A 57671-nucleotide genomic window follows, 5' to 3' on the forward strand; every position below is an offset into this window, starting at 1 on the left:
TCCACAGCAAAGCCCCCTCGACCAGGCCGTACAGCCGCTGGCCGGCGGAGTAGTCCTTCGCGGTCGGGGTGCGGGCAACGATATCGGTCGCCATCTCGATCTTGGTCTGGTTGACCCGGCCGTACCAGACCTCCGCCACCCCGGTGGGGTGGACGAGGACGACCTCGAGCTTGCCCTCGGGCTGTGGCCGCCAGAAGCCGGTCTCCATGGCGAGAGGACGGACGGCCGTCCCCTCCTCGTCGATCAGCCAGCTACGGCTCGTGTAGTAGAGGAACGGGTTGCCGTTGTGGCTGAAGATCACTTCCTGGCCGAACTCATACGGCTCGATGGTGGGGTACTCCCCGCGCCCACGACCCTCCCAGCGCCCGAGGAGGAACGCCAAGGGCACGCAGTCGGGGTGCAGATCGGACGGGATCTGGAACGGCATGACGACTCAGGCCCCTTCCTTGGCCGTCGGTCGACCCACCAGCAGCCGACGAACGGCGAGTGCCCCCGCGACGCCCACAGCGACGACGAGGAGAAGCAGGACCGTCGCGAAGACCATCTCGACCATTTCCACGAGTCTAGGTCCGACCGAAACTGGGCCCCACGAGTGTAGGGCTCGCCTGCACCTGCCTCGGCCGTGGCCAGCGCCGCTGGGGCTCCTCGTCAGGCGGGCCCGCTTCGTTCGGGATCCCGCTGGCTGCTCACCACTGTTGCCTCGGAGCCGACTCTCCGCCAGAATGAACGCTTGTTCATGAACGTACGTTCATAGCGAGGACGCCATGGGCCCGGACACCGACCAAGCCCAGGCGTGGAACGGGGCCGAGGGCCTTGCCTGGGCCCGTGGCCGCCCGAGCGACGAGGACGCTTACGACCTCGAACTGGGCCGACACCTCCTCGTCGCCGCCAGGGTCGGCGAACGGGATCGTGTGCTCGACATCGGGGTGCGGGACGGGAGGCACCACGCGGCTCGCCGCCTGCCGGGCCCGGAACGGCCACGTCACCGGCATCGACCTCTCCGCGCCGATGCTCGACGAGGCGCGTCGAGCCACGAGGGCGGCCGGGCTGGACAACATCGCCTTCGAGCACGCCGACGCGCAGACGCGAGCGTTCCCCCCGGGCGGCTTCGACGCGGCGATCAGCAGGAACGGCGTCATGTTCTTCAGCGATCCGGTCGCCGCCTTCGCCAACGTCAGGCGCGCCCTCCGGCCACGAGGACGCCTGGCCTTCAGCTGCCCCCAGCGCCCCGAGGACTGCGAGTGGTACGTGGTGCCGGTCGCGGCCCTGCTCGGTATCCCGCCGGTCGGTCGCAGCGTGGTCGACGCCTATCCCGGCCCGGCGCCCGCGATGTTCTCGCTCGCCGACCCAGCGCACGTCACGGCTCTTCTCACGCGCGCCGGCTTCACCGACGTCTCCATCGACTCCGTCGAGATAGCGCAACACTTCGGCCACACCGTCGACGAGGCGGCCGAGGCGTTCCTGGGCAGCGGACCCACCCGCTACATCGTCGAGCAGGACGCCGAGCTGACCTACCGTGAGGCCCATGCCAGACTCACCGCCGCGCTCGGACCGTACGCGACCCCCGGCGGGGTCCTGCTCCCCGCCCGCTACTGGCTGGTCAGCACGGAGAACCCGGAGGTGAGCCGCGATGGCGTCTAGGAGAGCCGCCGCCCTCCGTGACGCTGACGGCGTCGACCTCCGTGATCACCTCATCGCTGTCACGGCCCGCCTCCTCGCCCAGCGTGGCGCCGCCGGACTCACCGTACGGCGGATCGCCCGGGAAGCCCGGGTCGCCGACGGCGTGCTGTACAACCACTTCGCCGACAAGGAGGAACTCCTCGCGCACGCGCTGCGTGCCCACGTCCTCGCGGTCGAACGCGCGCTCGAGCAGCCGCCCTCACCCGGCAGCGGCGCCCTCGAGGACAACCTCCGTGCCCACATCGCACACGGACTCGCCCTCCACGCCGCGATCCTGCCCGCCTTCGCCGGACTCCTCGCGGAGCCGACGGTCCTCGCGCGGTTCGCCGCGCTCACCGCGGGAGAACCCCCCACCGTGCGGCAGCGACTGGTCGCCTACCTGCGGGCAGAGCAGGAGCTCGGGCGAGTCAGACGTGACACCAACGTCGAGGTCACGGCGACGATCATCAGCGGAGCCTGTCACGAGCTGGTCATGGCACACCTGGTCGAGCAACCGACACAACCGTTCCAGGCCCCGCCCGGCCTCGTCGACGACCTCGCGGACACGGTGCTGCGCGGAATCCGCGGCGCCCCACGGAGGTGACCGGTACCTCACTGGGTCGGCCAGCGCCACGCATCCCGTCACGCTCCGGAGCCACCTGGTGCCCCGCCACGCACCCACGGCATCCCACCGCTACAGTCGGCCAGTGCGCACCTGGACAATTCGGTCACGGGAAGGACTTGGCGATCAAGCCGAACCGAGCGGAGGGCTTTGCCTACGATGAGGTGCGGCCTATCCGCCCGCGGTTCCGCGCTGTCGAGCCCGCGCCGCTGTCCAGTCCTCGGGCTGGACAATCGTCGGCCAGGGCGCGGACAACCGGGGCGCTGCGTCGCGCGTCAACAAAGATCGGACAGTCCTCCGGTGGACGGCGGTCCGCTGGGGCAGACGTACCTGGCCGAGGACCCATGGGATCAACGACATGAGCTACCACCGCACTGACGAAGGGCTCCGCTCGCTCCGCCTCCGTGACGAGAGCGAGCAACCTCCGGACGGTTCCCGCGCCGACCGCCGCAAGCGGGGCCGGACGACGACAGTGCTGCTGATCCTGCTCTCGCTCTTCCTCATGATGGGCGGCGGCGTCGTCCTGACCGGTTACCTCATCTCGGAGAAGTTCGGTAACCAGGTCAACCGACTTCCCGCCTTCGCGCCCCTACCCGAGGAGCTGCGGCCGAAGAAGCCCAAGGGTGCCGGCGCCAACGCGATCAACATCCTGCTGGCCGGGAGCGACGCGCGTACGGACGGGCGAGGCACCACCGGGGCCGGCAAGGGTGACGCGTGGAAGCGCGGCGGCCAGCGCAGCGACACGATCATGATCCTGCACATCACCGGCGACCGGAAGAGCGCCTACCTCATCTCGGTGCCGCGTGACTCCTGGGTCAACATCCCAGGTCGGGGCATGAACAAGATCAACGCCGCCTACTCCTTCGGTGGGCCGCCCCTCTACATCCAGACCATCGAGGAACTCACCGGCCTGCGCATGGACCACCTGGCGGTGATCGACTGGACTGGATTCCAAGCCCTCACCGACGCTCTCGGCGGCGTCGAGATGACCTTCAAGACCGACACGAGGTTTGCCAGCGGCAAGTACTACGAGGCCGGAACCCACGTCCTCAGCGGCGAAGAGGCGCTCGACTACGTTCGCGAGCGCAAGCACCTCAAGCGCGGCGACTTCGACCGGATCGCCCGCCAGCAGAACTTCCTCAGGTCCCTGATGCGCCAGACCCTGTCCGACGGCACCCTCACCAATCCGGTCAAGCTGAGTCGAGCGCTCGACGCGGTGACGCAGAACCTCTCCGTCGACGAGGAGTTCACCACGGGCAAGATGCGCTCGCTCGCGTTGCAGATGCGGAACCTCCGGGCGCGCAACGTGACGTTCATGACGGCACCGACCAAGGGCACCGGGATGGAGGGCTCCCAGTCCGTCGTCTACCTCGACAAGGAGAAGTGCGACGCGCTGTGGAGGGCCGTCCGCCACGACCGGATCGAGGACTGGCTGAAGAAGCACGGCACCGAGGAGAACGTGCTGGGCGAGAACGTCCGCTGAGTCCTGAGCGTGAGCGGCGGCCGGCGCACGAGAGGCGCCGGCCGCCTCGTCTCTCGCCCGGACCGCTGGGGCGAAAAAGGTTTCCCGGCCTCCTTCAAGTGGTCGTCAGGGCGTCGTCGGGTGCTCAAGCCCGACCCAGCGACAACCTGCTCGGGCCGCGCTCACCCGCGACGAGGACGCGCGACCGCGTCGGCCGCTAGTAGGCGCCGTCGCGGCTGAGCACCGCCCCTACCGTCTTGGCGAGGATGACCAGATCCGTCGACAGCGACCAGTTCTCGACGTAGTACAGGTCCAGGCGCACCGAGTCGTCCCACGAGAGGTTCGACCGGCCGGACACCTGCCACAGGCCCGTGATCCCCGGGCGCACCAACAGCCGGCGACGCACGTCCTCGCCGTACTGCGCCACTTCCCGCGGGAGCGGCGGGCGCGGCCCGACGAGGCTCATCTCGCCCCGCAGGACGTTGATCAGCTGCGGGAGCTCATCGAGGGACAGCCGCCGGATCACCCGACCGACCCGGGTGACCCGCGGATCGTTCTTCATCTTGAACAGCACGCCGTCGACTTCGTTGTACGCCTGCAGCTCCGCCAGCCGCTCCTCCGCGTCGACGACCATCGAACGGAACTTGAAGCAGGGGAACTCTTTCCCGTGGACGCCGACTCGGGTCTGCCGCAGGAAGACCGGCCCTCGGTCGTCGAGCTTGATGGCGATCGCGATCACGGCGAAGAGCGGCAGGGAGAGCACGAGCAGGATGGCGGCGCCCACCCAGTCGAAGATGCGCTTGACCAGCCGTCGCGCCCCGGTGAACTCCGGCTCCTCCACGTGCAGCAAGGGAAGCCCGGCGACGGGTCGGACGTGGATGCGCGGACCGGCGACGTCGGTGAGGCTCGGAACGACGACCAGGTCGACGCCCAGTCCCTCCAAGGACCACGAGAGCCGGCGCAGCAGCCGCGACGACCGGCCGGGCAGCGCACTCACCACCACGGTGTCGGCTCCCGACCGCAGGACAGCGGAGGGCACGTCATCGAGGTAGCCGAGAATCGGCACACCTTGGTCGGCCACCTCGTCACCGGGGTCCTTCGACAGCCGAGGAAGACAGGCACCCACGACCGAGTACCCCATCTGCGGCTCACGCCGAATGATCTCGAGCAGCTCCGCGACGCCAGCCGGCATGCCGACCAGCAGGACGCGATGGACCAGCCGGTTCCGCCGACGCTGGGCGTGCAGCCACTTGCGGGCGACCCACCGACCGGCGACGAGGAGGACGGTTCCGAGCGGGAACGCCGTCGCGATGAAGCCTCGCGACAGGTCGATCTTCCCCAGGTAGCAGATGATGGCCACGATTCCGGCGGTGAGGAAGCTGCCGCTCACGACCAGCTTGTACTCCTCGGTGCCGGAACCGAAGATGCGCGTGGAGTAGCTCCCCCGGAAGGCGAGGACGGTGACCCACGTCAGGGCGAGCACGACCGCGACGACGGTGTACGGGACACCACCGAAGTTCGCCCCTCGCCACGCGCCGGCGATCGGCGACTCGAGACCGCCGAACCGAGAGATCGCCGCGCCCAGCCCAGCGAGGACGAGCAGCACGAGGTCGAGCGCGGCCACCGTGGTGGCGAAGAGGCGGAGCCGTCGCACCACAGCTCCCCGATCGGGCGGTGGCGGGAGGGGAGGCGTGGTGTCAGGCTGCGCGCCCTCGCGTTCCCTCAGTATGACCATGCGTGTCCGTCCGTTCCCCCCAAGCGTGTACCTCGCCTGCAGGTTCCTGATCGTTCGCGCGGCCGACGCGGCGGCCGGGCCCTCGCCGACAGCCGAAGCCAACCCGAGACGATCCGAGTCGAACAAACCGTAGACCCGTCGCCCGCTGAACGTCGCGCCGCCTGTGGCGGACACGGGTGAAGGCAGGCGCTTGAAGGGCGACGTGGGGCGACGCGAGCCGGGTCGCCAGCAGGGCGTATCGTCCGGACGGGTCTCGTCGAGGACCGCACCGACCGGACGGCGCACGGCTGGCCCGGGGTGCTCGGCGACCCAAGGGGGCCGACGTTCGGGGCTCCAGGGCTCTCGTTTCGGGAAGGGGAAGGGATCAGGTCGATGACACGCCGCGCGGTCGTGACCGGCGGAGCTGGCTTTCTGGGCAGCCACCTGTGCGAGCGCCTCCTCGACGAAGGCTACGAGGTGGTCTGCCTCGACAACTTCCTCACCGGCCGTCCCGACAACGTGGCCCACCTCGTGGAGCGCCCTGGCTTCCGACTGATCCGCTGTGACGTGACTGACTACGTGCACGTGCCGGGAGCCGTGGACGCCGTTCTCCACTTCGCCTCCCCGGCGTCGCCGATCGACTACCTCCAGCTACCGATCCACACACTCAAGGTCGGCTCGATCGGCACGTTGCACGCGCTCGGCTTGGCGCGCGACAAGGGTGCCCGCTTCCTGTTGGCGTCCACGTCGGAGGTCTACGGTGACCCGCTCGTGCACCCCCAGCCCGAGACCTACTGGGGCAACGTGAACCCGGTCGGCCCGCGCGGCGTCTACGACGAGGCCAAGCGGTTCGCCGAGGCGTTGACCATGGCCTACCGGTCGACGCACGGACTCAACACCGCGATCGTCCGCATCTTCAACACGTTCGGCCCGCGTCAGCGACCGAGCGACGGGCGAGCCATCCCCACGTTCGTCCGGCAGGCGCTCAAGGGCGAGCCGCTGACCGTGGCCGGTGACGGTAGCCAGACGCGCTCCATCTGCTACGTCGACGACATGGTGGAGGGCATCGTGCGGATGCTCCACTCGGACCATCCGGGTCCGATGAACCTCGGGAACCCGCACGAGCTGTCCATCCTGGACCTGGCGATGTGGATCCGGGACCTCGCGGGCTCGTCGTCGGAGGTCGTGTTCGTGCCCCGGCCCGAGGACGACCCGGGAGTCCGCCAGCCGGACATCGCGCTGGCCCGGCAGGTCCTGGGCTGGGAGCCGAAGGTGCCCGTCGAGGACGGCCTGCGACGGACCATCGCATGGTTTCGCGACCACGCGGATCTCGTGTGACGGGCGCCGACCGGAGAGGAGACGATCGCCGGCGTGCTCCCTCCGGCGGACGGTGAGCAGACAAGACGAACCTGGGGCACCCTCCGCTGGAGGATGCCCCAGGTTCGAATCCGCGTCAGGACAGTGCCAGCTCGACCTCGGTGATCCGGCCCAGCTCGGCCTCCACCGAGCTCTGCGCCGTCGCGCCCCGCGGTGCGAGCACCCGGACCGTCCAGGTGCCGGGCGCGGCGAAGAACCGGAACGCGCCGTCCTCGCCGGTCGGCACCTCGGCGGTGAACTCGCCGGAGCTGTCCAAGAGCCGCACGTACGCGCCGGCCACCGGGGCGGAGTCTCGGCGGACCACGCCCTGGATCACCGCCTCCTTGGCGAGGTTCACCCCGGTCAGCGCCGCCCCGCCCACTGGCGCACCGCAGCCGCTCACGAGGCCTCCCCCGGCTCCTCGCCCACGACGACCGGAACGCCGACGAGGGAGCCGTACTCGGTCCAGCTGCCGTCGTAGTTCTTGACGTCCTCGAGGCCGAGCAGCTCGTGCAGCACGAACCAGGTGTGCGAGCTGCGCTCACCGATCCGGCAGTAGGCGATGGTGCTCTTGTTGAAGTCGACACCAGCCTGGGCGTAGATCTCCCGCAGCTCCTCGTTGGACTTGAACGTGCCGTCCTCGTTGGCCGCCTTGCTCCACGGCACGTTCACGGCTGTGGGGACGTGACCCGGCCGCTGAGCGACCTCCTGCGGCAGGTGCGCCGGCGCGAGCAACTTGCCGGAGTACTCCTCGGGCGAGCGGACGTCGACGAGGTTCTTCTGGCCGATCGCGGCGACGACCTCGTCGCGGAACGCCCGGATGGACAGGTCGGGGTCCTTGGCGCGGTACTGCGTCGGCTGCCGCTCCGGCACCTCCTGGACGAGCGGCCGGCTGTCGAGCTCCCACTTCTTCCGCCCGCCGTCCAGCAGCCGCACGTCCTCGTGCCCGTACAGCTTGAAGTACCAGTACGCGTAGGCGGCGAACCAGTTGTTGTTCCCGCCGTACAGCACGACCGTGTGGTCGTTGGCGACCCCGCGCTCGGAGAGGAGCTTCTCGAACGCCTCCTTGCCCACGAAGTCGCGGCGCACGGGGTCCTGCAGGTCCTTCTTCCAGTCGAGCTTGATCGCGCCCTTGATGTGACCCTTGTCGTAGGCGCTGGTGTCCTCGTCGACCTCGATGAGGACGACGTTCGGGTCGTCCAGATGGCTCTCCACCCAGTCGGCGGAGACCAGGACGCTGTCGCGGCGGCTCATGCCGAGACCTCCTTGCTAGCGGGTTGCGGGGAACGTTGCGGCCAGGGCGCGACGTGCGAGCAGGTGCGCCGAGTCAGGCAAGCCGGGGCCTCCTCCGTCGCGCGCGGCGGGGCCAGCTGGTGGAGATCGGACGGCTGCTCGGGCTGAGACATGCTGCGACGCTCCTGACTCGATTCTCGCCGGTCGATGGGAACGGATCTTCGAGGGGACCCGGCTGGTCGGGCGGCGCGTCGACGAGCAGGTCAATCAGCGCATCGGCTCGTCACGAGCAGCACGAGCGCCGCCCGGTCAGGGCATACGACACAGGCACGACGCGGTGCGGCAGTGGTCCACCGCGCGTCGTTTGGTCAGCAATGTCGTACGCAGCACGTCGTTCAGGCTACGGACCGCGACGCCCCATGTCACGGACATCTCGGATAGTGAAATGTCCGGTCACGCAATGAGACGCCGCGACCGGAACGGGCCACGCCCGCGGTCCGCCCGCACCAGCCTGGTCGCGGACGAGGCTCGGCGGACCGCCTGGCCGTAGATCGCGGCCATGCGCTGCGCGTACGCGGCCGGGGAGTTGCGCTGGGCTCTGCGGCGGGCCTCCGCGCCGAGCTTCGCGCGGTACGCCGGGTTGGTCAGCAGGTCCTCCAGCGCCTCGGCGAACCGCATCGGATCCGTCCCGGCCAGCACACCCGTCCCCGCGAGCGGACCACTCGCGTGGAGGGCGGCGTCCGCCAGGACCGTCGGCAGACCGGCCAGCGCCGCCTCCTGGACAACCAACCCCTGGGTGTCGGTGAGGGATGGGAAGGCGAACACGTCGCTCGCCGCGTACGCCGCGGCGACCTCCTCCGGCGGGAGCTGGCCGGTCAGGACCGTGCGGTCGACGATGCCCGCCTGCTCCAGCAGGCGCTGCACCCAGCGCGGCTCGTAGACCGCTCCGACCAGGACGAGCCGGGCATCGGCCACGACCCGCCGCAGCCGTCCGAACGCCTCGGTGAGCAGGTCGATCCCCTTCTCACGGTTGACGCGCCCGACGAACAGCACCACCCGCTCGTCCGGGCCGATGCCGTGGCGCCGCCGGAACTCCGGACCCGCCTCCGGCGGAATGCGAGGCAGCCCCACACCGGCGGGGGCGAGGTAAAGCCGATCGTCGTCGACCGGCAGGCGGCACCGCGTCAGGATGGCCGGGGTCGGCACCAGCACGGCGTCGGCATCCGCCAGGAGCAGACCCGTGCCCGCGTCGACGATCGCGTGCCGCCGCTCCACCCGGGACCCGCCCCGGGGGATCTCCGGCTTGGGGCTTCCCAGCCGACGGGCGTAACAGCGCAGCACCCCGGACAGCACCCGGGACGGCAGACGGTACGCGTCGGCGTAGGCGCGCAGGTCCGTGTGGTAGGTCTGGACGAGCGGGAGGCCCAGCCGTCGAGCCGCGAAGATCCCCAGCAGCCCCACAGGCCCCGGGGTGTGCACGTGCACCACGTGCGGAAGCCAGTGCGCCACCCGCTCCACGTGCCGGCTCCGCGGCCAGGCGGCGAGCCGGAACTGCGCCACACCGCACGGCACCGAGAACAACCGCAGCAGGTCCTCGTCGGCCGGTTGGTCGGGGTGTCTGGGGACGACCAGCAGGCTCGAGTGGCCGAGCTCCGACATCGCGGCCGTCAGAGTCTGCAGGGAGGTCACCACGCCGTCCCGCCGCGGCACATAGGTGTCGGTGAAATGGGCGATGCGCAACGTCGGGGGGATGTCCCGCGCGGCGGCAGCGGGGTCGAGCGGCACCACGGACGCGAGCTCACCGTGAGCGACAGCGCGCCGAAAGCGGCGCGCCCCGAGCAGTGGGCGGAGGTCCATACGGCTCCTCGTGTCGGGCCAGTGCGGTTCGGTCGTCGCAGGCCTGTCGCGCCGCGGTCGCGACGGGCGCACACGGCTCGCGACGGTCCGGAGCCGGGCGACGTCGGCGGTAAGCCTGACATGGCCCCGTGCCGCGGTGGTGTCGCGGGGTCGGAGCAATCGACAGAAATCGGGTTGTTGGGACGTCCGGTCGCCTACCGCCATCAACTTCATACCCTCGATGAGTCCGCCGTAGGCTAACCGACGGCCGGTGCGCTGAGACAGCCCTCCGGACCAAGGGCACCGGACGCCTCCGGACCAAGGGCACCGGACGCCTTCCTCACCCGCGAGACGGCCTCCCCAGCGAGACGGCCTCCCCAGCGAGACAGCGACGCGGGAGAGCACGTCTCGCCGGCACGAGAGGACCAGCAGGAGGGACCGCGAGGGCCTCAGGGCTCGAGGCGGATGAGCGGACCGCCGTCATCGGCGGCGAGGATCTCGATGCGCGCGACCTGGTCGGCGGAGACCGCGACGCCGCCGCTCCACCGAACCGCCCGGTCGTAGACGACCTTCCAGCTGCCACCGCCCCACCGTCGGCCCGCCTTGTCGTAGATGACCAGCGAGCACACGTCGCCCCTGTGGACGCCGGTCAGCGCCACGTCGATCTTCGTGCCCCACGCGACGGTGTTCATCGTCACCGTGGCCTCGACGGACGTCGCCGGGTCGACGGCCGTCCACGTGACCGGCGCCGCCGTCGCCGTGGGGTAGGGACCAGCGACGGGAGCTTGGCTCGGAACGCTGGGCGTGAGCCAGCGCCCGACGGCCCATCCACCGCTTCCGACAGTGACGACCAGGAGGGCGGCGGCCACCAGCGCGGTCCGCCAGCGACGCTCGCGTTCCGAGCGCACACGCTCAAGGAGCCGAGCCAGCCGTGGCTCGGCATCGCTGAAGGCCTCCTCGACCTCCTCCCGGGAGACCAGCGCGAGCAGGCCGGCAGTGTCGGCCAGCTCCTTTCGGACGGCTCGGCACTCCGCGCAGGTCGCGAGGTGGTCTCGCACCGCCGCGGACTCGGCCTCGTCGAGCGCTCCCAGGGCGTCGGCGCCCAACGCCGCGCGAACCTCCCCGCAGGTCACAGGGCCACCTCCGGGGTGATGCCACGCTCCTCGAGCAGCAGTCGAAGCTGCCGGAGCGCGTAGTAGGTGCGGCTCTTCACCGTCCCAGGCGGGACGCCCAGTCGGGCGGCGGCCTCGGCCACGGAGTGCCCGCGGTAGTAGACCTCCAGCAGCACCTCCCGGTGGTGCGGCGCGAGCGCCGCTAGCACGTCCAGCACCTCCCACGACAGCATCGCCCGGTCGAGGTCGCCGTCCTCGGCAGGCAGCGCGTGGAGCGCGTCTTCCCGGACCTCCGTGGGCCGCGCCCGACGGGCGCGCTCCCCGTCGACGACGATGTTGCGCGCCACGGTGGCGAGCCACATCCGCGGCGATCCGCGGGCGGGGTCAAGCGCCTCACGGTGCCGCCAGGCCCGCAGCAGGGTCTCCTGCACGACATCCTCCGCGCGTTGCCGGTCGCCGCCGACAAGCCGCAGCACATACCCGAACAGCGCGCTGCCGTGCTGGACGTACAGCTCGCGGACCAGGTCCTCGTCTGGTGTCGTCTCGGACGGGCTCACCCATCCCACATCCCTGTCACGTGGGGACGGCCCGCGCGGTTCATGCGGCACGGGGTGATCGTCGCAGGACTGGACAGATCCGACCATTGACGAGGCGATCCGAGGAGGGGCGATCCGAGGACAGGCAATCCGATCACAGGCCCTCCGCTCGCTGGACACTCGCTGGACAGGTGGGGGACCAAGCTGCCGACATCGACCTCACCCTCCGGCGAACGGCGGGAGGACCTCCACACAGGCCCCCTCACGGAGCGACACTGAGGCGGGGTCGCGGCGACCCACGGGGTCGCCGTCGATCAGGACGGAGCACATCGCGAGGACGGGAGCGAACCGCGGCCGATCCGCGTGGCGGGCCCGAAGGAGGGTCAGCGCCTCGGCGAGCGTGGTGGCGCGCACCTGCTCCTCGGCGAGCCCAGCCGCCTCCTTCGCCGCCGCCCAGTAGCGGACCGTAACCATTACAGGGGAGGGCACGTCCTGTATCCTGCCTGCATCCGGTTGGCCTGGGCGACAATGTCGTCACCTGGCAGCCACGTCCCTACGACACAGGGAGGCGCCCGGTGGCAACGCTGCTCCTTCTGACCAACACCCTGCAACCGTCGGCGGAGATCGTTCCCGCGCTCGGTCTCCTCGCCCACCACGTTCGGGTGGCCCCCGCCGAAGCCAGCGCACTGCTCAACGTCGCGTCCCCCAACGCCGTCCTCGTCGACGCGCGTACCGACCTCGTCCACGCTCGTAGCCTCACCAGGCTCATCCGAACCACCGGCATCGACGTCCCGCTCATCGTCGTGGTCACCGAAGGCGGGTTCGCCGCCGTCAGCGCCGACTGGGGCATGGACGACGTCCTCCTCAACACAGCCGGCCCGGCCGAGGTCGAGGCGCGACTGCGCATCGGCATGGACCGCCTCGCCAGTCGTTCCCGCGAGGAAGCGAAGACGCACGTCATCCGGCGTGGCGAGCTCGTGATCGACCAGGACACCTACACGTGTCGGCTCGGCGGTCGGACCCTCGATCTCACCTACAAGGAGTTCGAGCTGCTGAAGTACCTCGCCCAACACCCCGGTCGCGTGTTCAGCCGGCAGCAACTGCTGCAGGAGGTGTGGGGCTACGACTACTTCGGTGGCACACGCACTATCGACGTGCACGTCCGACGGCTCCGCGCCAAGCTCGGGCCGGAGTACGAGTCCCTCATCGGAACGGTCCGCAACGTCGGCTACCGCTTCGTCCTCCCGCCGTCGGCGACCGACGTCCCAGGGGATGTCCAGCGTCAAGACACCGTGGACACCACCCCCGAGGTGCCGGACGACGCTCGCGCGCTGACGGAGCCGCTCCAGGAGTGAGGCGCCTGTCCGGTGGGCCTGACGGCCCCCTGAACCTGACGACCGAGCTCGGCAGCTCGAGGTCTGACCGCCGAAGGATCGTCCACCCGCGGCAGCGCGTACGGTAGCCGGTGTGGATCGCCCTGCCATTCGGGTCGCTGAGCGACTCTCTCCGGAGGAACGGGCCGCGGTCGAGCGGCTCAACCAGGCCGCCGCGCGTGCCGACGGCGTGCCCGCCCTGGACGAAGCGGCCACCTTGCGCCTCCGCTCCCAAGGCACGTCCACACATCTCCTGACTGACCACCTCGCGGCGGAGACAGGTGCACACCTGACGGGCTACGCCCGTATCGACCCAGCCGACGACGGCACCCGTCCAGCCGACGCGACCGCCGACGTCGTCGTCCATCCCGACGCGCGCGGACGAGGTCTCGGTCGCGCTCTCGTCGAGGAGGTGCTGTCCCGAGCCAACGGAGCGCCCGTACGGGTCTGGGCGCACGGATCTCACCCGGCGGCCGCTCGGCTCGCCACCGCGACCGGGTTCAGCCCCATCCGCGAGCTGTGGCTCATGAGCCACACAGCCGGCGATCCGGATGTCGACATCAGGACGCCGGGCGGGGTGAGCATTCGAACCTTCCGCCCGGATCAGGATGAGGACGCTTGGCTCGAGGCCAACCGGGCCGCCTTCGAACACCATCCCGAGCAAGGCCGCTGGACGAGAGCCGACCTCGACGCGCGCATGGCGGAGCGGTGGTTCGATCCGGACGGCTTCTTCGTCGCGATCCGGGACGGCCGTCTCGTCGGCTTTCACTGGACGAAGGTGCACGACGAGCCGGTCCGGGGTATCGGCCCTCCGCCCGTCGGTGAGATCTACGTGCTCGGCGTCGTACCAGAGGCGCAGGGCTTGGGACTGGCGAAGGCTCTCGCCGTCACGGGCCTTCGCCACCTACGCGACCGCGGGGTCCGAAACGTCGTGCTGTTCGTCGAGGCCAGCAATCCCGCGGCGATTGGTCTCTACACCAAGCTCGGTTTTCGCCACGTCGGCACCGACGTGATGTACCGACACCCTGGGCACCGGTGAACGGACGACGGCGGCACAGTGTCGGTCCGGTGTCGGTGGTCTGCGACGCCAGCCGTTCGGTGGTCCCCGCCGGGCTGGACGGCGTCGTCCACCCGGCGGGGACCACCCGAGCACGGTCGCCGAGCGTGAGGACACATAAGGAACGAGCGACCCACCGCGTCGGACAACGGAGCAAGTGACGCGGACACAGATGAGCACATGGCGGCACCGACGTGGTGGGTGACCGATCACCGGGATGGTCGATGGCCCGCCCGTGCCGTGTGTCCTCGAACGCCCCCGTCAGCGGGCTGCCGCACTCGTGGGGAACTCGCTTGTGAGGCTTTTCCTCGAGCGAGCTTGATCTCTCGTCCGGAGACGATCAGGAAGGCCAAGGGCTGCGGGCGTCGATCGCCTTCTGGGCCCGAGTGACCCAGCCCTTGTAGGACTTACCCGGGTACCACGGCATGCTGGCGATCTGGTCGAACCCGGGGATCTTCGCCACGTAGCGGTACATGCGCTCACGGGTGTCCGGGTCCGGGAGGGGACCGCGCATGGCGGCCACGTTCTCGGCCAGGTGCTTCGGGTTCGAGGTGGCCGGGATGGCGCAGGTGACGTCCGGGTTGGAGATCACCCACTTGAGGAAGTACTGCGACCAGGTCTCGATGCCGAACTCCCGCGCGAAGTCGGGCACCGGCCGGTTCCCGACGACGGCGTGCAGACGCGCCTTCTCCAGCGGCATGTTCACCAGGACGGCGGTCCCGGTCTCCCGAGCCGCCGGGAGCACCTTCTCCTCGGCGACGCGGGTGTGAATCGAGTAATGCACTTGGACGAAGTCGACGTTGCCGCGCCGCACCCAGTCCGCCAGCAGGTCGAAGTAGGCCGGCTCGTGGTGGGTGACCCCGATGAGGCGCACGCGGCCTTCCTTCTTCCACGCGTGCAGCAGCGGCACGATCACGTCGACATTGGTGAGGCTGTGGCACTGCATGAGGTCGATCGGCCGCCTCCTGGACAGCCGCTGCATCGACCGGCGCAGGTTGGATTCGGCGTGGCTGTCGTCCCACAGGTACTCGCCGGTGGACCACACCTTGTTGGCCAGGAAGGCGCGGTCACTGATCCTCATCTCGGTGATGAAGTCACCGAGGTTGATCTCCGACCTCCCGTACAGCGGCGACACGTCGAACACCCGCCCGCCGGCGCGCCAGAAGTCGCGCGCCACCTTCCTGATCCGCCCACGCCCTCGGTCAGAGAGCGTGTCGAAGGTCATGAACGAGCCGAGCCCGATCGCGGGGACCCGCTCTCCGGTGGCGGGGATGACCCGGGTGATCAGGTCTTTCGGCTCGGAGGGCGCGGAGGAGGCGGCGGCCTCGCCGGCGAGCATGGACGGCACGACGGCTGCGGCGGCACCGAGCCCTCCGGCCTTCATCAGCTGCCGCCTGGTCGGGTTCCACTCCTGCATCATCCGTCCTTTCCTCAGCTGCGCGACCATCTTGGCCGCGAGGGCTCGCGGAGATCCAAGTCCGAATAGGTGGGGCGGTATACCTTGCGGGTATGCCGGTGGACTTGCGGTTGATGCGCTACGTGATCGCTATCGCCGAGGCAGGAAGCTTCGAGGCGGCCGCCGAGCGGCTGCACATGACCCAGCCACCGCTCAGCCGCCAGATCCGTGACCTGGAGCGCGAGCTCGGCGTCCAGCTGTTCCATCGCCGCCCCACCCGGCTCACCGACGCGGGCAAGGTGTTCGTCGAGTCAGCCCGCCAGGTGTTGGAGGAGGCGGAACGCGCGGTCGAGCGGACCCGGGAGGCCGCGGGCCTGTCACGTGGCCTGGTGCGGGTCGGCTACACCGTGACGGCAGCCTTCGAGGAGATGCCCAAGCTCTTCGCCGCGATGCGCGAACGCCACCCCGGTATCCGCGTCGACGCACGCGAGGCATGGGACGCCGAGCTCGCCGCCGCGGCCAGCAACGGTGAGGTGGACGTGTTGCTGGGCAGGCACCTGCCCATTCCCGCCGGCTTCACCACGGAGGTCTTGCGTCGCGAGGACTTCGTCGTGGTCGTCGGCTCCGGCCGCCCGTTGGCGACACGGACATCCGTGGCTCTCCGCGACCTGCGCGGCCAGACCTTGCGCTTCTTCCCCCGCCACTTCGCGCCCGTCTACTACGACCACGTGCTGGCCGCGCTCAGCAGCACCGGCGAGACGTTCGACGTGTGGGAGAACCCCCTCCCGGGTCTTCGCAACCTGACCCTCAACCTGGGCGAGGAAGGGTTCATGTTCCTGCCCCGCTCCGTGGGCCGGCAGCTTCCCGCAGGGATCACCTGCCTGACCGTCACCGACGAGCTGCCCCCGATCGAGCTAGCCATCTCCTGGGCGCGCCAGACCACCCCGGCGGTGATCGCGCTCGTGCACACCGCCCGTCGGCTGGCCCGACGGGAGGGCTGGCTACGCGGCCGCCGCCCGGCGCGCGCGTGACCGTCCTCGGAAAGCCGGCACGCGGCGACCATGGTGCGGCTCGGCCGCGACGGCCGCCCGCGCGGTTCTTCCGTGAGGCCCGGTGAGCGCCGTTCGTCTTCCTTGGTCCTTTGCGCCCACCGCTGGCGGAATCGGACACCACGTCCGCGGGCGTGGACGAGCCCGTCGCTTCGTCCGGCCTCGACGGGTACGGCAGAGTGGTTCAGCAACCGGACCTCGAGGTGCCACGATGGCTACGTGACGACCCAGGAGCTGCGGCCAGGTGCCACGTCGTACGACGTCGAGCCGCCGTACGACGTCACCGCCACGGGCCTGCCGAGCGACCGCTTCCACGATCGTGAGCAATCCTGGCTGCAGTTCAACGAGCGCGTCCTCGAGCTCGCCGAGGACCCCTCGGTTCCCCTCCTCGAACGGGTGCGGTACCTCGCGATCTTCGCCCGCAACCTCGACGACTTCTTCATGGTGCGGGTGGCGGGCCTCAAACGCCGGATGGCGGCGGGCGTCGCCGTGCGGGCGGCGTCCGGGCTGCTGCCGCGTGAGGTCCTCACCCGGATCTGGACCTACAGCCGCGAGCTCGCGCTCCGACACGCCCGCTGCTTCCACGAGCGCATCCTCCCCTCGCTCGCCGCGGAAGGCATCGAGATCGTTCGCTGGTCCGACGTCGACGACGAGGCGCGGGGTCGGATGGCCGAGCTGTTCGCGACCCGTGTCTACCCGGTGTTGACACCGCTCGCCGTCGACCCGGCGCACCCGTTCCCGTACATCTCCGGGCTGTCACTCAACCTCGCTGTGGTCGTGCGCGATCCGGAGACCGGTGGGGAGCACTTCGCCCGCGTCAAGGTCCCGCCGATCCTGCCGAGATTCGTCCCCCTCAGCGAGCAACGCTTCGTCCCCTTGGAGGACGTCATCGCGGCCCACCTCGACCAGCTCTTCCCGGGCATGGAGATCCTGCAGCACCACACGTTTCGGGTCACGCGCAACGAGGATCTCGAGGTCGAGGAGGACGACGCGGAGAACCTCCTCCAAGCCCTGGAACGCGAGCTGCTCCGTCGACGATTCGGCCCTCCGGTCCGGCTCGAGGTGGAGTCGTCGATCGACCCGCACGTGCTGGCGCTCCTCGTCAGCGAGCTCGGGATAGCCGAGGAGGAGGTCTACCACCTCCCCGGTCCGCTGGACCTCACCGGTCTGTTCACGATCGCCGAGCTCGACCGTGCGGACCTGAAGTACCCCGCCTTCGTTCCCACCACCCACAGCGACCTCGCCGAGGTGGAGAGCTCCCAGCCGCCGGACATCTTCCACGCGGTCCGGCGGCGTGAGGTGCTGCTCCACCATCCGTACGACGCGTTCTCCACCAGCGTGCAACGCTTTATCGAGCAGGCGGCGGCGGACCCCCGAGTCCTCGCCATCAAGCAGACGCTCTATCGCACCAACGAGGAATCACCGATCGTCGATGCGCTCATCGACGCCGCCGAAGCCGGCAAGCAGGTGCTCGTCGTCGTCGAGATCAAAGCCCGCTTCGACGAGGAAGCCAACATTCGTTGGGCTCGCAAGCTGGAGCAGGCCGGCTGTCACGTCGTCTACGGCCTCATCGGCCTGAAGACCCACTGCAAGCTGTCGCTGGTCGTGCGAGACGAGCCGGGCGGTCTGCGCCGGTACGTTCACGTGGGCACGGGCAACTACAACCCCAAGACAGCGCGACTCTACGAAGATCTGGGCCTGCTCAGCTGCGACCCCGTGCTCACCGCTGACGTCGCCGCGTTGTTCAACCACCTCTCCGGATACGCCCGGACGACCACGTACGGCCGACTACTGGTGGCTCCGCGGTCGGTGCGCACCGGCCTGATCGAGCGGATCCGCCGCGAGGTCGACCATCACCGGGCGGGCCGACCCGCCCGTATCCGCTTCAAGGTCAACGCGCTCGTCGACGAGGCCATCATCGACGAGCTCTACCTCGCCTCGCAGGCCGGCCTCCCGATCGATCTGTGGGTTCGGGGGATCTGCGCCCTCAAACCCGGCGTCCCCGGCTTGTCGAGCACCATCCGGGTCCGCAGCGTGCTCGGCCGCTTCCTCGAGCATTCACGGATCTTCTCCTTCGCCAACGGCGGCGACACCGAGATCTGGATCGGCTCGGCCGATCTCATGCACCGCAACCTCGACCGCCGGGTCGAGGTGCTCGTACGCGTGCTCCACGACGACCACAGACGCCAGCTGAGCCGCCTGTTCGACCTGGCTTTCGACGAAGGGACGAGCACGTGGCACCTGCACGACACGACGTGGCGGCGGCACCACCGTGCCGCCGACGGTGAGCCGCTGCTGGACCTACAGGCACACCTGATCGAGCGACGGCGCCGGTGAGGCGCCGAGGCCCTCCGGGGCTTGGAGGGAGGACCAGCGTCAACGATGTCTGACACCACGGCTCCACACGAGCGGGTGGTCGAGGCCGCCGGGGCCGTCGTCTGGCGCCCGGCCGTGCACGATCGGGCTGAGGTCCTCCTCATCCACCGGCCTCGGTACGACGACTGGACCTTCCCGAAAGGCAAGCTCCGACCACACGAGCACGCCCTCGCCGCGGCCGTGCGCGAGGTCGAGGAGGAGACCGGGGTCCGGATCCGGCTCGGACCGCCACTACCGGCGGCACGCTACCGGCTGAGGGACGGCGGTCAGAAGCTCGTGCGGTACTGGTCGGCGATTCCACTCGGCGAGAGCGACGAGGTGGGCGTCGAGCGGAGCCGTGAGGTCGACCGTCGCGGCTGGTTTTCCTTACGGCAGGCCGCCCGCCAGCTCACCCACGCTCAGGACCGCGCGCTGTTGTCCCGTCTTCGACCTGTTCCCACCCGACCGTTCGTGGTCGTGCGACACGCCCGCGCGGTCCCGCGCGAGAGCTGGGACGGTGCGGACGCCGAACGCCCCTTGGCCGACGAGGGCGTCGCCCAGGCCGAGCGACTGGCCCCTCTCCTCGCCGCCTACGATCCCAGCCACGTGGTCGCGTCGGAAACCCGTCGCGCTATCGACACCCTGCTGCCCTACGCGCGGGGTCGCGGGCTGGAGATCGAGCCTGACCCCGCCTTCGGACCGAACGTCGACGCCGGGCACGTGCGCGAAGAGATCACTCGCTTGTTGAACTCCGTCGAGTCGACGGTGGTCAGCACACACCGAGAGACCGTACCCGCGATCTTCGAGGCCCTCGGCCTGGGCGAGGTGTCCTTGGACTACGCCGAGCTCGCGGTCGTCCACCTGGAGGTTCGCTCGCCGGTCGCAGTCGAGCGCGCCCGGGTGCACTGACCACACAGCTTCCCGCACCGCCCGACCCGCCGCGACGCCGGCTGTCGGCCTTCTGCCGTCCGTCACCTTTTCTCCACATCCGGGACAGGCGACTTCCGCCTGTCCGTCGCGGGACGTTCACCGTCCATTCACCCACATCCGAGGGCCGCGTCACCTCCCACACCTAACCTCGCAGGTGCGCTGGGGCCCCTGCGCGTATCGCTTCAGCTCAAGAACCCAACCAGGAGAGGACCCAGTGAAGCGCAACCGCTCCGGCCGCCTTTCGGCCGTCGTCGCCGCGGGGGTACTCGCACTCGCGGCGTGCGGCAACGACCCAGTGGCCTCGAACACGGGCAATGACCAGCCGACCAGCGGTGTCACCTCCGACCTCAGCGGCGAGCTCGCCGCCGGCGGCGCGAGCTCGCAGGAAGCGGCGATGCAGGCCTGGATCGCCGGCTTCCAGGAGGCCCACCCTGACGTCACGGTGAGCTACGACCCCATCGGGTCGGGCGGCGGCCGCACACAGTTCCTCGAGGGCGCCTATCCGTTCGCCGGCTCCGACGCCGTGCTCGACGAGGAGGAGAGACAGCAGTCGGTCGAGCGCTGCGGTGGCTCGCCGGCGATTCACCTGCCGGTCTACATCAGCCCGATCGCGATCGTCTACAACCTCGAGGGCGTCGACGACCTCCAGCTCTCCCCGTCCACCATCGCCAAGATCTTCAACCGCCAGATCACCACCTGGAACGATCCGGCGATCGCCGCGGAGAACCCGGGTGTCGACCTACCGGACCTGCCGATCAGCCCGGTGAGCCGCTCAGACGAGTCGGGAACGACGGAGAACTTCACCGAGTACCTGGCTGCCGCCGCACCGGAGGACTGGCCCCACGAGCCGAGCGGTGACTGGCCGGTCGAGGGCACGCAAGGCGCCCAGGGCACGTCTGGTGTCATCCAGACGGTTCGTGGAGGCCAGGGCACGATCGGCTACGCCGACGCCAGCCAGGCCGGTGACCTCGGCACGGTCAAGGTGAAGGTCGGCGACGAGTACGTCGCCTACTCGGCCGAGGCGGCCGCCAAGGTCGTCGACGCCTCGCCGCGAGTGCCGGGAGCCTCCCAGCACGACCTGGCGATCGAGCTGGACCGGACGACCACGGAGCCCGGGACCTACCCGATCGTGCTCGTCTCGTACGTGATCACCTGCCCCTCGTACGACGACGTGACCGAGGGACAGCTGGTCAAGGAGTTCCTCGGCTACATCGCGAGCGAGGAGGGCCAGCGACGGGCCGCCGACGCGGCGGGCTCGGCCCCGCTCTCGTCGGAGATGACCGAGCAGGTTCAGGCCGCCATCGAGGCGATCCAGGTCGGATCGTCCTGAGAGTCGAGGTGGCGGCGCTCTTCCCCGATGTGTCGAGAGCCCGGATCGACGGGTGCAGCCACGGAGAGCACAGATGACCACCACACAGGAGCAGCCGATACTGGCCGAGACGACACCGGTCTCCGTCCATCGTGGGAAACCATTGACGCCGCCCCGTCGACGTCGTGGCGACTTGATCTTCTTCCGCACCACCGCGGCCGCCGGGACACTCATCCTCGTGATCCTGGCGGCCGTCGCCGCGTTTCTCCTCCAGCAGGCGTGGCCCGCGGTCCAGGCCAGTCCCGCCGAGCTCGCGGAACGCATCCACTGGTTCGACGAGGACCAGACCCTGCTCGGCTACGTCGGTCCGCTCGCCTTCGGCACGCTGCTGGCCTCCGCCATCGCCTTGACGATCGCCACACCTGTCGCGGTCGGCGTCGCGCTGTTCACCTCGCACTACGCGCCACGCCCACTCGCCCAGGCGTTCGGCTACGTCGTCGACCTGCTCGCGGCGATTCCCAGCGTGGTCTACGGCTTGTGGGGCGCGCTGTGGTTGATGCCCAGGCTCCACCCGATCTACGTGTGGCTCAGCGAGAACCTCGGCTTCCTTCCGCTGTTCGAGGGTCCGGTGGCGAATCCGCCACGAACGATCCTCACCGCCGGCATCATCCTCGCGGTGATGATCCTGCCGATCATCACCGCTGTCTCGCGCGAGGTCTTCCTCCAGACCCCGAAGCTCCTGGAGGAGGCGGCCCTCGCGCTCGGCGCCACGCGCTGGGAGATGATCCGCATGGTCGTCTTGCCGTTCGGTCGGTCCGGGGTGGTGGGGGCGGCCATGCTCGGCTTGGGCCGCGCGCTCGGCGAGACGATGGCGGTCGCGATGGTGCTCTCGCCCGGCTTCAGCTACTCGCTCTTCCTCCTCAAGCCGGGTCAGCAGCAGACCACGGCCGCCAACATCGCCTTGCAGTTCCCCGAAGCGACGCCGACAGGGGTGAGCGTGCTCGTCTTCACCGGTCTGGTGCTGTTCGTCATCACCCTCGTGGTCAACATGCTGGCTCGCTGGGCGGTCTCGCGGGCCGTGGGAGGTGCCTCCTGATGGCCAAGGTGATGGTGACGGCCGGGACTCACGCGGGAACGCGACGCCTGGATCGGGTACGCCTCCATCGCCTCATCCCACCGGCGCTCCTCGTCGGCTGCCTCGCGCTCAGCGCCGTGACCTTGGGTGTCCTCGGTGACGCGCACATCGCCGCCGCAGTCGTCGTCGGCCTGGTCGCGTACGCCGTCGTGCTCGTGGCCCTCTCAGCGCTCGTCGAGGGTCGCCGACGGGCTGTGGACCGGCTCGTCACCACGCTGGTCTACGGCGCGTTCGGGCTCGCCCTCGTGCCGCTCGTCTCGCTCCTCGCGACGGTCGTCGTCAACGGGCTCGAACGGTTCGACCTGTACTTCCTCACCTACACGATGCGTGGTGTCTTCGGGGGCATGGACGCCGGCGGCGCGTACCACGCGATCGTCGGCACCCTCCTCATCACCGGCTTCGCCGCCGTCATCTCGGTGCCGATCGGCCTGCTCGCCGCCATTTATCTCGTGGAGTACGGCACCGGCCGCCTCTCCCGCGCGATCAGGTTCTTCGTCGACGTCATGACCGGTATCCCGTCGATCGTCGCCGGCCTGTTCGCCTACGCGGCGTTCGCGACCGTGTTCGGTCCCGGCATCCGGTTGGGCGTGATCGGCTCGGTCGCACTGTCCGTCCTCATGACTCCCGTCGTCATCCGTTCCTGCGAGGAGATGTTGACCTTGGTGCCGAACGACCTGCGGGAGGCGTCCTACGCGCTCGGTGTTCCGAAATGGTTGACGATCCTCAAGGTGGTGCTGCCGACCGCGACGGCCGGCATCGCCACCGGTGTCATGCTCGCCATCGCCCGCGTCATCGGCGAGGCTGCACCGCTCCTCCTCGTGACCGGCGTGGTGAGCTCCGCCAACTACAACCTGTTCGACGGGCGCATGATGAGCCTCCCCGTCTTCGTCTTCCGCTCCTACAGCCAGGGGTTGGCGCCGAGCGGGATCACCACGGTCAACTACGAGCGCGCGTGGGCCGCGGCTCTCACGCTCATCCTCATCGTCATGGCGCTCAACCTCGTCGGGCGCCTCATCCCTCGACTCTTCGTTCCCGGCGGTCGGCGCTGACCGACAGGCGCGCACGCCAGTTCGCAGTGAAGGAGTCCCATGGCCAAGCGCATCGACGTCCGTGGTGTGAACGCCTACTACGGCGACGTCGTCGCCGTCCGCGACATCACGATGCGAATCGAGCCGTGCTCGGTCACCGCTTTGATCGGACCGTCCGGATGCGGCAAGTCGACGTTCCTCCGCACGCTGAACCGCATGCACGAGGTCGTCCCAGGCGCTTGGGTGGAAGGCACCGTCCTGTTGGACGACGTTGACCTCTACGCGCCCGAGGTCGACCCCGTGGAGGTGCGACGCCAGGTCGGCATGGTCTTCCAGCGACCGAACCCGTTCCCCACCATGTCGATCTACGACAACGTGCTGGCCGGCTTCCGGCTCAACAACCGACGGCTCCGCAAGAGCGAGGCCGACGAGATCGTCGAACGATCCCTGCGGCAGGTGCATCTCTGGGACGAGGTGGAGCGGCGGCTCACCAAGTCGGGATCGTCGCTGTCGGGCGGCCAGCAGCAGCGCCTGTGCATCGCGCGGGCGATCGCCGTCGAGCCCGAGGTGCTGCTCATGGACGAGCCTTGCTCCGCGCTCGACCCGATCTCGACGCTGGCGATCGAAGACCTCATCAGTCAGCTCAAGGAGCGCTACACGATCGTCATCGTGACCCACAACATGCAGCAGGCGGAGCGGGTGTCCGACACCACCGCGTTCTTCAACGTCGCGGGACAAGGCGAGCCGGGTCACCTGGTCGAGATCGACGAGACGAAGAAGATCTTCAGCAATCCCGCGAACCCGTCCACGGAGGCCTACATCAACGGCAGGTTCGGCTGACCTTCGTCAGGCCCTCCGGCGGATCGATCCGTTCCACACCGGGCTGTTCTCGCATCGACCCGCGACAAGCGCGGCCGCGAGCTGGTGCGAGATGCCTCGCCCGTCACAGACTCGAGGTGGCATGGGCGATCCTGTTCCCGGCGGCGTCGTAGGCCGTCACGCCCTTCAGCTCGGCTGGCTCGTCGAGCCACACACCGCAGTAGCGCGACTCGTCCGGTAGGACCGCCTCACCAAGCGGCACGTCGATCTCGTGACCGTCCCGCGTCGTCGCCACGACCTTCGCGACATCGGCGTGGACGTGTGCGACCACGAGCTCGCCGTCCTCGAAGCCGCTCCGCCTGATCAGGATCTGGTCTCGTCTCACCTTCCCGACCGGTGCGGCGTCACCGCCGATGTCACCGTCATCCACGTGATGGATGTGCACGGTCTCCCACCCGTCCCTGATCCCTACGGCCCAGCGCACCTTTCCGGCGCGGCCGGACGCGGCGAGCTTCTCGCCCGGCGCGAGGAGAGTCGCGGGCGGGCTGGTGAGAAGGGAGTCTTTGAGCTCCCACGCCTTGCCGACCGATACTTCCGCCAAGGACCTGATGAACGCGTCGACGGTCGCACGACGAACGCCTCGGGCCTCGACGGCGACGAGGACATCGCCCTCCCGCCAGGTGAGAACGTGGAGATCTCGATCGGAGTGAACGGCGCCGGGGCCGCCGCGGATGTGCTGGAACTCCCCACCGACCTGCACTCGGGTCAGGAGTGACAGCGTGTCGCTGGCGTCCGTCACCCGCATGCCGATGCGTGCCGAAGGTCGGTGTCGCTTCCACTCGTAGATGTCCGCGCTCACCGTGTGGACGTCGGAGGAGCTTCTCCACACCCGTCCGCTCGCCAGCCGCGTCATTCCCGCGGGCAGGACGTCGGCTGGGATCTCGAGTGGCTCGTGGGGAACCCCGATGGCACCCTCGGGCGGGTCGAGTGCGTCCGCTGCCCGGGCGACCAGCTCAGGCGCGACGTTGCGGCCCATGACCCCGACGCACTCTTCGGTGAAATCCTTCGTCGGGATCTCCCAGCTCACCCAGAGCTCGCCGGAGCACACCACCACAGGACCACGCGTCGAGCGAGCATCCGTCGGGTCACGTGGCTTTGACCCGCAACCAAGATCTGCCCAATCCTCGCCCCAATCCCTGCCAACGACCAGAAGTGGGCCAGTCGCGGGGTCCTCAAGGTCCGGGTCGCCGTACAAGGTCAAGAGCCGGCCAGCGTCGTCGCTGAGCGAACCCTCGTCGGCTGACGCGAGCTGGACCCTGGCGATGTGGAAGCCCGGAGGCGACTCGGACGGCAGCAGCGTGGTATCGCGGGCGGTTGGCGTGCGGCTCGCGGTTGGCGCCTCCTCCGGAGCGTCGCGCGAGGAGGGGGAACCGCAGCCGAGAGTGAGGGTCAGCAGTCCCACGGACACAAGGGCAATCGTCCGAGCCCGAGTGGCCTGCATGACTGCCCCCAAGCGACCGACACGTAGCGCTGTACCGGGCACTGTAGTCAAGGAGGCGCACGCCGGGCGCCTCCTTCGCCGCGGTTCCGCCACACCGGTTTCCCGCACGGCGGAGGAGGCGCGCAGCGTCGGCATCGATCGAGGTCATCCTCCGCGTCCTCGCTGCCGGGTCGTTGGGGTCCGCCGTCCTGCTCGGTGCGTTCGGCCGGTGACGGCCGCAGAGGTGGAGCGCGCCCAGCGGTCGGTCACGGCAGGACCAGCGCGGACACCCAGTACATCCCGGCCGCCACAGCCGCGGCCATCGGGATGGTGAGCACCCAGGCGAGGACGATGTTGCCGGCGACGCCCCAGCGGACCGCGGACAGGCGCCGCGTGGCCCCGACTCCCATGATCGCGGCGCTGATCGTGTGGGTTGTGGAGACCGGCGCGTGCAACCCGATCGCCATCACGTACAGGACGGAGGACGCGGTGAGCTCGGCGGCGACGCCACGCGCCGGATCGAGCTTGATGACCCGTCGGCCGAGCGTCCGCATGATCCGCCAGCCGCCGGAGTAGGTGCCGAGCGCGATGGCGATGGCCGCCGCCAGCTTGACCCACAGCGGAACGTCGCTTCCCTCGTGCAGCCCTGCGGTCACCAGGGCGAGCACGATGACGCCCATCGTCTTCTGCGCGTCCTGCAGGCCGTGCCCGAAGGCCATCGCCGCGGCCGACACCGACTGACCCGCCCGAAAGCCGCGGTTGACCTTGTACGGCCTGGCCCGCCGGAAGATCCACAGCAGCGCCACCATGACCGCGTACGCCAGGCAGAAGCCGATCAACGGCGACAGGACCATGGGGATGGCGACCTTGCTGATGATGACCGACCAGTGGACGGTCACCGAGGCGGCGAGCCCGGCACCGATGAGCCCACCGATGAGCGCGTGGGAGGAGGAGGACGGCAGGCCCAGACGCCAGGTGATGAGGTTCCAGGTGATGGCACCGATGAGCCCGGAGAAGACGACCGTCATGCCGTGCGCGTCCACGCTCGGCGTGATGATCCCGCTCCCGATCGTGCTGGCGACGCCCTCGGAGATGAGGGCTCCGAGCAAGTTCATGACGGCGGCGAGGAACAACGCCGTCCGTGGGGTCAAGGCTCGGGTGGACACCGAGGTCGCGATGGCGTTGGCCGCGTCGTGGAACCCGTTTGTGTAGTCGAAGATGAGAGCGATCATGACGACCGCGACGACAAGGGCGAGCTCCATCGGGTCGGTCACGACTCCTTGACGGCGATCTGCTCGACCGTGTTGGCCACCCTCTCGAAGGAGTCGACGGCGTACTCCAGCTGCTCGACGACGTCCTTGAGCTTGAGGACGGTGAGGGCGTCGTACGCGCCACTGAAGAGCTTGGCGAGCATCCGCCGATGGATCTGGTCGCCGAGGTTCTCCAGCCGGTTGACCTCGATCCAGTACTCCTCGAGGTCGTGCATGGTCCGCAGCCGCGGCATCGCCTGGGCGGTGAGATCGGCCGCCCGCTGGAGCACCTCGACCTGCTCCTCGATCCCCTCCGGGAGGCTGAGGAGGTCGTAGAGGCTCACCGACTCCACGGCCGCTTCCATGTAGTCCATGACGTCGTCGAGGCCGGCGGCGAGCCGGTAGATGTCCTCGCGGTCGAACGGTGTGACGAACGTGCTGTTGACCCGTCGGATGATCTCGTGGGTCGCCTCGTCGCAGCGATGCTCGGCATCCTTCATCAGCTGCGCTGTGGCGGCACGATCATTAGACTCGGCGAGCATCTCCGCGAGGAGCCGAGCTCCTTCGACGAGGTAGCCGGCCTGTTTGGCGAACAGATCGTAGAACGTCGTGTCGACCGGGGTGAGTCGGAAGCGCACAGCGAGCTCCTGTCGATCACTGGTCTGCGGGACGCCGGAGCCATGCTAGGGGGCCCGGCCTGGCAGCCTTTCGGCCCGCCCTCTCCACTGAGCGGCGCCTCATAGCGGCCGAATCGCGGACATCTGGGCGGAAGACTCCTTCGTCAACGGTGCGTCAGCACCGCCAGCAGGTCGCAGACACCGACGACCACGACCAGCACGACGGCACAGACAGTGAACCTCCCGCGGGCGAGAAGTGCCACAGCGGGCCCACCTCTGAGCCTTCGGTATGTACGACTGGTGACAACCCAAGCCGGCACCGTGACGGCCACGAGGAGGACACCCGCCACGAGTGCCCACGTTCCGGTCAGCCCTGAGACGCGGACGAGCAACGCGCCGTTGATCGCGAGCGCGAGCAACGTCCGGCGCCACGCCAGCGCGGTTCGCTCAAGCTGGTCGGCACGCTCGTGGAGCATGCCGTCACCGTCCACCGACGTTCACCTCGCCCCCTTCTCCGTGGCCCACGCCCAGGCCCGCCAGCCGTGTCTCACGACAGCGCGATGAGGGCCACGGCGATCACCGAGACCACGAACGTCGTGGCGGCGAGCCCGAGCGGCATCGAGGTGGCCGGCAGCGGCTCTCCCCGGCGCATCGCCTGGACGTTGGCCCGCCACCGCAGGTAGGCGCCGACGGACAGCACGATCCCCGCGAGCGTGAGGATCGCCCCGACCGCGCGAACCGAGGCCTCCCCTACGGTCGTCAGGAACTGCACCGCGGCGACGCCGGCGGCGTCGAACGCCAGGGCGGTGCGGATGTAGGCGAGGAAGGTCCGCTCGTTGGCCAGCGTGAAGCGGTAGTCGGGCTCGACCTCTGGACCCTGCTCTGCCACAGCCCCATCCTCCCGCCCCGGCCTCATGGTGACCAAAGGATGGCGCGACCAGGGCGAAACGCCCCACTCCGACGCTAGAGTCATCGGGCACGCCCACGTCGGAGGTCAGCAGGGAGTCGTCCATGGGAGCGGAGCTCACGCCCAGCGAGCTAGAGCTATTCCGGAAAGGCTTCGCCGCCAACCCCACCTACCGCCTGGTCCAGAACGCCGTCACGCAGACGTCGATCGACGACCTGGCTCTCGACCGGGAGATCGTCTGCCGAACCGACAGGTCCGTCTCGCACCTGCTGGATGACTGGACCGTCACCAACCAGATGCGCAGCGGGAGATGCTGGCTCTTCGCCGGCCTGAACCTGCTCCGCGTCGGGGCGATGCGACGGATGAACCTCAAATCGTTCGAGTTCTCCCAAAACTACCTGCTGTTCTGGGACAAACTGGAGCGGGCCAACTACTTCCTCGAGGCGATCATCGACACCGCCGACCGCGACCTCGACGACCGCACCGTGGCGTACCTGTTGAAGGAGGTCGCCAACGACGGCGGCCAGTGGAACATGTTCGCCGCGCTGGTGAAGAAGCACGGTCTCGTGCCCAAGACCGTCATGCCCGAGACCCAGAGCTCGTCGGCCACCGCACGCATGAACGAGGTGCTGCGGAGGATCCTGCGCCAGGGCGCCCGCGACGTACGGGCGCTGCGCGAGGCCGGACCCGAGGCGATGCGCGCGCGAAAGCGGGAGATCCTCGAGGTCGTCCACCGGGTCCTCTGCATCCACCTCGGCACCCCACCGGAGCGCTTCGACTGGCAGTGGGTCGACAAGGACCGCGCGTTCCACCGGGACGGTGAGCTGACCCCGCAGGAGTTCGCGGAGCGCTACGTCACCATCCCCCTCGACGACTACGTCTGCCTCGTCCACGACCCGCGCGAGTCCAGCCCGGTGGGCCGCACCTTCACCGTCGACCGGCTCGGCAACGTGGTGGGCGCGCCGCCCGTCATCTACCTGAACGTCGAGATCGACCTCATGAAGCGCCTCGCCATGCGGACCATCATGGACGGGGAGCCGGTGTGGTTCGGCTGCGACGTCGGGAAGATGATGCGGCGCGACATCGGCATCTGGGACGCCAAGCTGTACGACCTGGAGCCGCTCTACGACACGACGTTCGACCTCACCAAGGCCGAACGGCTCCTCTACGGGGAGTCGGCGATGACCCACGCGATGCTCTTCACCGGTGTCGACGTGGTCGACGACACCCCGCGACGCTGGCGAGTGGAGAACAGCTGGGGCGACAAGGACGCCGACCAGGGCTTCTACACGATGAACGACTCGTGGTTCGACGAGTACGTCTTCGAGATCGCCGTCCGGCGCGACCTGCTGCCGGCGGAGCTGCGCGCCGCCCTGGACGAGGAGCCGATCGTGCTGCCCGCGTGGGACCCGATGGGCGCCCTCGCCCACTGAGCTCGTCGGTTCGCTGGGAGTTTCCCTGGGAGTTCCATGGACACGTCCTCCTCGACGCGAGCGGCGGGCGACCGCACGTGGCTCGTCGCGCTCGCGGCCTCCCTGTGGGGCACCTCGTCGCTGATGCGGGACCCGCTCAAGGCGGAGTACCCGGCGGCCACCATCGTGTTCTTCGAGCACCTGGTCCTGGTGCTGTGTCTCGCGCCGTGGCTGGTCGGCGCCGTCCGGGCCCTGCTCGCCGCGAGCCCTCGGGTCAAGGCGGCGGTCCTGGTGATCGGCGCCGGCTCCTCCGCCCTGGCGACCACGCTCTTCACCGCGGCGTTCGCCTACGGTGACCCGGTCACCCCGCAGGTGCTGCAGAAGCTGCAGCCGCTGTTCGCCATGCTGCTGGCCGCGGTCCTGCTGGGTGAGCGTCTCGCTCGGCGTTTCGCGTGGTTCGCCGTCCCGGCGTTGGCGGGAGCGTGGTTGCTCGCGTTCGCCGACCCGTTCGCGGTCAGCATCTCCAGTGCGGTCGCGGCCGTGCTGGCGCTCGGCGCCGCGTTGCTGTGGGGCGCGGGAACGGTCCTGGGCCGGCTGGCCGGGTCGGAGCTGTCACCGGTCCACCTCACCACGCTGCGGTTCGCGGTCGGCCTTCCGGCAACCGCCCTGATCGCCGCGGCCCAGGGAGTCCCCCTGGCACTCTCACCCGTGACCGGCCGGAATGTCGTCCTGCTGCTCGTCCTGGCGCTGGTGCCCGGCCTGCTCGCCCTCACGCTGTACTACCGCGGGCTGTCCCGGACGCCCGCGTCGCGGGCGACGTTGGCCGAGCTCGCCTTCCCGGTCACCGCCGCCGCGGTGGGGGTCGGGGTCCTCGACGCTCACCTCACCTGGAGCCAGTGGCTGGGATTCGTGCTGGTCCTGGCCGCGATCACGGCGCTGAGCCTGCACGAGCGGTCGGCCGAGCGTCCGGCCGTGCGGGTGCCCGAGCCGGTCGGTACGAGCGCGTCGGTGTGATCGCCGGGGAGGTCGCCCGGCCCGAGGTCAGTCGACTGGGTCGCTCCGCACGGCCGCCCCGAACAGGTCGTCGACACCGGCGAGCTCGCCGCGCACCCCCTGGGCACCGATCAGGCTGACCCGCGAGACCTCGTCAGGGGTGAGGTACGTCGCCCGGGACTTGCCGTGGACCCGGGCCAGCAGGAGCGCGCCGGTGTGCCGGGCCGCGCTCCTCGCGTCGGTCGCCAGCCCGCCGGCGGCGGCGTAGGCGTCGACGAACGCCCGCGCACACGCGTGCACGCGTGGCGGCGCGGCGCCGTCCCGCGCTCCGAGATGGACCGCCTTCATCACCAGGTGGTGGAGCAGGAACGCGACGTCGAAGACGGGATTGCCGGCGTGGGCGACCTCGTGGTCGAGCACCCACACCCGGCTGTCGGCCCCGACGAGGACGTTCTTGGGTGAGAAGTCGCCGTGCACCAGGCACCGACGCTCGGCGAGCAGCTCGTCCAGGCAGGCGAGCACCGGTCCGGCGAGCTCCGGGCATCGGGCCGCGACCGTGCGGTGGTAGGGGTCTCCCCGCAGCTCGACGAACATCCCGAGGTCACCGAACCGCTCCAAGACCTCCGGGTCGTCGCGGGTCGCCGCGTGCCAGGAACCAAGGACCCGTCCCAGGGTCTCCCCGACCGCGGGATCGACCGCGCCGCGGAGGAGGGCAGCGCGCCATTCGACCCACGACGGTGGTGCGGCGGCCATCGTGACGACGAACCGCTTCGGGTCGTAGTCGACCAGGCGGGGCACGTGGTCGGGAGTGAGCGCGCCGAAGAGGCCGAGCACGTTCGCCTCGACACCCGCCCGTTCCAGCCGGGCCGGCCAGACGTCCGCGACCGAGAGGTATGGCAAGGGCTGCTTGACGACGTACCGCTCGCCTTCGGTCTCGACGAGGAACGTCGCGCTGCTGACGCCGCCGTCGAGGACCGTCGCCGAGGCCGCCACGTCGGCGCCGAGCACACCGCGGTCGCGGAGGTGCTCCACCGCGGTGTCCGTGGTCAGCGGTGTCGTCACCCAGTCGCCTCCAGGTCCGCCGCGCGGGCTGGCTCGACCGGCCCGTTCGGCAGGACGACCACCTTGAGGTGGGCGTCGGGCTCGGCGAGCAGCGCCTCGAAGCCATGCGTCACCACCTGGTCCAGGCTGATCCGGTCGCTGATCAGCGGCTCCACCTGGACCTGACCCGTCTCCAGCAGGCGCACGGCTTCGGGGAAGTCGACGTCGTAGGTATGCGAGAGCGACGCCACCAGCTCCTTCTCGCTCAGCAGGAACGAGAGCAGGTCGAGCTCCAGGGTGCCGTTCGTGACACCGAGGAGGACGGTGCGTCCGCCCTTGCGAGTCCACTCGAGCGCCCGTCGAACCGTCTCAGGCCGGCCGCCAGCCTCGAAGGCGACGTCGGCGCCCACACCCTCGGTGAGGTCGGCGAGCGCCTGGCCGGCGTCCTCAGGCGCCACCGCGAGGTCGGCCCCGAGGCACGTCGCGAGCTCCCGACGACGCTTCACCGGCTCGACGACCACGACCTGACCGGCGCCGCGGAGTCGGGCCACCTGGCTGAGGAGCAGCCCGATGCTGCCGCCGCCCACCACCACGACGGTCGAGCCGGGCTCGAGTCGGGCGCGGCGGACCGCTCGACACGCGACCGACGTCGGCTCGGCGAGCGCCGCGTGCTCCGGCGCCAGCGTGTCGGCGTAGGGGAGGCAGATGCGCGCTGGCACCAGCATCTCCTCGGCGAGCCCACCGTCGGCGCCCTGCCCCGTCGAACGAAGGGTCGCGCACAGCGCGTAGTCCCCGCGCCGGCACCAGAAGCACGTGTCGCAGAAGAGGTGCCCCTCCACCGCGACCCGCTGGCCGACCTGGAGGTCCACGTCGGGGCCGGTCTCGACGACGACGCCGGCTGGTTCGTGGCCCATCGTGAGCGGCCCATCGGCCGCCGACAGCGGAGGCTCGTCCGACCTCGGGGCGTTGAGGTAGACCTCCAGGTCCGTCCCGCAGATGCCGCACGCCTCCACGCGGAGCCGGACCCAGCCGGGAGGCGGACTGCCGAGCTCGGGAAGGTCGACCACTCGCAGGTCCCGCCGGCCATACATGCGCGCCGCTCGCATGAGACCTCCTCGCAACCGCTCCGGCACCTGCGGCGCATGGTAGCCGCGGAGACCTCAGCGAACGCCGCGCGGAACCGGACAATGCGCGGCCAGAAACGACACGAGCGCGTGGTTGAACTCCGTGGGGTTGTCCTGGTTGGCGCGGTGGCCGGCGTACGGGACGACGACGAGCTCACAGCGGGGGTCGCGTTCGGACCAGCGCCGCGCGGCCCGGAGGCCGGCGGCGTCGTGGTCGCCGACGAGGAGGAGGACCGGCTGCGCCGCCACGTACGCCAGGGACGAGTAGTGCGTGCCCGGGTAGGAGGGCTCGAGGTAGGTCGGGCGCGGATGTGCGGCGAGCCACGTGGCGCGAAGGATCTCGACGAGGTGCCGTCGGCTCAACGGGTCCGTCGCGGCAAAGGCGTACGTCTGGGCGCTGCGTCGCAGCGCGGCGGCCCGCGCCACGCGATGCCGCAGCCACCCGTCATCGCGACACCGGAGCCGCGCTCGTGACCACCACCAGCCAACGCGTCGCCGAACTGGCACCCGCTCCGCGACCTGGGCGGTCGCGACGAGGACGAGAGCCGCCGCGCGCTCCGGCCGCCAGCGCGCCACCACCTGGGCCACCTGTCCCCCCAACCCTTGCCCGACCAGGCAGAACGGCCGACCGAGGGTGATGGCGTCCAGCACGGCGAGAAGGTCGTCCGCGAGGTCGCGGACTGTCAAGGGGGTCTTGCCCAACGGCTGGGAACGACCATGTCCCCGCATGTCCCAGCGCAGCGTGCGGTAACCCGCCTCCCACAGCGTGGCGAGCTGCGCGTCGAACATGCGGTGGTCGGCCAAGCCGTCGTGGGTGAAGACGACGAGGGGGGACCGTTCCGGACCGGCGGTCCAGTAGTGGATCGATGACCCGGACCGTTCGATGACGGCCGCGGCCTCCTCCACGGTCCCCCCTCACGGCGTCGCACGCGACGCGCTGTCGTCCCCCGTCACCACGAGGCTAGGCAGGGCCTTGAGGGCGACAGGGGACTTCCGCGAAGGCGGGACAGCGTCCTCCGGCGGACGAGAAGGCGGTCGTGGGCGGAAGGTCGGTCAGGAGGCGGGGAACTCAGTAGTAGTAGGGGAACCTGGACCAATCCGGGGCACGCTTCTCCAAGAAGGCGTCCCGCCCCTCGGCGGCCTCGTCCGTCATGTAGGCCAGGCGGGTCGCCTCACCGGCGAACAGCTGCTGGCCCACCAGACCGTCGTCGATGAGGTTGAACGCGTACTTGAGCATGCGCAGTGCCGTGGGGCTCTTGGCGTTGATGACGCGGGCCCACTCCAGCGCGACCCGCTCCAGGTCCGCGTGGGGAACGACCGCGTTCACCATGCCCATCCGGTGGGCCTCCTCCGCGTCGTACTCGCGGCCGAGGAAGAAGATCTCGCGCGCGAACTTCTGCCCCACCTGCCGCGCGAGGTAGGCCGAGCCGAACCCACCGTCGAAGCTGGCCACGTCCGCGTCGGTCTGCTTGAAGCGGGCGTGCTCGCGGCTGGCCAGCGTGAGGTCGCAGACCACGTGCAGGCTGTGCCCACCCCCGGCCGCCCACCCTGGGACGACGCAGATCACCACCTTCGGCATGAACCGGATCAGCCGCTGGACCTCCAGGATGTGCAGGCGCCCCAGCCGGGCCCGGTCGATCGTGTCGGCGGTCTCGCCCTCGGCGTACTGGTAGCCCGCGGGGCCACGGACCCGTTGGTCACCACCGGAGCAGAAGGCCCACCCGCCGTCCTTCGGCGACGGGCCGTTCCCGGTGAGGAGGACACAGCCGACATCCGGCGTCGTCCGCGCGTGGTCGAGCGCTCGGTACAGCTCGTCGACCGTGTGCGGACGGAACGCGTTGCGCACCTCGGGACGGTTGAACGCGATTCGCACCGTCCCCTGGTCCACGGCCCGGTGGTAGGTGATGTCGGTGAACTCGAAGCCGTCGACCGGCTTCCACGCCGCGGGGTCGAACAGCTCCGACACCTGCGAAGACCCAGCCGCCATCGGCGTCCCTCCTCGCGCTTGGTCGCCCACGATGGTGCCACCCTCGGGCACCGGCCCCGCCGCCGCCCTCGCCTCCGTTCAGCGCCGTAGACTGTGCAGGCTCCAGCCCTCGCATCCTTCGAAGGGACCGGTCGTGCCAGGCACTCGCGCCCCGCGCGGACGGATTCGCGGCGCCGCGACCGCCGTCGTCGGCGTCCTCCTCGGCGTCCTCGTGGGCCTCGCGCAGCCCGGAGCGGCCGTCCTGACAGCGGGCGGTTCGGCGAGCCCGCGCCTGGCGACCGAGCGGCATTCCGGCGACCTGAGGTCGGCCTTCGATCTCGCCCCACGACCGGGCACCGTGACCTCCGCCAACGTCACCGACGCCGAGGCCCGCGCGCCGAGCGGTCGCGTCGGTCTCGCCGCTGATCTCGCCGTCGCTTCCGTGGCGGCAGGGCTGCGGCGGGACGCCGCCGATGGGTCGGCTGACGCCTCCGCGGACGAGGGCAGCGGGTCACCTCTCGCCGACGTTCGCGCGCCTCCGAGCCCGGGCTCGGCCTGACCGCGACCGGCGCGGCCAGGCGCTCGGGATCCCGTCCGTCACCTAGTCCCCTCGGAGGCAACGCGTGTCTCGCGCTTCCCTCGTCCGCGCCATCGTGTCGCTCATCATCGTCGCCGGCGCGCTCTACTTCGCCATCAGCACACCCGCCCGTCTCGGCCTCGACCTGCGCGGCGGTACCCAGATCGTCTTGGAGACCAAGGACAGCCCGACGACGAAGGCGGACGCCGCGGCGACCGACCGAGCGTTGGAGGTGCTGCGCCGCCGGGTCGACGCGCTCGGTGTCGCCGAGCCCAACCTCACCCGGAGCGGGGAGAACCGGATCATCGTCGAGCTGCCCGGGCTCCAGGACCCACGAGAGGCCGAGCGAGTCGTGGGGCGGACCGCGCAGCTGACCTTCCACCCCGTCCTGGCAGCCGCCCAGAAGGGCGACAAGCCGGAGAAGAAGGGCGAGCGCGTCATCCAGGACGAGGCGGGTCAGTGGATCCGTCTGGGCCCGGCCGCGCTGACCGGTGAGGGTGTCTCCGACGCCGCCGGCCGCACCGACCCGAGCCGCGGCACCGGGTGGTTCGTCACCATCGACTTCAACGGCAAGGGCGACGACGCCTGGACGAAGCTGACCGCCAAGGCCGCGTGCGCGCCGGTCGGTGACCCCACCCGCCGGGTCGCCATCGTGCTCGACAACAAGGTGATCTCCTCCCCCCAGGTCAGCCCGGACGTGCCGTGCAACGTCGGCATCGTGGGCGGCTCCACCGAGATCACCGGCGCGTTCGACCAGCAGTCGGCACAGGAGCTCGCCGCGCTGATCAAAGGTGGCGCGCTCCCCGTGCCCGTCGAGATCGTCGAGCAGCGGGTCATCGGTCCGACGCTGGGCAAGGAGGCCATCGAGGCGAGCGCCCAGGCCGCGATCATCGGCCTCGCCCTCACCGGGCTGTTCATCGTCGCGGTCTACCGGTTGATGGGCTTCCTCGCCACCCTGGCGCTCGCCTGCTACACGCTCATCTCCTACGCCATCCTGGTGGCCCTCGGCGCCACGCTCACCCTGCCCGGCCTGGCGGGCTTCGTGCTGGCGATCGGTATGGCGATCGACGCGAACGTGCTCATCTTCGAGCGCGCGCGGGAGGAGTACGCCGCGACGCCCAAGCGAGGGCTGCTGTCCGCCCTGACCCGGGGCTTCTCCGGCGCGTGGTCGGCCATCATCGACTCCAACGTCACGACGGTGCTCGCGGCCGGGCTGTTGTTCTTCCTGGCCTCCGGTCCGGTGCGCGGCTTCGGCGTCACCCTCTCCATCGGTGTCTTGGCGTCGATGATCTCGGCCTTGGTCGTCGCTCGGATGCTGACCGAGTGGGCGGTTCGGCGAAGCTTCGTCCGCAACCACCCGGGCGTCACCGGGCTGTCGAGCATCGGCCGGGTGCGGTCGTGGATCACCGACCGCAGCCCGAACCTGATGCGGCACGGCCGTACCTTCCTCCTCGTCTCGGCGCTGCTGACGGTCCTGGCGGTGGGCGGAATCGCCGCCAAGGGGCTCAACCTCGGCGTCGAGTTCGCCGGCGGCCGCCAGCTGGTCTACTCCTCCAACCAGCCCATCGACGTCGACGAGGCCCGCGAGGCGGTGGCCGACGCCGGGTTCCCGCGAGCTGTCGTCCAGCGTTCCGGCGACGACGACATCTCGGTGCGGACCGAGCAGATCACCACCGACGAGGCGCTCAGGATCGAGCGTGCCTTGGAGAGGCTCGCTGGGGACGTCGAGAAGGAGCGCGACGAGCTCATCGGCCCGAGCCTGGGCGCCGAGTTGCGCACCAAGGCCCTCATCGCCTTGGGCGTCGCTCTGCTCGCGCAGATGGTCTACCTCGCGATCCGGTTCCGGTGGACGTTCGGCGTGTCCGCCGTCCTCGCGATGTTCCACGACCTGCTGATCGTCGTGGGTCTGTTCGCCTGGCTCGGCAAGCCCTTCGACGGCGTCTTCCTCGCCGCCGCGTTGACGATCATCGGTCTGTCGGTCAACGACACGGTGGTGGTGTTCGACCGGGTGCGCGAGCTGTGGGCGAGCAACCCGAGGCGGCCGTTCGCGGAGAACGCCAACCAGGCGGTCCTCCAGACGGTGCCGCGGACCGTCAACACCGGCATGGGCGCGATGTTCATCCTGGCCGCGCTCGCCGTCCTCGGCGGTGACTCGCTCACCGACTTCGCGATCGCCCTGCTGGTCGGCCTGCTCGTCGGGACCTACTCCTCGTCGTTCGTGGCGACGCCGCTGGCGATCGAGCTCCAGGCGCGGCGTAACGACCCGCCGCCGCGCGTTCGGACGCGGGCCCCGGAGTCGGTCGCCCGGCGGCGCGCTCGACAGTCCGGCTCCGGCGCCGTGGTGTGACGCGAGGAGCGAGCGACGCGGGCGCCGCGTTCGTGCCGCTGTCGGCATGAGCGCGGCGTCGTCGTGCCAGCGGCGCCGCTGCCTCCGCAGCGCGGCGCAGTGTCGAGGTCGGCGTCCGCCAGGGACGGTGCCACCGGCGGGTCGTGTCCAGTGGTGGACAAAGGGGTATGTCGACGGGCGGGTCTAGGCTCGACCGCCCGCACGCACGAGAGGACCCCGTATGAGATTCACCGCAGCGGCCGACCTCCTCGGGAAGGCGGCAGCGTTCGCCGCACGGCACACCGCCGGACACGGCGCGCCGCTCCCGGCGCTCAGCGGCCTTCGGGTGTCCGCCGACGCGGACCAGGTCCGGTTCACCGGATACGACTACGAAGCCAGCTCCACCGCGACCCTGCCGGTTCGGGTCGACGAACCCGGTGAGGTGCTGCTGCCTGGTCGGGTCTTCGCCGAGGTCGTGCACGCCCTGCCGGCCCGGGACGTCGACGTCCGCTCCCACGGTTCGACGGTCGAGATCTCCACCGGGGCGATCGAGTTCACCCTTCCCACGCTGCCACTCGACGACTACCCCGAGCTGCCTCCCGCGCCTGGGCCCGTCGGCGCGGTGGACGCCGGGGCGTTCGCCCGAGCGGTGGCGCACATGTCCAAGATCGCGCTGCGGAACGGCACCATCCCTGTCCTGTCCGGGTGCCTCGTCGAGTTCGGGTCGGAGTCCCTCACCCTCACCGCCTCCGACCGGTTCCGCATCGCGATCCGGGACGTGCCCTGGAAGCCCACGGTGCCGGACCTCCCCGCACAGGTGGTGGTGCCAGCCCGACTGCTCGCTGACGCCGCGAAGAGCCTCGGGCACTCCGACTCCCTCACCGTCGGTGTCGGCGAGCTCGGCGAGTCCTTGCTGAGCCTCGGCACCGACCACCGGCTCACCACGATGCGGCTCATCGACGAGACCTACCCGGCGCTGCGGACCAAGGTCCCCACCGACTTCGTGGGGGCCGTCACCGTCGCGCTCGAGGACCTCCGCGCGGCGCTCCGCCGGATCTGCATCGTCGCCGACCGCTACTCCGCCGTCGTGCTCACCATCGCGGACGACGAGATCGCCGTGGGCGCGGCCGGCGACGTGGACACCCGGGGACGCGAACGTCTCCCAGCCCGACTGGAGGGTTCCGGCACCACCACGGCCTTCAACGCCGGCTACCTGCTCGACGGCTTGGACGGGCTCGACACCCCCTACGTCCGGCTCGCGTTCAACGAGGGGATCCGGCCGGCCTGTCTCACCGGGCGTGAGTCCCTCGATGGGCCCGACCTGCCTGGCGTGCTGTACGTCGCCATGCCGCGCCGGCTACCCCCGAGCGTCGGCTGACGAGGCGCGGCGGACGCGGATCAGACGAGGCCCGCCGCCTCGCCGAGGCGGGCGAACTCCACGGCCAGGTCCCCGGGCGTGTAGTGCGCGTTGAGACCGCTCGGGTTCGGCAGCACCCACAGCCGGGCCCCACCCAGCTGGTCCCGCTGGCGCCCGATTCTCGCCGTCCGCACGCCGAACGCCAGGCGGTACGCCGTGACCCCCAGGACCGCGACCCACCGGGGCTCGTACTCCTCCACCAGCCAGCGCAGCCGCTCGGCGCCGGCGCGAAGCTCCTCGACGGTCACCTCGCTCGCTCGCCCCGTCGGTCGTCGGACGAGGTTGGTGACGCCCAGCCGATACGTCACCAGGTCACGCTGCTCGGCGGGTCGCAGCAGCCTCGGTGTCAGCCCGGCCTCGTAGAGCGCGCGCCAGAACCTGTTGGTCGGGTGGGCGAAGTGCCAGCCCGTCGCGCCCGAGGTGAGGCTGGGGTTGATGCCGCAGAACAACACCGCGAGACCAGGCGCCACGATGTCAGGGACGCTCACGACGTCAGGGACGCTGGCCTCGGCGCGTGAGGTGTCCGGAGGCGTCGACATCACGTCCACCTGGTGAGGAACACCAGCGTGGTGTCGTCGTGGGTCTTGCCTCGGTTCACCCGGCTCGCGCTCGGACGTGCCGCGTCCTCCTTCTCCACCGCCCGCGTTCGCGCGACGTAGGCGTCGACGCCCTCGTGCTCGATGAGGTCCAGCGCGTCCGTCCAGTCGAACAGCCCGAAGACGTCGATGAGCCGCGTGGCGCCGTCGCTCGCGATGACGGCCCGACGCACCTCGGCCACGGGCACACTGCCGCCGAGCGCCTGGTAGGCCGCCTCCGGGCGCTCGGCGGCGACCCAGTACCCGCCTGCCCGGTTGCGGTGGGTGCGCACGGCGTGCCCCGTCGGCGGGATCCCCGCCGCGCGCAGTCGGCGGCCGACCTCCGAGGCCCGGTGGTCGGTGATCCACCGGATGTCGGGCTTCGTGCCGTCGGACTCGAGGTCGAGGACGACGGACGCGTCCGACAACACCAGGTACTCCAGCCGGCCATCGCGGACCCGGACGGCGGAGACGGTCGCCGCTGGGCTGTCGAAGTGGTCGAGGTCGCAGGTGCCCGCGTGGTCGTCCCGCACCCGGCGGATCGCCGTCGCCAGGCAGTCGGCGAGGGAGTCACGCCGGTCTCCCGCGAGCTGGAGCAGGTAGGTGCCGAGAGTCCGCGCGTACCACGCGACACCGTGCTGGCAGCCGGTGTCGTCCCGGTCGAGCGGGGTCACGCCGTCGAGCACCACCGCCACGTCCGCGCTCGTCGCGACGAAGTCCTCGTTCTCGACTCGTGGGTCGCCCGGCTCGCTCCAGGCCAGCATGCGAAAGGCCATCGAGCCCATCATGCCCCGCCTCGGGAACCGAGCGCGCTCGGCCACCGGCGTGCCGATGGTCGGGAGTCCCACTGGCTGGGACTCAGCAGCGGCCACCCCTGCGGCGTCGCGCGTCCACGCCGCCGAAGATGCTCAGACCCTTGAGCACGACGACGGGCCCGCCGGAGGCAGGTGGGTCGTCGGTGTCGACGCTGACGCCGCCGAACACGCTGCTGCTCTCGTCGCGCACCTCGACACCGTCAGGAACGCGGATGCTGATGCCCCCGAAGAGGGTGAACAGCGTGATCTCGACGACCGGCGCGTCGAACGTCGCGTCGTTCAGGTCGAGGTCGATACCACCGAAGACTGCCACGGCCCTGGCGCGCCGCCGCACCCGCCAGCGACCTCGACGCTGCACGCCGCCGAAGATCGCGACCATCCGGTCCTGGTGCTCGGCGGCTCCGCTGGGATCGACGAGGGACGACGCGGCGGCCGAGGGTGTGCTCGTGGGCACGAGGTCGCGGGTCAGTGGTTCGAGTTCGCCTACGGTCTTGGCGGCGTAGACGGCGTCGAGGCGCTCGGCGTGCTCCTGCACCGTGAGCCGGCCGTCCGCCAAGGCGTGCCCGAGGATTTCGACGACGCGTTCTCGATCCGCGTCGGATGCTCGCACATACGGCTCAGGGGGCTGAGCCACGTTACCCGTCATGACGTCACGATAGTGCGGGGCCCAGCGCTGGGTCAGGTGGCTGACCGAGCGCCGGGTCCCGTGGGAGGTGCGCCGCCCGGCCGGCGTCTCGCGCCGGCGACGCGGCTCTCAGTCCGGTCGGCGAAGGTACCTGTGCCGCGCCCGCACCTCGTCGAGAACCTCCTCGGCGTTGAGCGCGAGGGTGTCCAGCCTCGGGTCGACCTCGTGGACTCGAGAGGTGTCGACGAAGGCCGCTTCCGGCGGGATCGCGTCACGCACGGATGCGACCGCCTGGTTGAGCGTCTCGGACTCGAAACCCAGGCGCTCGACGAACTTGGTCTGGTCGTTCTTCCGCGCGTGGCGGAGCGCGCCCGCCTCGCGAAGCACCAGCTCGACCTTGGCCAACGTCTCCCGCGCGTCGGCGAGGACGCTGTACATGCCCTCGAGCCTGGACTGGATCTCCTGACGCTCGAGGATGGCGTGGTTCATCTCGTTCTTGGCGTCCTGCACCCGTCCGTAGGTGAGCAGCACGCCGAGGACGGCACCGAGTGTTCCGGTGAGCACCGCTGCCACACCGGAATAGAGGCTGAGGTACTGCTCCCAGGCGTTCGCGCGCATCGACAGATACGAGACGAACGCGCCGAAGGAAAGCAGCAGGATCAGCCCGAGAAAGGCTCGAGGATCTTTCCAACTGAAGCTTCCGCGATCGCGGCCAGCGTTGCTCATGTCGCCCCCCCGCCGGGAATCGGATTCTTCTACCGACACCCCTGACTACTGACTGTCATCGTAGGCGGGTATGGCGATGTGCGCGTCACAATAGCGGGGAGACCACTCCCGGCAATCGGGATTACGGCGGACACTCACAGCGATGCCCGCGGGCGAGGCGGCGCGAAGGAGCCCCGGTTCGACATCGGTGACGAAGCGGGCGCTTTGAGCAATGCCGACTTGCCGCGTCGTCATCAACGCCGCTGCGGCATCATGTCAAGAGAGTCTTGACAGGTGAGACAGCCTGGGTGAGCGCGTCTCGACAAAGGCGCCTAGCGCACCACGACGGCGTACTCACCTCGGGGAACCAGCTCCCCGATCACCGGCGCGCCAGGGATCTCACCGGCGACCAGCAGGCCGCCGGACGTCTGGGCGTCCGCGAGCAGCAGCGCCTCGTCCGTGCTCACAGCGGACAGGTCGGTCCACGGCGCCACCCAGTCCAGGTTGCGCCGCGTCCCGCCGCTCACGTAGCCGTCCCGCAGCGCCTCCCGCGCCCCCTCGAGATACGGGACAGCGGCGGAGTCGACGATCGCCGTGACACCGCTGGCTCGCGCCAGCTTGTACAGGTGTCCGAGCAGGCCGAACCCGGTGACGTCGGTGGCGCACCGGATACCCGCCTGCACCGCCGCCCGCGCGGCGTCCCGGTTCAGCGTCGCCATCGTCTCGACGGCCTGCGGGAACACCTCGCCCGTCGCCTTGTGCCGGGAGTTGAGGACGCCGATCCCCAGCGGCTTGGTCAAGGACAGCGGCAGACCGGGACGTCCGGCGTCGTTGCGCATCACCTGGTCCGGGCGCACGACGCCGGTGACCGCCATGCCGTACTTCGGCTCCGGGTCGTCGACGCTGTGCCCACCCGCGACGTGACACCCGGCCTGGTTCGCCACCGCGAGCCCGCCGCGCAGCACCTCCGTCGCCAGCTCGAACGGCAGGACGTCCCGCGGCCAAGCCAGCAGGTTGAGCGCCACGACGGGGCGTCCGCCCATCGCGTAGACGTCGGACAACGCGTTGGCCGCCGCGATGCGGCCCCAGTCGTACGGGTCGTCGACGACGGGAGTGAAGAAGTCCGTGGTGGCCACCACCGCGAGCCCGTCGCTCAGCCCGACGACGGCGGCGTCGTCACCGGCGTCGAGCCCGACGAGCAGGTCGCCGACGGGTTGGTCACCGCCGACGGCGGACGTCTCGGCGCTCGCCGTCGACCTCGCGAGGCCGGCGACGATGGTCTCCAGCTCGCCCGGTGGGATCTTGCACGCGCAGCCGCCGCCGTGGGCGTACTGGGTGAGGCGCACGGCACTCGTCGTCGTCATGTCGCCATGGTGACCACCCACCACGCGCCGCGACAGCCTGACACGCGAGAGTGACGAGAAGCGGTCAAACTGCCACAATGACGACCATGCCCCGGGGAGGCGTCTCCGGCCTGGTGGCCGGCACGGTCTTCAACACCGATGAGCGGCAGGTCCTGTCGCTGGCGGGTTCGATTCCCGTCCGCCTCCGCTACCGCGCGCACCCCTGCCCGCGCACCAGCCGGGAGCGGTGATGAGCGACACCCGACGACACGTCCCGCGCACCGACGCGGTCCTCGCCCACCCGCAGATCGCTCACGCGATGTGCGTGCTCGGCCGAGCGACGGTCAAGGCCACCGTGGCGGCCGTCCAGGAGCAGGCGCGGGCGGGACGGGTCGCGCCGGATGAGGTGGTCAGCGTGGTCCTCGCCTCCCTGCCGGAGCGCGCCACCACGCTGAGCCCGGTCGTCAACGCCACCGGCGTCCTGGTCCACACCAACCTCGGCCGCGCGCCACTCTCGCGGGCGGCTCGCGACGCCATCGACGTCGCGACGGGGTCGACCGACGTCGAGTTCGACCTCGCCACCGGAGCCCGGGCGCGCCGCGGCCGGGGCGCCCTCGCCGCGCTCGCCGAGGCCGTGCCGGACGCGGAGGCCGTCCACGTCGTCAACAACAACGCGGCCGCGCTCCTGCTCACCGCGATGGCGCTGGCGGGTGACGCCGACATCCTGCTCAGCCGTGGGGAGTTCGTGGAGATCGGCGACGGCTTCCGCATCCCCGAGCTGCTCGGGGCGAGCGGAGCTCGTATCCGCGAGGTCGGCACCACCAACCGAACGACCCTCGAGGACTACCGACGGGCGCTCGGCGAGCGGACCGCGTTCATCCTCAAGGTGCATCCGTCGAACTTCGTCGTTCGCGGGTTCACCGCGAGCGTGAGCGTCGCCGAGCTCGCCACGCTGGGCGTCCCCGTCGTGGTCGACATCGGGTCCGGCTTGCTCCGCCCGCACCCCTTGTTGCCGAACGAGCCGGACGCCGCGAGCACCCTGCGCGCCGGCGCGACCCTGGTCACCGCGAGCGGGGACAAGCTGCTCGGCGGACCGCAGTGCGGCCTCCTTCTCGGTTCCGCGGACGTGGTGGAGCGGCTGCGCCGCCACCCGGTGGCCCGTGCGCTGCGGGTCGACAAGCTCACCCTCGCCGCGCTCGAGGCCACCCTGCGCGGGCCGGCGCCACCGGTGACAGTCGCCCTCGAGACGAAGGAGGACGAGCTGCGCGTCCGGGCCGAACGCCTCGCGAAGACCCTGGCCGACGAGGGTATCGACGCGGAGGTCGTCCGCTGCCACTCGGCGATCGGCGGGGGTGGCGCCCCCGACGTCGAGCTGCCCAGCTGGGGTATCGGCGTCCCGGCCGCCTGGGCGCGCGAGCTGCGGACCGGTTCCCCACCCGTGGTCGGGCGGGTGCGACGCGGTCGCTGTGTCCTCGACCTGCGCACGGTCGCACCCGACGACGACGCCCGCCTGCTGGCGGCGGTTCGCGCCGTTCACCACCGGCGGAAGGGCGAGCGGACGTGGACGTCGTAGCGACCGCCGGTCACGTCGACCACGGCAAGTCCACCCTGGTCCGCGCGCTCACCGGCATGGAGCCTGACCGGTGGGAGGAAGAACGCCGGCGTGGTCTCACCCTCGACTTGGGCTTCGCATGGACGACGTTGCCCGGCGGGCACGAGGTGGCGTTCGTCGACGTCCCGGGGCACGAACGCTTCGTGCCCACCATGCTGGCGGGCGTGGGCCCCGTCCCGGCGACGATGTTCGTGGTCGCGGCCGACGAGGGCTGGCGACCTCAGTCGGCGGAGCACCTGGCCGCTCTCGACGCGATCGGGGTGCGCCACGGTGTCCTCGTCATCACCCGCTCCGACCTCGCCGACCCCGCGCCGGCCACCGCCGAGGCGCTGGACCACCTGTCCGGCACCACGTTGGCCGGGCTGCCGGCGGTCGCGGTGAGCGCCCTGACCGGTGCCGGCTTGGACGAGCTCCGCGCCGAGCTGGCCCGGCTCGCCAACCGGATACCCGCCGCGGACACCGAGGCCGACGTCCGCCTGTGGATCGACCGGGTGTTCACCATCCACGGCGCGGGCACCGTGGTCACCGGCACGCTCGGCGCCGGCACCCTGCACACCGACGACGAGCTGGAGGTGTCCACGACGGGTCAGCGGGTGCGGATCCGAGGGCTGCAGACGCTCAAGCGGGAGCGCACCCGCGTCCCGGCCCCGGCACGGGTCGCGGTGAACCTGCGCGGCGTCGAGCGTGGCGCGCTGGCGCGCGGCGTCGCGCTCCTCACACCGACTGTCTGGCCCCGCACCACGGTGGTCGACGTCGCTTTGCGGTACGCCGGGGAGGTGAGGCTGCCCACCCACGTGGTGCTGCACGTGGGGTCGGCGGCGGTGCCCGCCCGACTGCGTCCCTTGGGGGCGAGCTCCGAGGTGGCGCGGCTGACCCTCGCCCACCCGCTTCCGCTCCGCGCCGGCGACCGCGGCGTGCTCCGCGATCCGGGCCGGCAGCGTGGCGAGGAGCGGGTCGTCGCCGGAGCCGTGGTGCTCGACGTCCATCCACCCGAGCTGCGCCGACGCGGCGCGGCTCGGGCACGTGCGGCCGACCTGGCCGAGATCGGCCGGACCGCCGCGCGGTTCGCGGGACTCGACCGGGAGCGTCTCGCGACGCTGCAGCTCCGTCACCGAGGCTTCCTCCGCTCGGCCGAGTTCCGCGCGATGGGGCTGCCGCCCGCGGGCACCAACGTGGCCGGCGACTGGTGGGTCGACCCGGCGCGCTGGGCGGACCTCACCGCCCGGATCCCCACGGTGGTGACCGAGTGGCTCGACCGAGACCCGGTCGCCGCGGGCGTGCCGGCCGAGGTGGTACGCCGACGGTTCGGGCTGCCCGCCGACCTCGTCGACCTCGCGGTCCGGGCGGCAGGTCTCCGCCTCCGCGACGGCCGCGTGCGCCGCTCCGACGCCACCGCGCTTCCACCCCACGTCGACCAGGCCGTCACCACGCTCGAGAAGGAGCTGGCGGACGCGCCTTTCGCCGCCCCGGACGCGCACCGGCTCGCCGCGCTCGGGCTCGGCACCCGCGAGCTGGCCGCCGCGGTACGGGCCGGCCGCCTGCGCAGGATCGCGGACGGCGTCGTCCTCCTCCCCGACGCGGTCGAGCAGGCCCGGCACGTCCTCGCCGACCTCCCTCAGCCGTTCACGCTCAGCCAGGCCAAGACCGCCTTGCGGACCACCCGTCGCGTCGCCGTCCCGCTCATGGAGCTCCTCGACCGTGAGGGCATCACCGAACGCCTGCCCGACGGCACCCATCGCCTGAACCGACCACCCGGCCGTCGAGTGAGCTGACCCGGACGTGACCGCCCGGCTCGGTGGCCTCGACTAGCTCCTCGGTCAGCAGGCGTGGCCCTTCGCTGGAGTCGCCATTGATCTGACGTGGATGGTGACCTGACGTGCAGGGTGATCTGACGTGGATGGCCAATCCCAGCACAACTCTCGCGGCCGATCCTCCACCGCCGTACTCTTCAGCAGACCTCAGCTCAGACCGTGCCACCACGAGGCCGTGATCCCTGGTCCGCCACGAGGAGACATGCTCATGCCGAGACCCGTCGCGAATCGCCGAGCGTTCACCGTGATGACCCTCGCCACGCTCGCCGGCTCCCTCGGCGCGACAGCGGCACACGCTCACACGACGGACGCGATCACGACGACGGCGTCCGCGCCGGCGCCGAGCAAGGGCTTGCCGGATCACGCCGCGGACGCGCGGCGACTCTTCGAGGAGCTGACCAAGCAGTGGCCGGCGAACCGCACGATCAACGTCGTCTTCCACGGCCACAGCGTCCCGGCCGGCTACCACCAGACCCCGGAGGTGAAGCCCTTCGAGTCCTACCCGTTCATGGTGTACCAGGGCTTGAACGCGCGCTTCCCGACCGCGGTGGTCAACACCATCGTCACCGCGATCGGCGGCGAGCACTCAGCTCAGGGAGCGGCGCGTTTCCGCCGCGATGTGCTGAGCCATCGGCCGGACCTGCTGTTCATCGACTACGCCATCAACGACACGAACCTCTCGCCCGACGAGATGGAGCGGGCGTGGCGCGACATGATCACGACGGCGCGGAAGAACCACGTCGTCGTCGTCCTCGTCACGCCCACGGGAACCGTGCCGCACGACCTCGGCGACCCGGCCGACCCGCTCAGCGTTCGGGCCGAGGTGATCCGGGGCCTGGGCCGGAGGTTCGGCCTCCCCGTCGCGGACGTGAGCGCCCGCTGGCAGGAGGCGATCGACGCCGGGACACCGAAGGAGTCACTGCTGAGCCACTACTACCACCCCAACAAGGCGGGCCACGAGATCGCCGCGGCGGAGATCCTGGCCACCCTCGACCGACTGCGCGCCGAGACGTCGTCCTGAGACGACATGGGATTGGTGAGGCAACCCGGTCCGCTTCCGGCCCGGTCCGGAGCTTCCTCGCCGTTGACCTCCCCGGCGTCGCCACGATCGCTACGCTGGGGAGTCAGAGCCTGTGCGCGCCGATCCCGTTTGCCTGGAGGACCCGCGGGAAGGTGTCGCCAGAAGTCACGGAGGCGACCATGGGCGTGAGACAGTGGATCGAAAGCTGGCCGGTCTACCGTCAGCTCACTGGCCCAGACCCGCTGGGACGTGGCACGGCGGTGATGTCGGCGAAGACCCGCGCGCTGACCAGCCGAACCGCCCAGGCGGACCGGGTGGTGCAGTCGGTGTGCCCCTACTGCGCCGTCGGCTGTGGCCAGCGGATCTACGTCAAGGACGGTCGCATCACCCAGATCGAAGGCGATCCCGACTCGCCCATCTCCCGTGGCCGGCTGTGCCCGAAGGGCGCGGCCAGCAAACAGCTGGTGACGAGCCCGAACCGGGTCACGACCGTGCTCTACCGGCGTCCGTACGGCACCGAGTGGGAGCAGATCCCGCTCGAACAGGCGATGGACATGGTCGCCGACCGGGTGATTCGAACCAGGCGTGAGACATGGCAGGACGAGCTTGACGGTCGGCGAGTGCGGCGCACGATGGGCATCGCGAGCCTGGGCGGCGCGACGCTGGACATCGAAGAGAACTACTTGATGAAGAAGCTCTACACCGCCCTGGGGGCTATCCAGATCGAGAACCAGGCTCGTATTTGACACTCCTCCACGGTTCCCGGTCTGGGAACCTCCTTCGGTCGGGGCGGCGCCACGACGTTCCAGCAGGACCTCCAGAACGCCGACTGCATCGTCATCCAAGGCTCGAACATGGCCGAGTGCCACCCGGTCGGCTTCCAGTGGGTGATGGAGGCGAAGAACCGGGGAGCGACGATCATCCACGTCGACCCGAGGTTCACGCGAACGAGCGCGGTCGCCGACATTCATGTGCCGCTGCGGGCCGGGTCCGACATCGCGTTCCTCGGTGCTCTCGTCAACCACGTCCTGCAGAACGAGCTGGACTTCCGCGAGTACGTCGTCGCCTACACGAACGCCTCGGCGATCCTGCGGGAGGACTTCCGCGACACCGAGGACCTCGACGGCGTCTTCTCCGGCTACGACCCGGAGAGCAGGCACTACGACACGCACAGCTGGATGTACGACGGGGAGCCCATCGACATCCCCGCGGACGGGGAGCGCGGTCCACGGGCCGGCGCGACCGGGGGTCGGGTCCACGGCGAGACGGCCCGCTCGGAGACCTACGGCAGCGGTGGCGCGGCCCTCCGCGCCCGTCCCCGGCACGACCCGACCCTGCGCCATCCCCGCTGCGTCTACCAGGTCCTCAAGCGCCACTTCGCCCGGTACACGCCCGAGCTGGTGGAGGAGGTGTGCGGGGTCCCCCGCGAGCTGTTCCTGCGGGTGGCGCGGGCCATCACCGAGAACTCCGGCCGGGACCGCACGACGGCGTTCTGCTACTCGGTCGGCTGGACCCAGCACACCGTGGGAGTCCAGTACATCCGGACCGCCGCGATCCTGCAGACCTTGCTCGGCAACATCGGCCGACCAGGCGGGGGGATCTTGGCGCTGCGCGGTCACGCCAGCATCCAGGGCTCGACCGACGTCCCGACGCTGTTCAACCTCCTGCCCGGCTACCTGCCGATGCCGCACGCCACGGTGCACACCGACCTCGACAGCTACACCGCGGTGGACTCGGCGCAGGTGGGGTTCTGGGGCAACATGCGCTCCTACGCCGTGAGCCTGCTCAAGGCCTGGTGGGGTGACACCGCGACCGCGGAGAACGACTTCTGCTTCGACTACCTGCCCCGCATCACCGGCAACCACGGCACGTACCAGACGGTGATGAACCAGCTGTCCGGCGAGTGCCGGGGCTACTTCCTCGCCGGCGAGAACCCGGCCGTCGGGTCGGCGAACGCCAAGCTGCAACGACTCGGCATGGCCAACCTCGACTGGCTGGTCGTCCGCGACTTGCGGCTGATCGAGAGCGCGACGTTCTGGAAGGACGGGCCAGAGATCGAGACCGGCGAGCTGAAACCGGAGGAGATCCCGACCGAGGTGTTCTTCTTCCCCGCCGCGTCCCACGCCGAGAAGGAGGGCACGTTCACCAACACGCAGCGGCTGCTGCAGTGGCGTCACAAGGCGGTCGACCCGCCCGGCGACGCCCGCAGCGACCTGTGGTTCTACTTCCACCTGGGTCGGCTCATCAAGGAGAAGCTGGCGGGCTCGACCGACGAGCGCGACCGCCCGCTCCTCGACCTCGTCTGGGACTACCCGACCCACGGCCCCACCGCCGAGCCCAGCGCGGAGGCCGTGCTGCGGGAGATCAACGGAGTCGGGCCGGACGGCGCCGCCCTCTCCTCCTACACCGAGCTCAGGGACGACGGCTCCACCAGGTGCGGCACGTGGATCTACTGCGGGGTCTACGCCGGCGAGCGCAACCACGCGGCCAACCGTCGTCCGGCTCGGGAGCAGAGCTGGGTCGCCCCCGAGTGGGGGTGGGCCTGGCCGGCCAACCGCCGCATCCTCTACAACCGCGCCTCCGCCGACCCCCAGGGCCGGCCGTGGAGCGACCGGAAAAAGTACGTGTGGTGGGACGCCGAGCGCGGCACGTGGACCGGAGTCGACGTCCCCGACTTCGAGCCGACCAAGCCGCCCGACTACCAGCCGCCGGAGGGCGCCCGGGCCGAGCGTGGCCTGGCCGGCACGGATCCGTTCATCATGCAGCCGGATGGCAAGGCGTGGCTGTTTGCGCCGTCCGGCCTGGTCGACGGTCCCCTGCCGACTCACTACGAGCCAGCCGAGTCGCCCTTCGACAACCCGCTGTACGGCCAGCGGTCCAACCCGGTCCGCGGCACCTACCCCGACCCCCACAACCGCTACCAGCCCAGCGGGAGCGAGCCGGGCAGCGAGGTGTTCCCGTACGTCCTCACCACCTACCGTCTCACCGAGCACCACACGGCGGGCGGGATGAGCCGGTTCCTGCCGTACCTGTCGGAGCTCCAACCGGAGTTCTTCTGCGAGGTCTCGCCCGAGCTCGCCGCCGAGCGTGGGCTCACCCACCTGGGCTGGGCGACGATCGTGACCGCGCGGACGGCGGTGGAGGCGCTGGTCCTCGTCACCGAGCGCATCCCCAGCCTACGGATCCGTGGGCGCACCGTGCACCAGGTAGGCCTGCCGTACCACTGGGGACCGAACGGGCTCGTCGTCGGGGACGCGGCCAACGAGCTGCTCGCCGTGGTCCTCGACCCCAACGTCCACATCCAGGAGTCGAAGGCCGCGACGTGTGACATCCGGCCAGGACGCCGCCCCCGGGGCCGGGACCTGCTGGACCTCGTGGCCGACTACCGCGCCCGGGCCGGCGTCACCGAGCTGACCGGGCTGAACGGCGGCTCGGCGGACGGCAGGACCCCGAGGGACGCCAGGACCGCGCACGGCACCGTCGCCCCCGGCGACGCTCCCCCAGACACGGACGGTACGGACGGGCCGACCCGGAAGGAGCCACCCCGATGAGCAACCGGTTGGCCGGGCCGCTGGCTGACCCGGCCAAGGACGCTGGCCATCCCGACGACCACCCGCCACGGGTCGGGTTCTTCACCGACACCTCGCTGTGCATCGGGTGCAAGGCGTGCGAGGTCGCGTGCAAGGAGTGGAACATGCTGCCCGACGACGGCATGCAGCTCCTCGGCCACTCCTACGACAACACCGGGGCCCTCGGGGCGAGCACGTGGCGGCACGTGGCGTTCGTCGAGCAGCGAGTTCCTCGCCACGGCCCTCCGGTCGACCTCGGGATGCCCACCGTCGGCCCTCCGGCGTCGGCGTCCGACTCGACCGCGACCGACACCGCCGAGAACGGTGACGGGACGTCGCTCCGCTGGCTGATGGCGAGCGACGTCTGCAAGCACTGCACGCACGCCGCCTGCCTCGACGTCTGTCCGACCGGCGCGCTGTTCCGCACCGAGTTCGGCACCGTCGTCGTCCAGAACGACGTGTGCAACGGCTGCGGCTACTGCGTGTCGGCATGTCCCTACGGCGTCATCGACATTCGGCCCGGCGACGGCGGCGCGTACAAGTGCACCCTGTGCTACGACCGCCTGCGGGACGGCCTCGAGCCGGCGTGCGCCAAGGCCTGCCCCACCGACTCGATCCAGTTCGGGGAGCTGGACGAGCTGCGGCGCCGAGCCCGGCGGCGGATCCGCGAGCTCCAAGCCGCGGGCGTGGAGACAGCACAGCTCTACGGCGACGACCCCGACGACGGAGTGGGTGGCGACGGCGCCTTCTTCCTCCTCCTCGACGAGCCGGAGGTCTACGGGCTGCCGCCGGACCCGGTCGTCACCACCAAGGATCTGCCTTCGATGTGGCGGCACGCGGCCGTCGCGGCGCTGGCCGTGGCGGCGGGCGTGGTCGCCTCGTTCCTGGGACGGCGGTGAGCCATGCGCGCGGAGCGACCGACGGTGCCCCCTGCGACGTTCCGGTCCTACTACGGACGCCCGATCCTCAAGGAGCCGCCGTGGAAGGTTCCCGACGTCCCGCTCTACCTCTTCCTCGGCGGGTTGGCCGGAGCCTCCGCGTCCGCGGCGGCGTTGGCTGACCTGACCCGTCGGCCTGAGCTGGCCCGGGTCAGCCGGTACGCCGCGGCGGTGGCCTCCTCCTCCAGCGTCCTCGCCCTCATCCACGACCTGGGCCGGCCGCGGCGGTTCCTCAACATGCTGCGAGTCCTGAAGCCCACCTCGCCACTGTCGGTGGGATCGTGGATCCTGGCTCCCTTCTCCGCCGTCGCGGCCACAGCCGCGGCGTCCGAGCTGACGGGCGTCCTGCCTCGCTGGGGCCGCGCCGCCGGGATGGTCGCCGGCGTCCTGGGTCCGGCGATGTCCACCTACACCTCGGTGCTGCTCGCCAACACCGCGGTCCCGGCGTGGCACGAGTACTACCCGGAGCTGCCGTTCGCCTTCGGCGGGAGCGCGCTCGCCACCGCCGGCGGCGCCGCGCTGCTGGCCACGCCGCTCGCCGAGTCGGGCCCGGCGCGCCGGATGGCGGTCGTGGGCGCGGGCATGGAGCTGGCCGCACTCCGTCGCATCGAGCGTCGCGGCGGCATCGTCGGCGAGCCCTACCGGACCGGGTTGCCGCGTCGCCTGTTCACCGCGGGGCGGGCGCTCACCAGCGTCGGCGCGGGTCTGGCGCTGACGGGGCGGCGCACCCGAGCCGCGACGGTCGCGGCCGGCGTGGCGCTGCTCGCCGGAGGGCTGTGCATGCGCTTCGGCGTCTTCTACGCCGGGCGGGCCTCGGCTCGCGACCCCAAGTACGTCGTCCTCCCGCAGCGGGAGCGGCGCCGCCGGCACGCCTGAGCGGCGGACTCACCGACCCACTCGCCGGGTGAGGGCTGTCTTTCACCCTCCACGCGCGGTACGGTCACAGGCGTGATCGTGGTGACAGCTGCACTGAAGGGTGGGGTCGGCAAGACCACCACATCGGTCTACCTCGCCGCGCTCGCCGCCTCGGGCCGCCGCACGGCAACGCTCATCGACGCCGACCCGCAGGCCAGTGCCGCCGAGTGGGTCGAGAACGCGACCGACGAGCGGTTGCAGCGGATCCAGGTCATCGAGGCGCCGACCGAGCGGCTGTTGACGAAGGCGCTCGACAAGGCGGCGGCCGACGGTGTGGTCGTCGTCGACACTCCACCGGCGCACGAGCGTCTGCTGACCAAGGCGCTGAGCCGGGCGACGGTCGTGATCGTCCCGACGCGGGTCGGTGGGATCGAGACCTCGCGCGTGGAGGCGGTCCTCGACATCGTGCCGGAGACCACGCCGGCGGGCCTGGTCATCTGCTCAGCCCGGACCTATACGCGCAGCTACCAGGAGGCGCTCAACAACTGGATCCAGGCCGGGGTGCCGGTGTGGGGGACGGCACCGGAGCGCGTGGCGATCACCGCCGGTCCCCGCGGCCCACTCTGCCCCGACGGGCTGGAGGCCTACCGCAAGGTCTGGCGGCGGGCCCAGTACGCCGCGCGATCGGTCGCGGCCTAGACGTCCCATCGTCCCGCCACCCCACCAGCGTTACATCGCCTCCAGCTCCTTGCCCTTGGTCTCAGGCACCCGTCGCAGGACGAACAGGAACGACAGCGCCGCGAAGAACGTGTACAGGCCGTAGGCGAACGCCAGCCCCAGGTCCTGGAGGACGGGGAAGGTCGTGGAGACCACGAAGTTGGCGATCCACTGCGCGGCTACCGCGACGGCGAGCGCCTGGGCGCGGATCCGGTTGGCGAACATCTCCCCGAGCAGCACCCAGACGACCGGTCCCCAGCTGAGCCCGAAGAACACGACGAAGAGGTTGGCGGCGACCAGCGCCACCGGCCCCATGACCTCGCTCAGCATGGGCTCGCCGGCCACGATCGGGGCGGTCCCGAACGAGTACGCCAGCGCCCCCAGCGACACCGTCATCCCGGCCGACCCGATCAACAACAGAGGCTTCCGGCCGAGGCGGTCGATGGTGGCGATGGCGATGAGCGTGGTGACGATGTTCGTCACCGAGGTGATCACGGTGATCGCGAACGAGTCGCGCTCGCTGAAGCCAACCGCCTGCCAGAGCACCGTCGAGTAGTAGAAGATCACGTTGATGCCGACGAACTGCTGGAAGACCGACAGCAGGATGCCGACCCACACGATGGGAAGCAGGCCGAGCGTCGGCCCGCGCAGGTCCGCCATGCTGAGCCTGCGCTCGAGGGCGAGCGTCCGTCGGATCTCCTCGACCTTCGCGTCGACGTCACCCCCGATGTAGCGCATGGTCACGGCCTTCGCCTCGGCGGTGCGACCCTTGCCCACCAGGAAACGCGGTGACTCCGGGAGCTGCATGGCGAGCGTGCCGTAGGCGAGCGCCGGGACCATCAACGACAGCAGCATCCATCGCCACGCGGGCAAGCCGAACCACATGGGCTCGGCGGCGCCACCGGCGTAGGTGGCGAGCGCGAAGTCGATCAGCAAGGCGACGAAGATGCCGAAGACGATGGCGAGCTGCTGGAGCGACCCCAGTCGGCCTCGGATCCTCGCCGGGGAGATCTCCGCGATGTACGCCGGCGCGATGACCGACGCGGCTCCGACGCCCATGCCTCCGACGAACCGCCAGAACGCCAGGTCGTAGATCGAGAACGCCAGACCCGATCCCAGCCCGCTGACGAAGAACACCGCGGCCGCGATCACCATCACCCGGACCCGGCCCAAGCGGTTGGCCAGCGGCCCCGCGAACCACGCGCCGGTCGCCGAGCCGAGGAGCGCCGCGGCGACCGACAGCCCGAGCAGCAGGGACGAGGGGTCGAACGTCTCCCGGACTGCGCCGACCGCGCCGTTGATGACCGCCGTGTCGAACCCGAACAGGAAACCGCCGATCGCCGCCGTCCCGGCGACGAGAACGGTGCGTCCGGTGTCGGCTCGGTGCTCGGCGGGCAGGTCACCCAACGCCATACGGGCTCCATGCCCGCAGGCGGGAGCCTTCAGTCCGACGGCGGGAGCCCTGGTTCGACCCGTCGGCGGGAGGTTCGACACAGCCTGACACGTGCGGAGCCGTGGCGACTTCGCGGACAAGCGCACCGGGCCGGGACGGGTCGCCGGGAACGGGGTATGGGCACGGCTAGCACCGGCCGCCGACGTCGGCCACGTCCGGCGCGGCCACTCACCCCCCCGGCGGCTGTCCGGCGCGGCGACTGACGTTCTGGCGGACGGTGTCATCGCAGGCCACGAGCCACCGCAGGGCGGAAGACAGGGACACGCGCGTGCGCGCGTGCGGGGGGTGAGCGGGATTCGTACCAGGTCGAACGCCGAGGACACCGCTGCCACCGAGCCGACCACGTTCGGCCCGGGGGTGTGCGATGTCTAGGCCACCGGAGGAGTACGGAACCTGGTGGGGGACTCCACCACCGTCGGCTCGCCAGGAACCGCGGTCGTTCGCGAGAGCCCTGGGCTTGACCGTCCTTGGCGCCCTGGTGCCGGGCGCGGGGCTGTGGGCGGCGGGTCGACGCAAGCTCGGCCTGACGATTCTGGCGATCTTCGTGCTGCTGTGCGCGGGCGCGGTCTACCTCGCCACCCACGGGCGGCTGCTCGTCCTGCACTGGATCGTGCGACCAGAGGCGCTGAGCGTGATCGCGGCGGCCCTCCCGTTGCTCGGTGTGGCCTGGGCGCTAGTCGTCCTCACCACCTACCGCTCCCTGCGTCCGTCCACGACGTCCACGCTGGAACGAGTCACCGGCTACACCGTCGCGATCACGCTCGCCCTCGCGATCCTCGCGCCGTTGGCGGTCGGCGGTCGGTACGCGCTCGTGCAGAAGGACCTGATCGAGCACGTCTTCGCCGACACCGAGCCGGTGAGCGTGGCCGCGGCGACCACATCGACGCCGACTCCAGCCTCCGATGCGAGCCCGGGCTCCACAGCGAGCGCGTCCGCTTCCCCGTCTCCCTCGCCGCGTCCGGACCCGTGGAAGGGGCGGGATCGCGTCAACATCCTCCTGCTCGGAGGTGACGGCGGGCCCGACCGGGTGGGCATCCGCACCGACACCGTCATCCTGGCCAGCATCGACGTCCACACCGGCAACACGCTGCTGATCGGGCTGCCGCGCAACCTGAGCAAGATCCCCTTCCCACCCGACTCACCGCTGCGGAAGGCGTACCCGACCGGCAAGTACGAGGGCGAGGGCGACTACCTGGAGTGGATCCTGACGTCCATCTACGAGAACCTGCCCGCCGCGCACCCCGGCCTGCTGAAGGTGGCCAACCCTGGCGCGGAGGCGACCAAGCACGCGGTAGCGGGCGCTCTCAACCTCCCGGTGCACTACTACGTGCTCGTCAACCTCAAGGGGTTCGAGAAGCTGATCGACGCCATCGGCGGCATCACGGTCAACGTCAACCACCGGGTCGCCATCGGCGGGGTCGAGTCGGAGGGTCTGCGCCCCGGCGGGTGGATCGAGAAGGGCCCGAACCAGCACCTCGATGGACACAAAGCGCTGTGGTTCGCGCGCGGACGCTACGGAGCCGACGACTACCAGCGGATGGAACGCCAGCGTTGCGTGGTGAAGGCGATCATCGACCAGGTGGACCCGGTCACGTTCCTCACCAGGTTCGAGGCGATCGCCACCACCACCAAGGACTTGATCCTCACCGACATCCCGGCCGACCTGCTGCCCGCCCTCGTCGACTTGTCTCTCAAGGTGAAGCAGGCCGAAGTCAGCGCCCTCACGTTCACGAACAAGATCATCAAGACCTCGAACCCGGACTACGCGCTCATGCGCTCGATGGTGCGCAACGCCTTGGAAGGTGTCGGCTCTGGCGCGGTCGGAAAGTCGCAGCCGAGGTGGCAGGCCGACTCGCTGGACGAGGTGTGCGCGTACGCGCCGGAGGAGAGCTGACCCGGGCGGCGAGCGCCGCATAGTCGATCGACGCGCCGGGTAGGGCTGGCTGAGCACGAGAGCTGGCCGTCCGACGTGCCCACCAGGAGCGCGCATGACATCGAAAGAGACGATCGAGCGCTGGGGACCCGGCGTCATCCCCTACGCCGAGATGGGCTACTGGCAGCCGGACTACGAGCCCGCGCCGTCGGACATCCTCGCCGCGTTCCGTGTCACACCCCAACCGGGTGTGCCGCCCGAGGAGGCCGGAGCGGCGGTGGCCGGCGAGTCCTCCACGGCGACGTGGACGGTGGTGTGGACAGATCGGCTCACGTCGTACGAGACCTACCAGGGCAAGTGCTACCGGGTCGAGGCGGTTCCGGGGCGAGAGGGCGAGTACATCGCCTATATCGCCTACGACCTCGACCTGTTCGAGGAGGGATCCATCGCCAACCTCGCCTCCTCGATCATCGGCAACGTCTTCGGCTTCAAGGCTTTGAAGGCGTTGCGGCTGGAGGACATGCGGATCCCGCCGCACTACGCCAAGACCTTCCAGGGACCCGCCCACGGCATCGTCATGGAGCGGGAGTACCTCAACAAGTACGGCCGTCCTCTGCTGGGGGCGACCGTCAAACCCAAGCTGGGCTTGTCCGCACGGAACTACGGTC

52 protein-coding genes, 1 tRNA gene and 1 pseudogene (2 of these 54 cut by a window edge) are annotated in these 57671 nt (G+C 70.4%); 29 read left to right on the top strand and 25 right to left on the bottom strand.

What is annotated here, in order from left to right; genetic code table 11:
- Positions 1 to 427, bottom strand: the 5' portion of a protein-coding gene (locus DFJ64_RS07525; protein ID WP_115849807.1) for a heme-binding beta-barrel domain-containing protein. It extends 86 nt beyond the left edge of the window; only the first 427 of its 513 coding nucleotides appear in the window; its start codon is at positions 425 to 427; its stop codon lies beyond the left edge, outside the window.
- Positions 428 to 909: 482 nt separating this feature from the next.
- Here DFJ64_RS07525 and DFJ64_RS07530 point away from each other — a divergent pair, with 482 nt between their 5' ends.
- The 3 genes from DFJ64_RS07530 to DFJ64_RS07540 all read left to right on the top strand — a co-directional run bounded on the left by DFJ64_RS07530 (position 910) and on the right by DFJ64_RS07540 (position 3764).
- The gene (locus DFJ64_RS07530; protein ID WP_211310524.1) at positions 910 to 1641 is read left to right on the top strand and encodes a class I SAM-dependent methyltransferase; all 732 of its coding nucleotides are present in this window, start codon (positions 910 to 912) and stop codon (positions 1639 to 1641) included.
- Entirely contained in the window at positions 1631 to 2263 is a 633-nt protein-coding gene (locus DFJ64_RS07535) for a TetR/AcrR family transcriptional regulator (protein ID WP_115849808.1), read from the top strand. The genes DFJ64_RS07530 and DFJ64_RS07535 overlap by 11 nt, the downstream gene beginning before the upstream one ends.
- A 376-nt stretch (positions 2264 to 2639) precedes the next feature.
- The gene (locus tag DFJ64_RS07540) at positions 2640 to 3764 is read left to right on the top strand and encodes an LCP family protein (RefSeq protein ID WP_115849809.1); all 1125 of its coding nucleotides are present in this window, start codon (positions 2640 to 2642) and stop codon (positions 3762 to 3764) included.
- Between the two features lie 196 nt (positions 3765 to 3960).
- On the opposite strand, the gene DFJ64_RS07545 is transcribed toward DFJ64_RS07540, so the two are convergent.
- Positions 3961 to 5397, bottom strand: a complete 1437-nt coding sequence (locus DFJ64_RS07545; RefSeq protein ID WP_245941002.1) for a sugar transferase — start codon at positions 5395 to 5397, stop codon at positions 3961 to 3963.
- 453 nt (positions 5398 to 5850) lie between these two features.
- On the opposite strand from DFJ64_RS07545, the gene DFJ64_RS07550 reads away from it, so the two are divergent.
- Positions 5851 to 6795, top strand: a complete 945-nt coding sequence (locus DFJ64_RS07550) for a UDP-glucuronic acid decarboxylase family protein (protein ID WP_115849810.1) — start codon at positions 5851 to 5853, stop codon at positions 6793 to 6795.
- 115 nt (positions 6796 to 6910) lie between these two features.
- On the opposite strand, the gene DFJ64_RS07555 is transcribed toward DFJ64_RS07550, so the two are convergent.
- The 7 genes from DFJ64_RS07555 to DFJ64_RS07580 form a co-directional block, all read right to left on the bottom strand.
- Positions 6911 to 7216 carry a DUF1416 domain-containing protein gene (locus tag DFJ64_RS07555; RefSeq protein ID WP_115849811.1) on the bottom strand — a complete coding sequence of 102 codons (306 nt, stop codon included), beginning with the start codon at positions 7214 to 7216 and terminating at the stop codon, positions 6911 to 6913.
- A complete protein-coding gene (locus DFJ64_RS07560) occupies positions 7213 to 8067 on the bottom strand; it encodes a sulfurtransferase (protein WP_115849812.1) in 855 nt (284 codons plus the stop codon). The genes DFJ64_RS07555 and DFJ64_RS07560 overlap by 4 nt, the downstream gene beginning before the upstream one ends.
- A 288-nt stretch (positions 8068 to 8355) precedes the next feature.
- A complete protein-coding gene (locus DFJ64_RS20195) occupies positions 8356 to 8478 on the bottom strand; it encodes a putative leader peptide (RefSeq protein WP_425452176.1) in 123 nt (40 codons plus the stop codon).
- Positions 8479 to 8499: 21 nt separating this feature from the next.
- Positions 8500 to 9903, bottom strand: a complete 1404-nt coding sequence (locus tag DFJ64_RS07565; RefSeq protein WP_170152536.1) for a glycosyltransferase — start codon at positions 9901 to 9903, stop codon at positions 8500 to 8502.
- Between the two features lie 428 nt (positions 9904 to 10331).
- On the bottom strand, positions 10332 to 11015 hold the full coding sequence (locus DFJ64_RS07570; protein ID WP_115849814.1) for a zf-HC2 domain-containing protein: 684 nt from the start codon (positions 11013 to 11015) through the stop codon (positions 10332 to 10334).
- Positions 11012 to 11551 (bottom strand): sigma-70 family RNA polymerase sigma factor, encoded by a 540-nt coding sequence (locus tag DFJ64_RS07575; protein ID WP_245941003.1) that lies wholly within the window; start codon positions 11549 to 11551, stop codon positions 11012 to 11014. The genes DFJ64_RS07570 and DFJ64_RS07575 overlap by 4 nt, the downstream gene beginning before the upstream one ends.
- Positions 11552 to 11749: 198 nt before the next feature.
- The gene (locus tag DFJ64_RS07580; RefSeq protein ID WP_211310525.1) at positions 11750 to 12019 is read right to left on the bottom strand and encodes a MoaD/ThiS family protein; all 270 of its coding nucleotides are present in this window, start codon (positions 12017 to 12019) and stop codon (positions 11750 to 11752) included.
- An 86-nt stretch (positions 12020 to 12105) separates the two neighbouring features.
- Here DFJ64_RS07580 and DFJ64_RS07585 point away from each other — a divergent pair, with 86 nt between their 5' ends.
- The gene (locus DFJ64_RS07585; RefSeq protein ID WP_115849817.1) at positions 12106 to 12885 is read left to right on the top strand and encodes a winged helix-turn-helix transcriptional regulator; all 780 of its coding nucleotides are present in this window, start codon (positions 12106 to 12108) and stop codon (positions 12883 to 12885) included.
- 112 nt (positions 12886 to 12997) lie between these two features.
- On the top strand, positions 12998 to 13942 hold the full coding sequence (mshD, locus tag DFJ64_RS07590; RefSeq protein ID WP_115849818.1) for a mycothiol synthase: 945 nt from the start codon (positions 12998 to 13000) through the stop codon (positions 13940 to 13942).
- Between the two features lie 358 nt (positions 13943 to 14300).
- On the opposite strand, the gene DFJ64_RS07595 is transcribed toward mshD, so the two are convergent.
- Positions 14301 to 15377: an aldo/keto reductase gene (locus DFJ64_RS07595; protein WP_211310526.1), complete on the bottom strand. Its 1077-nt coding sequence runs from the start codon at positions 15375 to 15377 to the stop codon at positions 14301 to 14303.
- A 92-nt stretch (positions 15378 to 15469) separates the two neighbouring features.
- Between DFJ64_RS07595 and DFJ64_RS07600 the strand changes: the two genes are divergently transcribed.
- The 7 genes from DFJ64_RS07600 (at position 15470) to pstB (ending at position 24002) form a co-directional block, all read left to right on the top strand.
- Entirely contained in the window at positions 15470 to 16387 is a 918-nt protein-coding gene (locus DFJ64_RS07600; RefSeq protein WP_115849820.1) for a LysR family transcriptional regulator, read from the top strand.
- 252 nt (positions 16388 to 16639) lie between these two features.
- A complete protein-coding gene (locus DFJ64_RS07605; protein ID WP_211310776.1) occupies positions 16640 to 18742 on the top strand; it encodes an RNA degradosome polyphosphate kinase in 2103 nt (700 codons plus the stop codon).
- Between the two features lie 45 nt (positions 18743 to 18787).
- Positions 18788 to 19669, top strand: a complete 882-nt coding sequence (locus DFJ64_RS07610) for an NUDIX hydrolase (protein WP_115849822.1) — start codon at positions 18788 to 18790, stop codon at positions 19667 to 19669.
- Positions 19670 to 19904: 235 nt separating this feature from the next.
- Positions 19905 to 21020, top strand: coding sequence for a phosphate ABC transporter substrate-binding protein PstS (gene pstS, locus DFJ64_RS07615; protein WP_115849823.1), 1116 nt, complete (start codon positions 19905 to 19907; stop codon positions 21018 to 21020).
- A gap of 73 nt (positions 21021 to 21093) precedes the next feature.
- Positions 21094 to 22095 carry a phosphate ABC transporter permease subunit PstC gene (gene pstC, locus DFJ64_RS07620; RefSeq protein WP_115849824.1) on the top strand — a complete coding sequence of 334 codons (1002 nt, stop codon included), beginning with the start codon at positions 21094 to 21096 and terminating at the stop codon, positions 22093 to 22095.
- Positions 22095 to 23183 carry a phosphate ABC transporter permease PstA gene (gene pstA / locus DFJ64_RS07625; protein WP_115849825.1) on the top strand — a complete coding sequence of 363 codons (1089 nt, stop codon included), beginning with the start codon at positions 22095 to 22097 and terminating at the stop codon, positions 23181 to 23183. The genes pstC and pstA overlap by 1 nt, the downstream gene beginning before the upstream one ends.
- Positions 23184 to 23222: 39 nt before the next feature.
- Positions 23223 to 24002, top strand: a complete 780-nt coding sequence (gene pstB, locus DFJ64_RS07630; RefSeq protein ID WP_115849826.1) for a phosphate ABC transporter ATP-binding protein PstB — start codon at positions 23223 to 23225, stop codon at positions 24000 to 24002.
- Positions 24003 to 24105: 103 nt separating this feature from the next.
- Here the strand turns inward: pstB and DFJ64_RS07635 are convergent, their stop codons facing one another.
- From DFJ64_RS07635 to DFJ64_RS07655, 5 genes are all read right to left on the bottom strand, one after another.
- Positions 24106 to 25068: a hypothetical protein gene (locus DFJ64_RS07635; RefSeq protein ID WP_147304632.1), complete on the bottom strand. Its 963-nt coding sequence runs from the start codon at positions 25066 to 25068 to the stop codon at positions 24106 to 24108.
- 659 nt (positions 25069 to 25727) lie between these two features.
- A complete protein-coding gene (locus tag DFJ64_RS07640; protein ID WP_115851905.1) occupies positions 25728 to 26723 on the bottom strand; it encodes an inorganic phosphate transporter in 996 nt (331 codons plus the stop codon).
- A gap of 8 nt (positions 26724 to 26731) precedes the next feature.
- Positions 26732 to 27349, bottom strand: a complete 618-nt coding sequence (locus DFJ64_RS07645) for a DUF47 domain-containing protein (RefSeq protein WP_115849828.1) — start codon at positions 27347 to 27349, stop codon at positions 26732 to 26734.
- Between the two features lie 143 nt (positions 27350 to 27492).
- Positions 27493 to 27819 (bottom strand): DUF202 domain-containing protein, encoded by a 327-nt coding sequence (locus tag DFJ64_RS07650; RefSeq protein WP_115849829.1) that lies wholly within the window; start codon positions 27817 to 27819, stop codon positions 27493 to 27495.
- Between the two features lie 56 nt (positions 27820 to 27875).
- Positions 27876 to 28217, bottom strand: a complete 342-nt coding sequence (locus DFJ64_RS07655; RefSeq protein WP_245941004.1) for a YidH family protein — start codon at positions 28215 to 28217, stop codon at positions 27876 to 27878.
- Between the two features lie 122 nt (positions 28218 to 28339).
- Here DFJ64_RS07655 and DFJ64_RS07660 point away from each other — a divergent pair, with 122 nt between their 5' ends.
- Together DFJ64_RS07660 and DFJ64_RS07665 are read left to right on the top strand one after the other, a co-directional pair.
- Positions 28340 to 29668: a C1 family peptidase gene (locus DFJ64_RS07660; protein WP_115849831.1), complete on the top strand. Its 1329-nt coding sequence runs from the start codon at positions 28340 to 28342 to the stop codon at positions 29666 to 29668.
- A gap of 36 nt (positions 29669 to 29704) precedes the next feature.
- On the top strand, positions 29705 to 30661 hold the full coding sequence (locus tag DFJ64_RS07665; protein WP_115849832.1) for a DMT family transporter: 957 nt from the start codon (positions 29705 to 29707) through the stop codon (positions 30659 to 30661).
- A 27-nt stretch (positions 30662 to 30688) separates the two neighbouring features.
- Here DFJ64_RS07665 and DFJ64_RS07670 read toward each other — a convergent pair whose 3' ends face one another.
- The 4 genes from DFJ64_RS07670 to DFJ64_RS07690 all read right to left on the bottom strand — a co-directional run bounded on the left by DFJ64_RS07670 (position 30689) and on the right by DFJ64_RS07690 (position 34792).
- Positions 30689 to 31702 carry a phosphotransferase family protein gene (locus DFJ64_RS07670; RefSeq protein WP_115849833.1) on the bottom strand — a complete coding sequence of 338 codons (1014 nt, stop codon included), beginning with the start codon at positions 31700 to 31702 and terminating at the stop codon, positions 30689 to 30691.
- Positions 31699 to 32787, bottom strand: a complete 1089-nt coding sequence (locus tag DFJ64_RS07675; protein ID WP_115849834.1) for an alcohol dehydrogenase catalytic domain-containing protein — start codon at positions 32785 to 32787, stop codon at positions 31699 to 31701. The genes DFJ64_RS07670 and DFJ64_RS07675 overlap by 4 nt, the downstream gene beginning before the upstream one ends.
- A gap of 54 nt (positions 32788 to 32841) precedes the next feature.
- Positions 32842 to 33711, bottom strand: a complete 870-nt coding sequence (locus DFJ64_RS07680; protein ID WP_170152538.1) for an alpha/beta fold hydrolase — start codon at positions 33709 to 33711, stop codon at positions 32842 to 32844.
- 163 nt (positions 33712 to 33874) lie between these two features.
- Positions 33875 to 34792, bottom strand: coding sequence for a 1,4-dihydroxy-2-naphthoyl-CoA synthase (locus tag DFJ64_RS07690; protein WP_115849837.1), 918 nt, complete (start codon positions 34790 to 34792; stop codon positions 33875 to 33877).
- 133 nt (positions 34793 to 34925) lie between these two features.
- Between DFJ64_RS07690 and DFJ64_RS07695 the strand changes: the two genes are divergently transcribed.
- From DFJ64_RS07695 to dnaN, 3 genes are all read left to right on the top strand, one after another.
- The gene (locus DFJ64_RS07695) at positions 34926 to 35330 is read left to right on the top strand and encodes a hypothetical protein (protein ID WP_115849838.1); all 405 of its coding nucleotides are present in this window, start codon (positions 34926 to 34928) and stop codon (positions 35328 to 35330) included.
- Between the two features lie 64 nt (positions 35331 to 35394).
- A complete protein-coding gene (gene secD, locus DFJ64_RS07700) occupies positions 35395 to 37695 on the top strand; it encodes a protein translocase subunit SecD (RefSeq protein ID WP_115849839.1) in 2301 nt (766 codons plus the stop codon).
- 220 nt (positions 37696 to 37915) lie between these two features.
- Positions 37916 to 39052 carry a DNA polymerase III subunit beta gene (gene dnaN, locus DFJ64_RS07705; RefSeq protein ID WP_115849840.1) on the top strand — a complete coding sequence of 379 codons (1137 nt, stop codon included), beginning with the start codon at positions 37916 to 37918 and terminating at the stop codon, positions 39050 to 39052.
- 20 nt (positions 39053 to 39072) lie between these two features.
- Here the strand turns inward: dnaN and mug are convergent, their stop codons facing one another.
- The 5 genes from mug to selD all read right to left on the bottom strand — a co-directional run bounded on the left by mug (position 39073) and on the right by selD (position 43175).
- Positions 39073 to 39630, bottom strand: a complete 558-nt coding sequence (gene mug, locus DFJ64_RS07710; RefSeq protein ID WP_115851906.1) for a G/U mismatch-specific DNA glycosylase — start codon at positions 39628 to 39630, stop codon at positions 39073 to 39075.
- A complete protein-coding gene (locus DFJ64_RS07715; protein WP_211310527.1) occupies positions 39630 to 40442 on the bottom strand; it encodes a protein phosphatase 2C domain-containing protein in 813 nt (270 codons plus the stop codon). Before DFJ64_RS07715 ends, mug begins: the two co-directional genes overlap by 1 nt.
- Positions 40443 to 40524: 82 nt before the next feature.
- Positions 40525 to 41127 (bottom strand): DUF1707 SHOCT-like domain-containing protein, encoded by a 603-nt coding sequence (locus DFJ64_RS07720; RefSeq protein WP_115849841.1) that lies wholly within the window; start codon positions 41125 to 41127, stop codon positions 40525 to 40527.
- A gap of 108 nt (positions 41128 to 41235) precedes the next feature.
- Positions 41236 to 41832, bottom strand: coding sequence for a hypothetical protein (locus DFJ64_RS07725; protein ID WP_115849842.1), 597 nt, complete (start codon positions 41830 to 41832; stop codon positions 41236 to 41238).
- A gap of 311 nt (positions 41833 to 42143) precedes the next feature.
- The gene (gene selD, locus DFJ64_RS07730; protein WP_115849843.1) at positions 42144 to 43175 is read right to left on the bottom strand and encodes a selenide, water dikinase SelD; all 1032 of its coding nucleotides are present in this window, start codon (positions 43173 to 43175) and stop codon (positions 42144 to 42146) included.
- Positions 43176 to 43270: 95 nt separating this feature from the next.
- Here selD and DFJ64_RS19405 point away from each other — a divergent pair.
- From DFJ64_RS19405 to DFJ64_RS07770, 9 genes and pseudogenes are all read left to right on the top strand, one after another.
- Positions 43271 to 43362 (top strand) — tRNA-Sec (locus tag DFJ64_RS19405).
- Positions 43363 to 43404: 42 nt separating this feature from the next.
- On the top strand, positions 43405 to 44727 hold the full coding sequence (gene selA, locus DFJ64_RS07735; protein ID WP_115849844.1) for an L-seryl-tRNA(Sec) selenium transferase: 1323 nt from the start codon (positions 43405 to 43407) through the stop codon (positions 44725 to 44727).
- Positions 44715 to 46538 (top strand): selenocysteine-specific translation elongation factor, encoded by a 1824-nt coding sequence (selB, locus tag DFJ64_RS07740; RefSeq protein WP_115849845.1) that lies wholly within the window; start codon positions 44715 to 44717, stop codon positions 46536 to 46538. The genes selA and selB overlap by 13 nt, the downstream gene beginning before the upstream one ends.
- Positions 46539 to 46785: 247 nt before the next feature.
- Positions 46786 to 47598 (top strand): SGNH/GDSL hydrolase family protein, encoded by an 813-nt coding sequence (locus tag DFJ64_RS07745; RefSeq protein ID WP_170152539.1) that lies wholly within the window; start codon positions 46786 to 46788, stop codon positions 47596 to 47598.
- 179 nt (positions 47599 to 47777) lie between these two features.
- Complete coding sequence (locus tag DFJ64_RS20285; RefSeq protein ID WP_115851908.1) at positions 47778 to 48344, top strand: dehydrogenase; 567 nt, start codon at positions 47778 to 47780, stop codon at positions 48342 to 48344.
- 12 nt (positions 48345 to 48356) lie between these two features.
- A pseudogene (gene fdh, locus DFJ64_RS07755) lies at positions 48357 to 51149 on the top strand (formate dehydrogenase); the annotation flags it as partial.
- Positions 51146 to 52066: a 4Fe-4S dicluster domain-containing protein gene (locus DFJ64_RS07760; RefSeq protein WP_115849848.1), complete on the top strand. Its 921-nt coding sequence runs from the start codon at positions 51146 to 51148 to the stop codon at positions 52064 to 52066. The pseudogene fdh and the gene DFJ64_RS07760, both read left to right, overlap by 4 nt.
- A gap of 24 nt (positions 52067 to 52090) precedes the next feature.
- Positions 52091 to 52981, top strand: coding sequence for an NrfD/PsrC family molybdoenzyme membrane anchor subunit (gene nrfD / locus DFJ64_RS07765; RefSeq protein ID WP_211310528.1), 891 nt, complete (start codon positions 52091 to 52093; stop codon positions 52979 to 52981).
- Positions 52982 to 53053: 72 nt separating this feature from the next.
- Positions 53054 to 53659, top strand: a complete 606-nt coding sequence (locus DFJ64_RS07770) for a ParA family protein (RefSeq protein ID WP_115849850.1) — start codon at positions 53054 to 53056, stop codon at positions 53657 to 53659.
- A gap of 30 nt (positions 53660 to 53689) precedes the next feature.
- Here DFJ64_RS07770 and DFJ64_RS07775 read toward each other — a convergent pair whose 3' ends face one another.
- Positions 53690 to 55090, bottom strand: coding sequence for a sugar porter family MFS transporter (locus DFJ64_RS07775; protein WP_115849851.1), 1401 nt, complete (start codon positions 55088 to 55090; stop codon positions 53690 to 53692).
- 404 nt (positions 55091 to 55494) lie between these two features.
- On the opposite strand from DFJ64_RS07775, the gene DFJ64_RS07780 reads away from it, so the two are divergent.
- Together DFJ64_RS07780 and DFJ64_RS07785 are read left to right on the top strand one after the other, a co-directional pair.
- The gene (locus DFJ64_RS07780; protein ID WP_115849852.1) at positions 55495 to 57024 is read left to right on the top strand and encodes an LCP family protein; all 1530 of its coding nucleotides are present in this window, start codon (positions 55495 to 55497) and stop codon (positions 57022 to 57024) included.
- A 94-nt stretch (positions 57025 to 57118) separates the two neighbouring features.
- Positions 57119 to 57671 carry the start of a form I ribulose bisphosphate carboxylase large subunit gene (locus tag DFJ64_RS07785; protein ID WP_115849853.1) on the top strand. It continues 893 nt past the right edge of the window, so the window shows 553 of its 1446 coding nt (coding positions 1-553); its start codon is at positions 57119 to 57121; the stop codon falls past the right edge of the window.

The sequence above is a fragment of the Thermasporomyces composti genome (assembly GCF_003386795.1).
GTDB classification, from domain to species: domain Bacteria; phylum Actinomycetota; class Actinomycetes; order Propionibacteriales; family Actinopolymorphaceae; genus Thermasporomyces; species Thermasporomyces composti.

What these genes read in the sequence shown, in the direction of transcription:
- DFJ64_RS07535 (WP_115849808.1), top strand. Translation starts at nt 1,631, where the DNA reads ATGGCGTCTAGGAGAGCCGCCGCCCTCCGTGACGCTGACGGCGTCGAC.
- DFJ64_RS07540 (WP_115849809.1), top strand. Translation starts at nt 2,640, where the DNA reads ATGAGCTACCACCGCACTGACGAAGGGCTCCGCTCGCTCCGCCTCCGT.
- DFJ64_RS07550 (WP_115849810.1), top strand. Translation starts at nt 5,851, where the DNA reads ATGACACGCCGCGCGGTCGTGACCGGCGGAGCTGGCTTTCTGGGCAGC.
- DFJ64_RS07560 (WP_115849812.1), bottom strand. Translation starts at nt 8,067, where the DNA reads ATGAGCCGCCGCGACAGCGTCCTGGTCTCCGCCGACTGGGTGGAGAGC.
- DFJ64_RS20195 (WP_425452176.1), bottom strand. Translation starts at nt 8,478, where the DNA reads ATGTCCGTGACATGGGGCGTCGCGGTCCGTAGCCTGAACGACGTGCTG.
- DFJ64_RS07565 (WP_170152536.1), bottom strand. Translation starts at nt 9,903, where the DNA reads ATGGACCTCCGCCCACTGCTCGGGGCGCGCCGCTTTCGGCGCGCTGTC.
- DFJ64_RS07595 (WP_211310526.1), bottom strand. Translation starts at nt 15,377, where the DNA reads ATGCAGGAGTGGAACCCGACCAGGCGGCAGCTGATGAAGGCCGGAGGG.
- DFJ64_RS07600 (WP_115849820.1), top strand. Translation starts at nt 15,470, where the DNA reads ATGCCGGTGGACTTGCGGTTGATGCGCTACGTGATCGCTATCGCCGAG.
- DFJ64_RS07610 (WP_115849822.1), top strand. Translation starts at nt 18,788, where the DNA reads ATGTCTGACACCACGGCTCCACACGAGCGGGTGGTCGAGGCCGCCGGG.
- pstC (WP_115849824.1), top strand. Translation starts at nt 21,094, where the DNA reads ATGACCACCACACAGGAGCAGCCGATACTGGCCGAGACGACACCGGTC.
- pstA (WP_115849825.1), top strand. Translation starts at nt 22,095, where the DNA reads ATGGCCAAGGTGATGGTGACGGCCGGGACTCACGCGGGAACGCGACGC.
- pstB (WP_115849826.1), top strand. Translation starts at nt 23,223, where the DNA reads ATGGCCAAGCGCATCGACGTCCGTGGTGTGAACGCCTACTACGGCGAC.
- DFJ64_RS07640 (WP_115851905.1), bottom strand. Translation starts at nt 26,723, where the DNA reads ATGGAGCTCGCCCTTGTCGTCGCGGTCGTCATGATCGCTCTCATCTTC.
- DFJ64_RS07660 (WP_115849831.1), top strand. Translation starts at nt 28,340, where the DNA reads ATGGGAGCGGAGCTCACGCCCAGCGAGCTAGAGCTATTCCGGAAAGGC.
- DFJ64_RS07665 (WP_115849832.1), top strand. Translation starts at nt 29,705, where the DNA reads ATGGACACGTCCTCCTCGACGCGAGCGGCGGGCGACCGCACGTGGCTC.
- DFJ64_RS07675 (WP_115849834.1), bottom strand. Translation starts at nt 32,787, where the DNA reads ATGCGAGCGGCGCGCATGTATGGCCGGCGGGACCTGCGAGTGGTCGAC.
- DFJ64_RS07690 (WP_115849837.1), bottom strand. Translation starts at nt 34,792, where the DNA reads ATGGCGGCTGGGTCTTCGCAGGTGTCGGAGCTGTTCGACCCCGCGGCG.
- dnaN (WP_115849840.1), top strand. Translation starts at nt 37,916, where the DNA reads ATGAGATTCACCGCAGCGGCCGACCTCCTCGGGAAGGCGGCAGCGTTC.
- mug (WP_115851906.1), bottom strand. Translation starts at nt 39,630, where the DNA reads ATGTCGACGCCTCCGGACACCTCACGCGCCGAGGCCAGCGTCCCTGAC.
- DFJ64_RS07715 (WP_211310527.1), bottom strand. Translation starts at nt 40,442, where the DNA reads ATGGCCTTTCGCATGCTGGCCTGGAGCGAGCCGGGCGACCCACGAGTC.
- DFJ64_RS07720 (WP_115849841.1), bottom strand. Translation starts at nt 41,127, where the DNA reads ATGACGGGTAACGTGGCTCAGCCCCCTGAGCCGTATGTGCGAGCATCC.
- DFJ64_RS07725 (WP_115849842.1), bottom strand. Translation starts at nt 41,832, where the DNA reads ATGAGCAACGCTGGCCGCGATCGCGGAAGCTTCAGTTGGAAAGATCCT.
- selD (WP_115849843.1), bottom strand. Translation starts at nt 43,175, where the DNA reads ATGACGACGACGAGTGCCGTGCGCCTCACCCAGTACGCCCACGGCGGC.
- selA (WP_115849844.1), top strand. Translation starts at nt 43,405, where the DNA reads ATGAGCGACACCCGACGACACGTCCCGCGCACCGACGCGGTCCTCGCC.
- DFJ64_RS07745 (WP_170152539.1), top strand. Translation starts at nt 46,786, where the DNA reads ATGCCGAGACCCGTCGCGAATCGCCGAGCGTTCACCGTGATGACCCTC.
- DFJ64_RS20285 (WP_115851908.1), top strand. Translation starts at nt 47,778, where the DNA reads ATGGGCGTGAGACAGTGGATCGAAAGCTGGCCGGTCTACCGTCAGCTC.
- DFJ64_RS07760 (WP_115849848.1), top strand. Translation starts at nt 51,146, where the DNA reads ATGAGCAACCGGTTGGCCGGGCCGCTGGCTGACCCGGCCAAGGACGCT.
- DFJ64_RS07775 (WP_115849851.1), bottom strand. Translation starts at nt 55,090, where the DNA reads ATGGCGTTGGGTGACCTGCCCGCCGAGCACCGAGCCGACACCGGACGC.
- DFJ64_RS07780 (WP_115849852.1), top strand. Translation starts at nt 55,495, where the DNA reads ATGTCTAGGCCACCGGAGGAGTACGGAACCTGGTGGGGGACTCCACCA.